This is a genomic window from Pseudomonas batumici, from assembly GCF_000820515.1.
Classification (GTDB): domain Bacteria; phylum Pseudomonadota; class Gammaproteobacteria; order Pseudomonadales; family Pseudomonadaceae; genus Aquipseudomonas; species Aquipseudomonas batumici.
This window is the reverse complement of sequence record NZ_JXDG01000014.1, coordinates 55,907-112,578: the sequence shown is the minus strand read 5'-3', so window position 1 is coordinate 112,578 and position 56,672 is coordinate 55,907. Positions and strand designations below refer to the sequence as shown.

The window sequence follows — 56,672 nt, the reverse complement described above, 5'->3', positions numbered from 1 at the left end:
CGCGACTACAACGTGGTCGACATGAGCCCGGTGAAGATGTACCAGACCTACCTGCCGCCCTATCGCGCCGCCATCGACGCCGGCGCCGGCGGGGTAATGGTCGCCCTGAACTCGGTCAATGGCGTCCCCGCCACCTCCAACACCTGGTTGATGCAGGACCTGCTGCGCAAGGACTGGGGCTTCAAGGGCCTGGCGGTGAGCGACCACGGGGCGATTTTCGAACTGCTCAAGCATGGCGTCGCCAAGGACGGTCGCGAGGCGGCCAAGCTGGCGATCAAGGCCGGCATCGACATGAGCATGAACGACTCGCTCTATGGCAAGGAGCTGCCGGGGCTGATCAAGTCCGGCGAAGTGCCGCAGCGCGAGCTGGACAATGCCGTGCGTGAAGTGCTCGGTGCCAAGTACGACATGGGCCTGTTCAAGGACCCGTACCTGCGTATCGGCAAGGCCGAGGACGATCCGGCCGACACCAACGCCGAAAGCCGCCTGCACCGTAGCGATGCCCGGGATATCGCGCGCCGCAGCCTGGTCCTGCTGAAGAACCAGGGGCAGACCCTGCCGCTGCAGAAATCGGCGAAGATCGCCCTGGTCGGCCCGCTGGCCAAGGCGCCGATCGACATGATGGGCAGCTGGGCCGCCGCCGGCCTGCCGGCACAATCGGTCACGCTGTATGACGGCATGAGCCGCGCTTTGGGTGATAAGGGCCAACTGGTCTATGCCCGCGGCTCGAACATCACCGCCGACAAGAAGGTCGTGGACTACCTGAACTTCCTCAACTTCGACGCCCCGGAAGTGGTGGACGACCCGCGCCCGGCACAGCAGATGATCGACGAAGCGGTCAAGGCCGCGCAGCAGGCGGACGTGGTGATCGCCGCGGTGGGCGAGTCGCGGGGCATGTCCCACGAGTCGTCGAGCCGTACCGACCTGAACATCCCGGCCAGCCAGCGTGAACTGATCAAGGCCCTCAAGGCCACCGGCAAGCCGCTGGTGCTGGTGCTGATGAACGGCCGTCCGCTGACCATCGGCCAGGAGCAGGACCAGGCCGATGCCGTGCTGGAAACCTGGTTCAGCGGCACCGAGGGCGGCAACGCCATCGCCGACGTGCTGTTCGGCGACTACAACCCGTCGGGCAAGCTGCCGATCACCTTCCCGCGCTCGGTCGGCCAGGTACCGATGTACTACAACCACCTGACCATCGGCCGTCCGTACACCCCGGGCAAGCCGGGCAACTACACCTCGCAGTACTTCGACGAGGAAAACACCCCGCTGTACCCCTTCGGCTACGGCCTGAGCTACACCGATTTCAGCCTGAGCGACATGGCGCTGTCGTCGACCACGCTGAAAAAGAACGGCAAGCTCGATGCCAGCATCACGCTCAAGAACACCGGCAAGCGTGATGGCGAGACCGTGGTGCAGTTGTATATCCAGGATGTTGCAGGTTCCATGATCCGTCCGGTCAAGGAACTGAAGAACTTCCAGAAGGTGATGCTCAAGGCGGGCGAGCAGAAGGTCATTCACTTCGACATCGACGAGAACGACCTGAAGTTCTACAACACCCAGTTGAAGTACGCCGCGGAACCGGGTGAATTCAACGTGCAGATCGGCCTGGATTCGGTGGACGTGAAGCAACAGAGTTTCAACCTGCTGTAACCCTGCCAAACCTGTAGGAGCTGGCTTGTCGGGACGCCGCATCGCAGCGATGCGGCCCTTGAGCCTTGCAGCGCCCATCCGGACGCCATCGCCAGCAAGCCGGCTCCTACAAGGTCCGTGTTTCCCCTGGGTAAAAGCGCTCGCCGGCAAAGGCAGCGCCAAAGCCGACATGCTATCTTTCCCGACCCTGTCCAGCCTGTCGTTACCCGCATGTCGCCGATTCCCCGTTTCCTGCGTCTGGCGCTCTACACCCTGCTGATTCTCGCCGGCACCGTCCTGGCCGCCGGCTGGGCCATGCAGCGCGCCGAACAACAGGCCCTGGTGGACGACGCCGCGCGCGGCAAGGCGCAGCTGACACTCTACGCCAACGCCCTGCACACCCTGATCGAACGCTACCGTGCGCTGCCCGCCGTGCTCGCCCTCGACCCGCAACTGCGCGCGGCCCTGACCGGTCCCATCGACGCGACCCAACAGGACGCCCTGAACCGCAAACTGGAACGGATCAACGGCGCGGCGCGCTCCTCCACCCTGCAACTGCTGGACCGCAACGGCCTGTCGGTGGCCGCCAGCAACTGGCGCCTGCCCAGCAGCTACGTCGGCCACGACTACGGGTTTCGTCCCTACTTCAACCAGACCCGCGCCGAGGGCAGCGGGCGCTTCTATGCCGTGGGCGTGACCAGCGGCATTCCCGGTTATTTTCTCGCCAGCGCGGTGACCGGCGACAACGGCGAATTCCTCGGGGCGATGGTGGTGAAGCTGGAGTTTCCGGAGCTGGAACACGAATGGAGCAAAGGCAATGACACCCTGCTGGTCAGCGATGCCCGCGACATCGTGTTCATTGCCAACCAGCCCGGCTGGCGCTATCGCCTGCTGCGACCGCTGCACGACACCGACCGCAGCGAAATCGGCAGTACCCGGCAATATGACAAGCAGTCCTTGAGCCCCCTCGAATACCGCTCCTTGCAGGTGTTCGGCGACAACAGCTACCTGACCCGGGTCGACGCTCCGGACGGTCGCGCCGACTACCTCTGGGAGTCGCTGCCGCTGCCCCCGGAAGACTGGACCCTGCACCTGCTGCGCAAACCGCAGATGGCCGCCGAGGAGCGGCGCAATGCCGGTCTCGCCGCTGCCGGCCTGTGGCTGGCGCTGGTGTTCCTGCTGCTGTTCCTCAGCCAACGCTGGCGCCTGGCACGCCTGCGCCAACGCAGTCGCGAAGAGCTGGAGCGCCTGGTGGAGGAACGCACCCGCGACCTGCGCACCGCCCAGGACGGCCTGGTGCAATCGGCCAAGCTGGCGGCGCTGGGGCAGATGTCCGCGGCCCTCGCCCATGAGATCAACCAGCCGCTGACCGCCCAGCGCATGCAATTAGCCACCTTGCGCCTGCTGCTCGACCACGGTCGGATCGAGGCGGCCCACCAGGCCCTCGATCCCCTGGACCAGATGCTGACCCGCATGGCGGCCCTCACCGGCCACTTGAAGACCTACGCACGCCAAAGCCCCAGCGGCCTGCGCGAGCCCCTCGACCTGGCCGGCGTGGTGGATCAGGCGTTGCAGCTGCTGGAGCCGCGCCTGCGTGAAGACGCGGTCAGCAGCGTGCTGCATCTGACCCGTCCGGCCTGGGTCCGTGGCGATGCCATTCGCCTGGAGCAGGTGCTGATCAACCTGTTGCGCAACGCCCTGGATGCCATGCACGACAAACCGCTCAAACGCCTGGAGATCCGCATCGAGGCGCGCCCGCCGCTGTGGTTGTTGACCGTTGGCGACAGCGGCGGCGGTATCGCCGAGGAACACCTGGCGAAGGTCTTCGACCCGTTCTTCACCACCAAGCCGGTGGGCGAAGGGCTGGGCCTGGGCCTGGCGGTTTCTTATGCCATCGTCCATGAACTGGACGGCCGCCTGAGCGTCGACAATCGCCAGGGCGGCGCCCACTTCAGCCTGACCCTGCCGATAGCCCCGGAGATGAATACTCGATGAACGCCGTGATCGTGGTCGATGACGAAGCCAGCATCCGCACGGCCGTGGAGCAATGGTTGAGCCTGTCGGGATTCCAGGTGCAGACCTTCAGCCGCGCCGAGGAGTGCCTGGCGCAACTGCCACGGGATTTCCCCGGGGTGATCCTCAGCGACGTGCGCATGCCTGGCATGGACGGCCTGGAATTGCTGGCGCGCTTGCGGGAACACGATTGCGACTTGCCAGTGATCCTGCTGACCGGTCACGGCGATGTGCCCATGGCGGTGGAAGCCATGCGCGACGGGGCCTACGACTTCCTGGAAAAACCCTTCAGCCCGCAGACCCTGCTCGCCAGCCTCGCCCGGGCCATGGAGAAGCGCCGCCTGGTGCTGGAAAACCGCCAGTTGCACGAACAGGCGGACCATCGCTCGCGACTTGAGCGCAGCCTACTGGGAGTGTCCCGTAGCCTGCAGACCCTGCGTCGGCAGGTGCTGGAGCTGGCAGCGTTGCCGGTCAATGTGCTGATCCGCGGCGAAACCGGCAGCGGCAAGGAGTTGGTCGCGCGCTGCCTGCATGATTTCGGGCCGAGGGCCGACAAGCCGTTTGTCGCCCTCAACTGCGCGGCGATTCCCGAAGCCTTGTTTGAAGCCGAGTTGTTCGGCCATGAAAGCGGGGCCTTTACCGGGGCCCAGGGCAAGCGCATCGGCAAGCTGGAGTACGCCGATGGCGGCACGCTGTTTCTCGACGAAATCGAAAGCATGCCGCTGGCCCAGCAGGTGAAACTGCTGCGGGTGTTGCAGGAACAGAAGCTGGAGCGGCTGGGTTCGAACCAGAGCATCGCGGTGGACCTGCGCATCGTCGCGGCGACCAAGCCCGATTTGCTCGACGAGGCGCGGGCCGGACGTTTTCGCGAGGACCTGGCCTATCGGCTGACGGTGGCGCAATTGCGCCTGCCGCCGTTGCGCGAGCGACGCGAAGATATCCCCTTGCTGTTCGAGCACTTCGCCTACGGCGCGGCGCAGCGACTGGGGCGGACCTCGACGCCGTTGGGCGGAGCGCAACTGAGCCGTCTGTTGAGCCATGACTGGCCGGGCAATGTGCGGGAGCTGGCCAACGTCGCCGAACGCTCGATACTCGGCCTGGGTGAACCGGAGCCCGAAGGCATCGATCCGGGCCAATCCCTGGCGGCGCAGCAGGAGGCGTTTGAAGCGCAGTGCCTGCGTTCGGCCCTGACCCGGCACAAGGGAGATGTGAAAGCGGTACTCGAAGAACTGCAACTGCCGCGCCGCACCTTCAATGAGAAAATGCAGCGTCATGGCCTGGTACGTGAAATGTTCCTCAAGGACGAGTGAATCCTCAGTTCATGTTTCGTCTGGCAGGCCGTCTCGCGAGCAAGCTTGCTCCTACAGGGCCGGCGTCGATCACAAGACTGCTGTACACCCTGTAGGAGCAAGCTTGCTCGCGATAGCCATCTCCCAAACACCCGAGACATCGGCAATTTTCCGCTTACCGCTTGATCGTCCATGAGCGGATTTCCGCTCACAGATTCCCGCCACCCCGTCTAAACCGGGCCTTCGCCCCTTGGCACAGCTCCTGCTATAGCCCTGTCAGGCTGCGCTTGCGCGCGCTCCACAAAAACAATGACTTGAAGGTTCCCTGATGGATAACTCCACTACCCTGCCCCTGGGGTCGGCGACCGTGCCGGCCAAAGAAAGAACCACCTCCAGCCGTCTGAAATCGATCTTCAGCGGCTCGGTCGGCAACATGGTCGAATGGTACGACTGGTACGTCTACGCCGCGTTCTCGCTGTACTTCGCCAAGGTCTTCTTCCCCAAGGGCGACACCACCGCCCAGCTCCTCAACACCGCCGCGATCTTCGCCGTGGGTTTCCTGATGCGTCCGATCGGCGGCTGGCTGATGGGCCTCTACGCCGACCGCAAGGGTCGCAAGGCCGCCCTGATGGCCTCGGTCCTGCTGATGTGCGCGGGCTCCCTGATCATCGCCCTCACCCCGGGCTATGAAACCATCGGCGTCGGCGCGCCGATCCTGCTGGTGGTCGCCCGCCTGATGCAGGGCCTGTCGGTCGGCGGCGAATACGGCACCTCGGCCACCTACCTCAGCGAGATGGCGACCAAGGAACGCCGCGGCTTCTTCTCCAGCTTCCAGTACGTGACCCTGATCTCCGGCCAGCTCATCGCCCTGGCGGTACTGATCGTGCTGCAACAGACCCTCAGCACCGAACAGCTGCAGGACTGGGGCTGGCGGATTCCGTTCGGCATCGGCGCCCTGTGTGCCGTGGTGGCGCTCTACCTGCGGCGCGGCATGGAAGAGACCGAGTCCTTCACCCAGAAGAAGGAAAAGCCGAAAGAGAGCCTGATGCGCACCTTGATGCGTCATCCCAAGGAACTGATGACCGTGGTCGGCCTGACCATGGGCGGCACCCTGGCGTTCTACACCTACACCACCTACATGCAGAAATACCTGGTGAACACGGTCGGCATGAGCATCGCCGACTCCACCACCATTTCCGCGGCGACGCTGTTCCTGTTCATGTGCCTGCAACCGCTGGTCGGGGCGCTGTCGGACAAGCTCGGGCGGCGGCCGATCCTGATTGCCTTCGGCATCCTCGGGACGCTGTTCACCGTGCCGATCCTGAGCACCCTGCACACCATCCAGACCTGGTGGGGCGCGTTCTTCCTGATCATGGCGGCGCTGATCATCGTCAGCGGCTACACCTCGATCAACGCGGTGGTGAAGGCCGAGCTGTTCCCGACTGAAATCCGCGCGCTGGGCGTGGGCCTGCCGTATGCCCTGACCGTATCGATCTTCGGCGGCACCGCGGAATACATTGCGCTGTGGTTCAAGAGCATCGGCATGGAAACCGGTTACTACTGGTACGTGACGGCCTGCATCGCCTGTTCGCTGCTGGTGTACGTGACCATGAAGGACACCCGCAAGCATTCGCGGATCGAGACCGACTAAGTAACGACGCCGCTGTGCCCTTGTAGGAGCCGGCTTGCCGGCGATGAGGCCCTTGAGCCTTGCGGCGTCCATGCGGACGCCATCGCCGCGGTGCGGCGTCCCGACAAGCCGGCTCCTACAAGGTTCGCGGTGTTTGCAAGACCGCGCGCCCCTTCACTTACGCCCTTACAGGGCGATCCCGACGCATTTTTTGCGCGATCGCAAAAGAATTATCTGAATTAATAGTCAGTTAATTTCCAAGCGACATTCTGACCCTACCTTAAATCGACCTGGCCCCGGCCCCTTGGCATCACGTTGGATGCCGACCTTTTCTGGCGCCAAACACATCGATTTATACGATAAATTTAAGCGTTTTTTTGCGCTTTTTAATCAAATTTACAAGCGTAAAATCACTTCCACACCCACTGAACAAAACGAACACCTTTCAGGAGCAACCACCATGAAAACCAAACTGATCTTCGCCCTGGCCCTTTCGGTACTGGCTGCAAACACCTTCGCTGCCGATGGCTATGACAAAACCCCTGGCAGCGCCTACACCGTGGCGGCTGATGGTTACGATAAGACTCCAGGCGCCAATGCTGTTGCTGCTGATGGCTACGACAAGACTCCAGGTGCCAACGCTGTCGCTGCTGACGGCTACGACAAAACCCCAGGTGCCAACGCTGTCGCCGCTGACGGCTACGACAAGACCCCAGGTGCCAACGCGGTTGCTGCTGACGGCTACGACAAGACTCCAGGTGCCAACGCTGTCGCTGCCGACGGTTACGACAAGACCCCAGGCGCCAACGCTGTCGCTGCTGACGGCTACGACAAGACTCCTGGCGCCAACGCTGTCGCCGCTGACGGTTACGACAAGACCCCAGGTGCCAACGCTGTCGCCGCTGACGGTTACGACAAGACCCCAGGTGCCAACGCTGTCGCTGCTGACGGCTACGACAAGACTCCTGGCGCTGCTGCCATCAGCTAACCCGCGAGTTAGCCTTGCAGCCCGGCTTCGGCCGGGCTTAGTCGTTTTTTGGGTTCCTGAAAATTCCGCGAAACCTGTGGGAGCCGGCTTGCTGCGGGCGGCGTTCCGACGATGGCGATCGATCAGGCGATGCAAGACGCACTGGCCTCAATCGCCAGCAAGCCGGCTCCTACAAACTCAGACCTATCGCATTTCCTCGCCCCGCGTCGCACACTATCGCCTTCCCTTGTTCATCCAGTCCCTGGAAACCTTCGAACCATGTCCGACGCTATCCACTACTACGAACCCAGCAACGGCCACGGCCTGCCCCACGACCCGTTCAATGCAATCGTCGGACCGCGCCCCATCGGCTGGATTTCTTCACAGGATGCCCAAGGCCGCCTGAACCTGGCGCCCTACAGCTTCTTCAACGCGTTCAACTACATCCCGCCGATCGTCGGATTCGCCAGCGTCGGCCGCAAGGACAGCCTGAACAACATCGAACAGACCGGCGAATTCGCCTGGAACCTCGCCACCCGGCCCCTGGCCGAAGCCATGAACCAGAGTTCTGCGGCCGCGCCCGCCGAGATCAATGAATTCGAACTGGCCGGCCTCACGCCCGCCGCGTCACGGATCATCCAGGTGCCGCGAGTAGAGGAAAGCCCGGTGTCCTTCGAATGCAAGGTCACCCAGATCATTCAACTGCAACGGGCGGATCAGGAATTGGTGCCTACCTGGCTGGTGCTCGGCGAAGTGGTGGCCGTGCATATCGCCAAGTGGCTGCTCAAGGATGGGGTCTACGACACCGCCGCCGCCGAACCGATTCTGCGCGGCGGTGGCCCGGCGGACTACTTCCAGCTGGGTCCGGAAGCCCTGTTCAAGATGTTCCGCCCCAGATAAATCGGCCCTTAGACAACCGACCAGGACAACTCGCCCTCTTCGTCGACATCGAGCAGTCGCGCAAGCTCATGCGCGGCAGCCTCGTCGGCCTCGAAGGCGGTCTTGAACTTCTGTTCATCGAGTATCTTGTGAAAGCGCGGTGCGCCGGAACCACCCAGGGCCTTCACGGCTATCGCCGCGCTATAACCGCCCTCACCGGGAACCACTGCCGAAACGGCTTCGAAGTGTGCGAACTCTTTGCGTGCCATGCCTGTTATCCCGGCCAATTGATCGGCCGGCATTCTAACCCTTCAACTGGCCAGCTGCTGCAAGCCACCTGCACGGGACAGATGAAAATCGCACTGCGCGCGAGCGGCGCTGACATCGCTGAAGGTATGGAAGTCGAAGCTGTCGACCACCAACTCCTGAACCAGCTCGGCAAAGACCTGCATGGCCGGGGTATTGAAATAAGCCGTCATGGCCGGTTGGTTGACCCAGAATCCCGACACCAGCCACAGGTCGGCATCGGCCAGGGAATGTTGCAGGGAAAACTGCAGGCAACCGGGTGCCTGGCGGGAAGGTTCGATCAGGCTGCTCAGCCGTGCGCCCAGTTCGGCGGAACGCCCAGGGCGTGCACGAACGAAGACCATGTGACTGACGGGGATAGGCTTGGACATGCGCGGCGCTCCCGAAGAGAAGGTTGTACTCGCTCAATCAGTCCTGGGACTGACTGCGACAGGAACAGAGATTAGAAGGTTTGCCGAGGGGTCGTTAGTCGATTCCTGTCGGCTTATTGCACAATCCTGCCGCGACGCCGATGCCCCTGAGCGCCGCTACCGCCAACAGGCCACTCCCCGGCCGGGTGGGTTTTAAGCAATTTCGCGGCGCCGGGCCGCCTGTAATATGACCGTCATATGAAAAGACTGCAGAATCAGGCAAGAATCGCGCAGTATTGGCCTGGCACCGCGGATTGCCCAAACTTAAGCTTGCCTCCATTCGCCATCACTTCCAGGGCCCACCATGTCCTTGCTCGATCAACCCCAAATCCCCCTGCCGGTCGAAATGGAAAAGTTGCGCGCGGAACTGGCCGGGATCATCTGCCGCAACACCGGGGAAGATGGCAGCTATGCCACCGCGGTGGAGGCGCTGCACCTGTCCCGTCATAGCCGCCCCCATGAATTCTCCCCGGCGCTGGCCCAGCCGGCCCTGTGCGTCATGGCCCAGGGCCGCAAGGAAGTGCGCCTGGGGGATGAAAGCTTTCTCTATGATCCGCTGAACTACATGGTGGTCTCGGTTTCCATGCCGGTCTGCGGACGGATTGCCAGTGCCTCGCCGGAACATCCCATCCTGGCCTTGCGCCTGGATATCGATCCGGCCGAAATCAGTGCCTTGATTGCCGAGGCCGGCCCCATGGGCGTGCCCAGCCGGCCGACCGGGCGCGGCTTGTATGTGGAGCGACTGGACACGCAGATGTTCGATGCCCTGCTGCGCCTGACCCGCCTGCTCGACAGCCCGAAAGACATCAACATGCTCGCGCCGCTGATCCGTCGGGAAATTTTCTATCGACTGCTGCGCAGCCCCCAGGGCTACCGGCTGTATGAGATCGCCGTCGCCAACAGCCAGAGCCATCGGGTCTGCCAGGCCATCAAATGGTTGAACGGCAATTTCGAACAACCGCTGCGCATCGACAACCTGGCGCGCGAAGCCAACCTGAGCGTGTCCACCCTGCACCACCGGTTCAAGGCAATGACCACCATGAGCCCATTGCAGTACCAGAAGCAGCTGCGCCTGCAGGAAGCGCGGCGCCTGATGCTGATCGAAGGCCTGGACGCCTCGGCGGCGGGCTACCGCGTGGGCTATGAAAGCCCCTCGCAGTTCAGCCGCGAATACAGCCGGCTGTTCGGTGCGCCGCCGCTGCGGGACCTGGCGCGGTTGCGCTTGAGTGTCTGAACGCTTGCACCTATAGAAGACGGCACGCCTGCGCCGGAATGGTCACCGACACCGCATGCCCCACGCCCAGGCCGATCCCCTGGCACGGCGTGCTCAACGCCGTGAACGACACCCCGGAACACTCGACGATGGTTTCAATGGTCGAGCCGATATCGCGCACGAAGGTCACCGTGCCGAGCAGGCGATTACCCGCCGTCGCCTCGGGCGCGGAGAGTTGCAGGTCTTCCGGGCGCACCAGCATCCGCACCTGCTGGCCGGCCGCGACATTGGCGCAACTCGGCACCTCGATACTCTCGCCTCCCGGTAGCCCGACCCTTCCACCGCCCAGCACAGTGCCCGGGAAGATATTCCCCGAACCGATAAAGTCGGCCACGAACTCGTTGGCCGGGTGCCGATAGATCTCGATGGGCGTGCCCACCTGCTGCACCCGATGTTCGCCCAGCACCACCACGATATCGGCCATGGTCATGGCTTCGCGCTGGTCGTGGGTGACCATGATGGTGGTGATGTTCAGGCGCTGTTGCAGTTGGCGGATTTCCACCTGCATCGATTCGCGCAACTTGGCGTCCAGCGCCGACAGCGGTTCGTCCAGCAGCAGGATCTTCGGTCGCGCGGCAATCGCCCGGGCAATTGCCACGCGCTGGCGCTGTCCACCGGACAGCTTGGACACCGGCCGGTCGATCATCGCGCTCAGTTGAATCAGTTGCAGCAGCTCGACCACCCGCGCCTGCTGCTCGGCCTTGCCGACCCCGCGCAGTTTCAGCGGATAGGCGATGTTCTCGCCCACGGTCATGTGGGGAAACAGCGCCAGGGACTGGAACACCATGCCGAAGTTGCGCAGGTGCGCCGGGGTCTGGCCGATGTCCTCGCCGTCCAGGCGGATCTCGCCGCCGGTCAGGGTTTCGAGGCCCGCGATCATCCGCAGCAAGGTGGTCTTGCCGCACCCCGAAGGGCCGAGAAAACACACCAGCTTGCCCTCGGGCAGGTGCAGATTGACGTCCTTCACCGCGCAGGCCGTGCCGTAGTGCTTGTCGACGTTTTCCAGAATCAGTCCAGTCATGTTGCTCACCTCAAGAAATCAGAAGGAAACGCCGCCTTCGCCCACCAGCTTCTCCAACGCCCAGATCAGGACGAAGTCGATCAGCACGATCAGCACGGCAAAGGAGAAAACGGTGGGGTCCAGGGACGAGACGGTGCGGCTGTACATCCAGATCGGCACGGTCATCACGTCGATGGTGTAGAGGAAGTAGGTCACGGTGAATTCGTTGAACGAGACGATGAACGCCAGCAGCATCCCGGCGAGAATCCCCGATTTCATCAACGGCACCACCACATCGAGGATCGCCCGTTGTGGCGAGGCGCCGAGCATCTGCGCGGCCTCCTCGACTTCGCTGCCGATGGAAAGCATGGCCGCCGTGCAGTTCTTCACCACGAAGGGCAAGGCCAGGATCACGTGGGCGATCACCAGGCGCGAGAAGCTCATCTGCAATGGCAGGCTGTCGAACACCAGCAGCAACGCCAGCCCCAGCACCACCATCGGAAACACCAGGGGCAGCGACATCAGTTGCAGGGCCAGGGCCTTGCCGCGAAACTCGCAGCGCACCAGGGCATAGGCGGCGGGCACCGCCACCAGGGTCGCCAGCACCATGGTCAGGCACGCCACCAGCAGGCTGGTGGTCATCGCCTTGCCCAGGCTCAGCACGTCGCTGGCATCGGGCGAAACGAAGGTGTGCCAGGCCGCGCGATACCATTGCAGGCTGTAGCTGCTGGGCGGGAAGTCGAGGTTCGAGGCGCCGCTGAAGGACATGACGATCATGGTCAGGATCGGCAGGACCGCCAGCAGCAGGATGACACCCGAGAGAATACCCGCGAAGCGCCCGGTTTCCCCGGGCAGGATCGACAGGCGTTTGTTCGACGACAGGCTCATTGGCAGGCCTCCAGCATCCGGCGCCGACGGCCGGTGACGTATTCGGACAGGGTCATGATCGCCAGGGTGGTCAGGATCAACACGACACCGGCCGCCGACGCCGCCGGCCAGTTCATCAACGGGGCGATCTGGTCGTGGACCATCACCGCCAGCATCGGCACCCGTCGCCCGCCCAGCAGCAGGGGCACGACAAAGCTGCTGGCGTTGTAGGCGAACACCAGCGTCGCGCCGGTGATGATGCCCGGCAGACTCATGGGCAACACCACCTGGCGAAACACCTGGAAGCGGCTGGCGCCCAGGGTCGCGGCAGCCTCCTCGTAGGTACGGGCGACCCCGCGCATGGCGCTGGCGATCGGCAATACCGCGAGGGGGAACGCGGTCTGCACCAGGCCCATCAACACGCCGTCCTGGTTGTACAGCAGCATGATCGGGCGCTTGATCAGGCCCAGGCCCATCAAGGCCTGGTTGAGCATGCCGCCGGGACCGAGAATGACCAGCCAGCCGTAGCTTTGCAGCAACAGGTTGACCAGCAGCGGCAGGAGCACCGCCGCGAGGAAAACCCGGCGCAACAACGGCGAGGTCAGGCGCGACATGGTGTAGGCCACGGGGATCGCCAGCAGCACCGCGATCACGGCACTGAACAGCGCCAGGCGCAGGGTCAGCAATAGCGACTTGAGGTAGTAAGGCTCAAGCAGTTGTGCGTAGCTGGCAAGGCTGAAACCGCTCCACTCGGCGCCCTTGGTACCGACGCTCATGCGCAGTACCAGCAGGCTGGCGATGATCAGCACGGCGAGAAACAGCATCGACGGCGAGAGGAAAAGCCAGGCGCGGGCGGTGGGCGAAATCCCGGTATCGGGGCGTGGCAAAGCCACGCCGACCGAGCGGGTCAGAGGTTGGTGTTCCATAACAAAAGTCTCGACTGAGAGAAATCATCAACAAGGTAGAGGCTGAACACGGCTTCCGTAGGAGCTGGCTTGCCAGCGATGAGGCCCGCAAGGACGATGCAAGCCTCAAGGGCCTCATCGCCAGCAAGCCGGCTCCCACAGGTTTCGCGAGAAGTTCAACACTTGCCCCGCCCTGCCTCAAACCTGCACGAAAGGCCCAAGGGCCCTGCGCCGGAACCTCAGGAAGAAAAGATTTCCGTATACCGACGAATCCACTGGTCATGCACCGTCGCCAGGAAGGCGTTGTCGTGCATGATGGCCTTCTCGGCGATCTGTTCCGGCGTCAGGATGTACGGGCTCTTGCGCGCCTCGGCGGAGATGATCGCCTTGGCGTTGACCGGGCCGTTGAAGATGTCTTCGGCCATCTTGCCCTGCACCAGCGGGTCGAGCGAATGGTCGATAAAGGCGTAGGCCAGGTCGGTGTCGCCAGGACGACTCTTCGGCATCACCGAGAGCATCAGGTCGGTGTAGAAACCTTCCTTCATGCCGAACGTGGCGCCCAGGCCATAGGCCGAGTCGCGGATCTGTTTCGGAAAGAACGCCGGGGCATACAGGCCGCCGAGGTCCAGCGAGCCGGTGCGGAACAGCTCGGCGATCTGGTTGGGGTTTTCCCCGAGGGTGACCACGCGGTCCTTGAGCTCGGCGAGCTTCTTGAAGCCCGGCTCGATGTTGTGCTCGTCGCCGCCGGCCAGCTTGGCCGCGATGATGATCAGGTCCATGGCCTCGGTCCAGTTGGGCGGCGGCAGGAACAGGTTGCTGGCGAAGTCCTTGTCCCACAGCGCCGCGTAGCTGTTCGGCGCCTCTTTCACGGTGCGGGTGCTGTAGATCAGGCTGTTGCACCAGAGCAGGTAGCCGATGCCATGGCCGTTGGCGCCGGTGCGGTATTTCTCCGGCACGTCCACCAGGTTGGGAATGCGGTTCAGGTCGGGTTTTTCCAGCAGTCCGGCGGCGGCCAGACCTTCGGCGCCGACCCCAGCCAGGGTGATGATGTCGTACTGCGGACGATCACCGCCGGCCTTGAGCTTGGCGACCATCTCCGAGGTGCTGCCGGTACGGTCGGCGATGACCTTGGCGCCGGTCTTGGCTTCGAAGGTCGCGGCGATATTACGCAGGGCGGCAAGGCCGGTGTCATCGGACCAGGTCAGCAGCTTCAGGGTCTTGCCCTGGAAGCGGGTGTCGCTGGCATTGGCTCGGATAAACGGCATGCTCATGGCCGCCGCGGCCATCGAAGCCACGCCCACGGTCTTGATGAATTGCCTTCTGTTGAGGTCGTACTGGCCCATTTCGGACTCCCTTTATTCTTGTTGTACATGAGGTCGGTCGCAACGTTTGCAGCCGGTCTTCGATCTCGCTGGAGCCCCCGAGGACCGTGGGTCGTAGCTGAGTCGGCGGGTTCATCCTGAGGTCGCCCGGAACCGGCAACAATCGAAAGTTTGTCATTGAAGCCATGCACCCGACGCATGCCTCATTTCGAGGCATGCAGTGCCCTCTTCTACAGGGCGCGGATCACGTGTTTGATCTCCTGGAACGCCTGTAAGCCCCAGGGCCCCAGCTCACGGCCCAGGCTGCTCTGCTTGTAGCCGCCCCAGGCGGTTTGCGGGAAGATCACCTGCGGCGCATTGATCCACACCAGCCCGGCCTGCAAGGCATTGGCGATACGCTGCGCCGTCTCGTCACTGCCGCTGACCACGCTGGCCACCAGGCCGAACTCACTGTCGTTGGCCAGCGCCAGCGCCTCGGCCTCACTGGCAAAACTGCGCACGCAGAGCACCGGGCCGAAAATCTCTTCACGCCATAGCGCACTGTCCAGGGGCACTTCGGTGAAGATCGTCGGCCGCAAAAAATAGCCGCGCGCCAGCTCCGGCGGACGCCCGCCGCCACACACCAGCCGAGCCCCGACACTCAGGCCGCGGTCGATATGGCCCAACACGCGCTGGTACTGCGCCTGGTTGACCAGCGCGCCCATTTCCACTTCAGGGTCGAACGGGTCCGCCACGCGAATGGCTTCGGCCCGGGCAGTGAGGCGCAACAGGAACTCATCGGCGATCTCCTCCGCCACCAGCACCCGGCTGGTGGCGGAGCACATCTGCCCGGCATTGAAGAAACCGCCGCCGCTGGCGACCTCCACCGCGAGATCGAGGTCGGCATCGGCCATCACCAGCAGCGCGGACTTGCCCCCCAGTTCCAGGCTCACCCCCTTCACGGTTTCCGCCGCCCGCTGCATCACCTGGACCCCCACCGCATTGCTGCCGGTGAAGGAGATTTTCGCCACCCGGGGATCGGCCGCCAACGGTGCCCCCACGGCCAGGCCGGTGCCGCAGACCAGGTTGAAGACCCCGGCCGGCAAACCGCTGTCGGCGATGATCGCCGCCAGTTCCAACTCCGGCAGCGGCGTGACTTCTGACGGTTTGAGCACCACGCAGCAACCGGCGGCCAAGGCCGGGGCCAGCTTCCAGGCGGTGGTGACCATCGGGAAGTTCCACGGCACGATCAGCCCGACCACCCCGCACGGCTCACGGCGCACATGGGCGGCGAAGGCGTCGCTGGGCAACTCGACCGCTTTGTCCTGTTGTCCGTCGAGGGTCTCGGCCAGGCCCGCGTAATACTCGAAGGTGGCAATCACGTCATCGACATCGATGGCCGCCTCGAACAGCGGCTTGCCGTTGTTGGTCGACTGCAGGTGGGCCAGGGTTTCGCGGCGCTCGCGCACGCCGTCGGCAATCCTGCGCAGCACGGCGCCACGCTGCGCTCCAGTACTGCTTGACCAGCCGGCGAAAGCCCGGCTCGCCGCGCTCACCGCTTGCGCTACCGCCTGCTCGTCGCCCGCGGAAACACTGCCGAGCAAAGCCTCGGTGGCCGGATTGATCACCCGCAGCTGTTCGCTGCCGGAACGCCATTGGCCGTCGATGTAGAGACCGTCCTGATTCATCTGGGCTTTCATCACCAGGCCGCCCCCTGCATCCACAGCTGCTGGTCGATTTCGATCAGGGTCGGTCCCTGGCGCTCCGCCGCAGCCGCCAAGGCACTGCGCAGGGTCTCGACGCCGGCAACGGCTTCAGCCACGCAGCCCAGGGCCCGGGCCACGCCAATGAAGTCCGGGGTGTGGATATCCACACCGACCGGGGTGATGGCGCGATTGACCATGTATTTCTTGATCTCTTCGTAGCCCTGGTTATTCCACAGCAGCACGATGATCGGGGTCTGAGCTTCCACCGCGCTGGCCAGTTCCGCCAGGGTGAACTGCAAGCCGCCGTCGCCGATCAGGCACACCACCGGGGCACGCCGGCTGCGTTCGCTGGCGCCGCCCAGCCAGGCGCCGATGGCGGCCGGCAAGGCATAACCGAGGGTGCCGTAACCGGTGGACGAGTTGAACCAGCGCCGTGGGTGCTCCGGGTTCAGGGTCAGGTTGCCGGTGTAGACCGGCTGGGTCGAGTCGCCCACCAGCACCGCCTCCGGCAGCACCTCGAGAACGGTGTTGAGGAACTGCGTCTGGGCGCGGGTAGGCGCATCCCAGAGACCGTCCAGCTCGGCGCGCAAGGCAGCGGCGCGTTGCGGTCCCCAATCGCCTTGGCGTGCAGCCAGCACCTGGCCTTCGACGGCTGCGAGCAGCGCCTCGGCCGCCGTCCGCGAATCGGACACCAGCGCGACCTTGGGCGGATAGTTGCGCACCGTCTGGTCCGGGTCGATATCGACGCGCAGCAGGGTGCCGGGAATCTCGAAGCCCCCGGCAAAGGTGATGTCGTAGTCGGTTTCCGCCAGCTCCGTGCCGATGGCCAGGACCACATCGGCCTCCGCCACCAGGGCGCGGGTGGCGACCATGGACTGGGTCGAACCGATCAGCAACGGATGGCGCGACGGCAACATGCCCTTGGCATTGATGGTCAAGGCCACCGGCGCCTCCAGCCGTTCCGCCAGCCGGGTCAGCGCGGCGGCCGCATCGATGGCGCCGCCACCGGCGAGGATCAGTGGACGCCGGGCATTGGCCAGCAGCTCGGCCATTTGCGCGACCGCCGCCGGGGCGGCACCGGCACGGCTGATCTGCACCGGCTGGCTATCGAGCAGGGCATCGGCATTTTCCACCAGCACATCGAGCGGAATCTCGATGTGCACCGGACGCGGACGCCCGGCCTGGAACAGGGCGAAGGCCCGGGCCAGCACCGCCGGCAATTCGGCCGCCGACATCAGCGTGTGGGAGAACGCCGCGACGCCCGCGACCAGCGTGCCCTGGTTCGGCAATTCGTGCAGCTTGCCGCGCCCGCCACCCAGTTGGCTGCGCGACTGGACGCTGGAGATCACCAGCATCGGGATCGAGTCGGCATAGGCCTGGCCCATCGCCGTGGTGATGTTGGTCATGCCGGGGCCGGTGATGATGAAACACACCCCGGGCTTGCCGCTGGTGCGCGCATAGCCGTCGGCCATGAAGCCGGCACCCTGTTCGTGGCGCGGGGTGATGTGTTCGATGCTCGACGACGCCAGCCCGCGATAGAGCTCCACGGTATGCACACCTGGGATGCCGAACACCTGCTCGACCCCGTAGCCTTCCAGTAACTTGACCAATACTTCGCCGCACGTCGCCATCTGTTCCGTCCTTCTTGTTCGTATAAGCCGTGCTGCCGATGAGCACAGCGATGAGGTTATTGGAGCGTTTGGCCGATGGCGGGCACAAGGCAAAAATAGTCATACTAGGCATGTCCTGTCGTCATGCCTGAGCTGTCCCGCCATGAAACGTCTTCCACCGCTGCCCGCCCTGCATACCTTTCTGGTCACGGCCCAGTGCTGCAACTTCACCCGCGCGGCCGAGCTGCTGCACATCACCCAGGGGGCGGTGAGCCGACAGATCGCCGGGCTGGAGAGCCACCTGGGTTATGCGCTGTTCCAGCGCCAGGCACGTGGCCTGAGCCTGACCGCCCAGGGCCGTGAGCTGTTTCCGCGGATCCAGCAGGTGTTCAACCTGATCGACGAGGCGGTGGATCAGGTCGGCACCCGGCGCGAGGCCCTGCAACTCAAGGCGCCGACCTGCATGATGCGCTGGCTGCTGCCCCGTCTGTTGCAATGGCAGAAGGAACGCCCGGACGTGCCGGTGGAGCTGACCACCACGGTGCAGCATGCGGTGGACTTCCGCCGGGAGGAATTCGATGCCGCCGTGGTCTATGGCGCGGCGCCGGGGCCGGCGGTGGCGTCTCACCATCTGTTCGACGAACAGCTGACGCCGGTGTGCTCACCGCAACTGCTGGCGGGCCCGGTACCGCTGAACAGCTTTGCCGACCTTGAGCAGCACATGCTCCTGCACCCCACCCGCGACCAGCGGGACTGGGAAGCCTGGCTCAAGGTGGCCGGCGCGCGGGTGAGCAATATCGGCAAGGGGCAGCATTTCGACACCCTGGACCTGGCGATGACCGTGGCATCCCAGGGCACCGGGGTGGCGATTGGCGATTGGTCATTGATCGGCGAAGACCTGAGCGCCGGGCGGCTGGTCATGCCGTTCGATTTGCGGGTGCGCACCGGGCAGGCGTATTACCTGGTCTACCCGGAACGGGCCGGGACGGCGCCGCAGTTGCGGGAATTGATGGAGTGGTTGGTGGCGCAGGCGGCGGAGCGGGTTTGATCGTCAGAACACAACAAGACCTGTAGGAGCCAGCTTGCTGGCGATGCAGACGCTGCGGTGTCTCAGACAGACCGCGTTATCGTTCATCGCCAGCAAGCTGGCTCCTACAGGGGCACGGCGATACCAAAAGGTGTCGCCAAGGCCTCAGTACCCGACTGCAAACCGCTGACGCGAATGCGCGGGCTTCTCGACCTCATCCAGCAAGGCGATGGCGTAGTCGGCGAAGGTGATCCAGCTGCGACCTTCGGCACTCACCAGCAGGTCATCCTTGCCCAGGCGGAAGTGCCCGGTACGCTCACCTTCGACAAACTCCGCCGAAGGCGAAAGGAAACTCCAGTCGAGGTCCTTTTCCTCACGCAAGACCGCGAGGAACTCCGCGCCGGCGCCGGCCTCGGCCTTGTACTCCGCAGGAAAGTCCGGGCTGTCGATCACCCGACCGCCACCAGGCAACAACAGCGAGCCGGCACCACCGACCACCAGCAGGCGTTTGACACCGGCCTTCTTCACCGGACCGATCACCGCCGCCGCCGGCAGGGTAGAGAAATGCGCGGCGCTGATCACCACATCGTGACCGGCAACCGCCGCTTCCAGCGCCGCCGCATCCAACGCATCGACCGCCTTGCTCACGACACCGGCACGAGCGCCGATCTTCGCCGGGTTACGGGCGATGGCGGTCACGCTGTGGCCGCGACGCAGGGCTTCTTCCAGCAACTGGCTACCGGCACGACCGGTGGCACCAATGATTGCAATCTTGCTCATGACACTCTCCAGTTCCAATCGAATGACGCTAGGCGTCGAGGGGGCCTTCCCGCTCCGGGAGCCGGAAGGCCGATCTACAGAAATTTTCAATCAGCGATCGAGCGAACTCACCACTTCATCTCGCCCTTGGCGACCTTGGCGCTGAGCTCCAGGGACGCCGCTTCGCCCAGGTTCGGGTAACGCTTGTTCATCGCCGCGATCAGTTCGGCGGAGTCCTTGGCCTTGGCGGTTTCTTCGTCGAAGGCCTTGATGTAGTCCGCGGTAAATTGCACCGCCGCGAGGGAGCGCGAGCTGTCGCCGAGGAAATGACCCGGCACCAGGGTCTCGGGTTTCAGCGCCTGGATGCGTTGCAGCGTTGCCAGCCAGGCCTGATGGGACTGCGGGGTCTGGGTATCGGCCATCCACACATGGATGTTTTCCGCCACCACGACACCACCCACCACCGCCTTGATCGACGGAATCCAGACAAAGGTGCGATCCGGCTGCTCGCTGTTCAAACCGACAATCTTCAACTCACGCCCTTCCAGCGTCAGGTGATCGCCCTTGAGCACCTGCGGTACCACCGTGTGCGACGGAACGTCGGCGCCCATTTTCGGCCCCCAGAACGCCAGCTTGCCGTCGACGGTGGCCTTGATGTGCGCCACGGTCGGTGCGGACGCCAGCACCTTGGCCTTGGGGAAGGCAGTGGTCAGGGTGTCCAGGCCGAAGTAATAGTCCGGGTCGCCATGGCTGATGTAGATGGTGGTCAGTTGCTTGCCGCTGGCGCGGATTTTTTCCACCAGTTGCTCGGCCTGGGATTTGCCGAACTGGGCATCCACCAGGATCGCCTCCTTCTCGCCGCTGACCAGCACCGAACTCACCGGGAAAATCGCCGAAGTGCCAGGATTGTAGACATCCAGGCTCAAGGCCGGCTGAGCCGCCGCCGCGTGGGCGACAAAGCCCAGGGTGGCGCTGGCGAGCAAGAGGCGACGAAACAAAGAGAATCCGATCATGTACCGCTCCGTGATCTGTTGGCCGTGATGGCAGTGAACAGAGCTTAGTTGCCCGATCCGATACAAAAAATGCGATGCTGGGACATAGTTTGTTTCTGAAAGTGGGCAAATCATGGATCGTCTTACGGCAATGCGGGTCTTCGTCACGGTGGTCGACCTGGGCAGCCAGTCGGCGGCGGCCGACCATCTGGACCTGTCGCGCCCCGTGGTGTCGCGTTACCTCGCGGAACTGGAGGACTGGGTCGGCGCCCGGCTGATGCACCGTACCACCCGCAAGCTGAGCCTGACCGCCGCCGGCAACGAAACCCTGCCGCGCTGCCGCCAGATGCTGGAGCTGTCGGCGGACCTGCAGGCCGCCGTCAGCGCACCGGACGAGGCGCCACGTGGGCTGCTGCGGATCAGCGTCAGTACCTCCTTCGGCCTGTCGCAACTGGCCAACGCCATGGCCGAGTACGTCAAGCGCTACCCGGGCGTCAGCGTCGACCTGCAGATGATCGACCGCACGGTGAACCTGGTGGACGAGCGCATCGACCTGGCGATCCGCACCAGCAACGACCTGGACCCGAACCTGATCGCCCGGCGGCTGACCGTCTGTCGTTCGGTGATCTGCGCTTCCCCGGCCTACCTGCGCGAACATCCGGCGCCGCAGAAGGTGGAAGAACTGAGCCGGCACAATTGCCTGACCCACTCCTACTTCGGCAAGAGCCTCTGGCATTTCGAGCAGGATGGCGAACCGGTTTCAGTGCCGGTGCAGGGCAATATCAGCGCCAACGAGGCCGGTACCCTGATGCAGGCGGTGATCGCCGGGGCCGGCATCTCGATGCTGCCCACCTACCAGGCCGGGGTCTATATCAAGCGTGGCGAACTGGTGCGCCTGCTGTCCGGGGCCGAACCGATGCCGATGAACATGTATGCGGTCTACGCCTCGCGCAAGCACATGCCGACCACGCTGCGCAGCATGCTGGACTTCCTGGTGGAGCGCTTTCCCGAAGTACCGCTATGGGATGAGGGCTTATGAGGACTGGCCGGTCTCTCGGCTGAACAGCCCTCAACGATACGACTGGCGTCACTGGCAACTCGCGACAACTGACCTAGGCTTGAATCAGTACCCTCCAGCGAACTGAGTTCGGCAGAGTCAGAGGTCAAGCGCATGAACATTCTAAAAACAAGAAACTGTGCCTTCGTGCTGGCTATCACCGCAGTGGCAGCGCTCTACACCGTCGCGGCTTGGCGAGTGGAGCAGATACGGCAAACGCCACGGGTGGTCTCCACTTGCCAGATGGAACACTGCGTACCGCACACGGCCAGCCTGAATGCGTTGAGATGACGCTGTAAGCCTTACTTATGAGGCTATCGAATAGCAGGCTATCGAGTACACTGACAAGCATCCCCGCGCACTGGCCTGGTGGGCGGGTCAACCACTGCTTGCAGGTTCGACCGTGACCAATCTCCATCAGCCCGGCCAAACGAAGCCGGCGATTCGTAGCATCCTGATCGCCTTGATGCTGGCGATTTTCCTCGGTGCGCTGGACCAGACCATTGTCGCCGTGTCGATTCCCGCCATCTCCGCCCAATTCAAGGACGTCGGCCTGCTGGCCTGGGTGATTTCCGGCTACATGGTGGCCATGACCGTGGCCGTGCCGATCTACGGCAAGCTCGGCGACCTCTACGGTCGACGTCGGCTGATGCTGTTCGGCATGGGCCTGTTCACCCTCGCCTCGCTGTTCTGCGGCATGGCCCAGAGCATGGAGCAACTGGTGCTGGCGCGGATCATCCAGGGCATCGGTGCCGGCGGCATGATCTCGGTCAGCCAGGCGATCATCGGCGACATCATCCCACCCCGCGAACGCGGCCGTTACCAGGGCTACTTCAGCAGCATGTACGCGGTGGCGAGCGTGGCCGGGCCGGTACTGGGCGGCTACATGACCGAGTACCTGTCGTGGCGCTGGGTCTTCCTGATCAACCTGCCGCTGGGCCTCGGCGCCTGGCTGGTGGCCCAGCGCACGCTGGTCGGCCTGCCGATACCGCAGCGCAAGCCGATCATCGATTACCTCGGTACCGTGCTGATGATCATCGGCCTGACCGCCCTGCTGCTGGGCATCACCGAAGTCGGCCAGGGCCACCGCTGGAACGACAGCCAGGTGCTGGGATTGCTGATCACGGCGGTCATCGCCCTGCTGCTGTTTGTCCTGCATGAACGGCGCACGCTGGAACCCCTGCTGCCGATGCACCTGTTCCTCAACCGCAACGCCCTGCTGTGCTGGTGCACGATCTTCTTCACCAGCTTCCAGGCGATCTCCCTCACCGTGCTGATGCCCCTGCGCTTCCAGAGCGTGACCGGTGCCGGCGCCGACAGCGCGGCCCTGCACCTGCTGCCGCTGGTGATGGGGCTGCCCATGGGCGCCTACTTTGCCGGACGGATGACCTCGGTGACCGGCTACTACAAACCGATGATCCTGACCGGTGCGCTGCTGATGCCCCTGACTATCCTCGGCATGGCATTCACCCCGCCCCAGGCGGTGCTGCTCAGCAGTCTGTTCATGTGGGTGAGCGGGATCGCCGGCGGCCTGCAGTTCCCGACCTCGCTGGTGGGCACGCAGAACTCTGTGGAACAGCGCGATATCGGCGTCGCCACCAGCACCACCAACCTGTTCCGCTCCCTCGGCGGCGCGGTGGGCGTGGCGCTGATGTCGGCGTTGCTGCTGGCGCTGTTGCAGGACTCCAGCCTGACCCACCTGGCCGATGCCTCGATGGTCGCCGAAGGCACTTCGGGCAATGCCCTGCTCGAAGGCCTGAATAGCGCCGACGGCCCGGCGCGCGATGCCCTGCGAGGGGAGCTGCAGCTGACCTTCCGGCATCTGCTGCTGATCAGCGCCGCCGTGGCCCTGCTGGGACTGGCAGCAGCGATTGCGATGCCCAACAAGGTGCTCCGCGGGCGAGAAGACAAGGCTCATTGATGGCAATGATTCCCCGGTGGGGCCGTCAAGGACGGTAATACCCGATGGCCACCCTGGACGGCCCCCAGCAGCAAGCCGGGGTGGCGCCCACAGTCTCTGCAAAATGTACGGGCATTTTTTATCCGCGCCACTAGAATGCCTCCATCGGGAACCCGCCTACGGAATCGTCATGCCGCTTCGCTCAGTGCTCTACTCGCAACGTTCGCTGATCCTGACATTGATCGTCCTGCTGGGCTGCGGCTTCCTCGCCACATCGCTGCTCAGCTACTACGCCTCCCGCGCCTCGATCCGGGACGGTATCGTCAACACCGAGCTGCCCCTGACCTCCGACACGGTCTACTCGGAAATCCAGAAGGACCTGGTCCAGCCGATCCTGATTTCCTCGATGATGGCCCGCGACACCTTCATGCGCGACTGGGTGGTGGCCGGCGAACGCGACCCGCAGCAGATCACCCGCTACCTCAACGAGGTCATGACCCACTACGGCGCCTACACTGCCTTCTTCATCTCCGCCAGCAACCTGACCTACTACCAGGCCAAGGGCGTGCTGAAGAAAATCCGCAACGACGATCCCAATGACTTCTGGTATTTCCGCGTGCGGGACATGCAGGCGCCCTACGAGATCAACGTCGACCCGGACACCGCCAACAACAACCGCCTGACGTTCTTCATCAATTACAAGGTCTTCGACTACAACGAGCACTTCATTGGCGCGGCCGGTGTCGGCTTGACCGTGGACGCGGTGGTCAAGCTGATGGACAAGTACCAGCAGCGCTATCAGCGCGGCGTGTACTTCGTCGACACCTTCGGCCGCCTGGTCCTCACCGGTGCCGACGGCGGCCCCGAAGGCGCCCGGGCCGGGCAGTCGCTGAACGACCTGGCGAGCATGAAGAACCTGCTGGCGAAACTGCCCAAGCCCCAGGATGGCAGCTACGAATACGCGGAGCCGGACGGCAAGGGGCACTTCCTCAACGTCCGCTTCATTCCGGAACTGAACTGGTACCTGTTCGTCGACAAGCGTGAAGACAGCGCCTTCAGCGGGATTCGCCAGTCGCTGTACCTGAACCTGCTGATCTGCCTGGTGGTGACCCTGATCGTGCTGGCCCTGCTCAACCGGGTGATCCATCGCTACCAGCAAAAGATCCAGGCCCTGGCGACACTCGACAGCCTCACCGGCCTGCCCAACCGCCGGGGCTTCGACCTGCTGGCAGCGCAAGCCCTGCATGAAGCCCAGCGCGAGCCCAAGCCGCTGACCGCGCTGCTGCTGGATCTGGATCACTTCAAGCAACTCAACGACAACCATGGCCATCTCGCCGGCGATGTCGTGCTGAGCGGTTTTGCCCGGGACCTGGAGGGCTGTCTGCGCCAATCGGACATCATTTGTCGCTGGGGTGGCGAGGAGTTCATTGTCCTGCTCAAGGACACCGACAGCGCCAATGCCCAACTGATCGCCGAGAAAGTTCGCCAGCATGTCGCACAACAGCGCTACAGCTACAACGACCAGAGCCTGTCACTGACCCTCAGCATCGGCCTGACCGCGCTGCAACACGACGACACCCTGCACAGCCTGCTGGCCCGGGGCGACCGGGCGTTGTACCGTGCCAAACAGGGCGGACGCAACCGCGTCTGCAGCGACCTGGCGAAATCCGCCGATGAATGATCCCAGCCTCTGCCCGGCCTGCGGTGCTCGCAACGACTGCGCCCTGGCCGACCCGCGTACCGCCGACCGACCCTGCTGGTGCTACAGCGTCAGCATCGACCGGGCGGTGCTCGAAGCCTTGCCCGCGGAACTGCGCAACGCGGCCTGCCTGTGCCCGCGTTGCGCCCAGGTGGATGAGCAATTGAAGCAGGCCCCATCGTCGGCGCCATGACGTAAAATGCCCGCCCGCGTCCCCATGATCAGCCCGCCATGCGCCTTGACCGTTTCCTCAGCAACCTGCCCCGCTTCAACCGCCAGCAGGTGCGCCTCTTGTTGGTGCAAAAACGGGTCCGGGTCGATGGCCTGACCGTCGCCGATCCGCAGCATGAAGTGCGCGAATTCAGCCAGGTCGAAGTCGATGAGGAAGTGCTGCAGGCAGGCCGCCCGCCGCGCTACTTCATGCTGCACAAACCCCAGGGCTGCGTCAGTGCCACCCGCGACCCGGAGCACCGCACCGTCCTCGACCTGATCGACGAGCCCGACGCCGCTGAGCTGCACATCGCCGGTCGCCTGGACTTCAACACCACCGGGCTGATGATCCTGACCAACGACGGCCAGTGGTCGCGCCGGCTGACCCAGCCGCAGACCAAACTGCCCAAGGTCTACTACGTCGAGACCGAGCAGCTCATCGGCCCCGAATACGCCGAAACCTTCGCCCGTGGCCTGTATTTTGCTTTTGAGAATCTCACCACCCAGCCCGCCACGCTGGAGTTACTCGGCCCACGCCGCGCCCGGTTGAGCATCGTCGAAGGCCGTTATCACCAGGTAAAGCGCATGTTCGGCCACTTCGACAACAAGGTCCTGCGTCTGCACCGTGAGGCCATGGGACCGCTGCTGCTGGATGAACAGCTGGCTCCGGGGGAATATCGCCCGCTGCGCGACGAAGAAATCTGCCGGATCTGAGCGCGCGACGACGACCGCTGAGCAAAAGTCACCAGGTTATGACAAATAGTTCCTTGCGCAATCGCTGAGTGCCTGCTTGAATCAGACCGTCAGCCAGAATATGACTGACCAGTCACACCATTATTCCAAGAAACTCTTTGTCGGCTACGAGGCCCACCGGCTCTCGCTCTCCGGCAGATTGCCCGCCTATAACAATACCCGTCGGCCAGGCTTCAACGGACCGACATGGGCCGCAAAATTCCAGGCGAATGCCTACCTGTCATATAGCTCGTGCACAGTTCGTTGCGCGCGTACCCGTCAGCCAGGAGTCTTTTGACATGAGACCAGAAATTGCTGTGTTGGATATACAAGGACAGTATCGGGTTTACACGGAGTTCTATCGCGCAGACGCTGCGGAAAAGACCATCATTCTGGTCAACGGCTCGATGGCCACGACTGCATCGTTTGCGCAGACCGTGAAGAACCTGCACCCGCAATACAACGTCGTGTGCTACGACCAGCCCTATGCGGGCAAGTCCAAGGCCCACAACCGTCATGAAAGAATGCTGACCAAGGAAATCGAAGGGCAGATTCTGCTGGAACTGATCGAACACTTCGCCGCCGAGCACGTGATGTCCTTTTCCTGGGGCAGCGCGGCGACCTTGCTGGCCCTGGCGAACCGCCCACGGCGGGTCGAAAAGGCGGTGATCAGTTCCTTCTCGCCGGTACTCAGTGAACCGATGCGCGACTACCTGGAACTGGGCGTCGACTACCTGCGCGCCTGCGACCGCGACCGCATGGGCCACCTGGTCAACAACACCATCGGCAAGCACCTGCCATCGCTGTTCAAGCGCTACAACTACCGGCACGTCAGCAGCCTGGCCGAGCATGAATACGAGCAGATGCACTTCCATATCGGCCATGTGCTCAACAGTGACCAGTTGTGCTACCTGAAGGCGGCGAAACAGATCGACGTACCGGTGCTGTTCATGAATGGCGAATGGGACGAATACACCTCGCCCGGGGATGCGCTGCAATTCGGCCAGCATGTGCGCCACAGCCACTTCACCACGATCCGCAGCACCGGGCACTTTCTCGACATGGAGCACAAGTCCGCCTGCCAGGACAGCCGCCATGCGCTGCTTGAGTTCCTCAAGCCGACGCACGAGGAAAACCGATCGCGGTATTACCGACACGTCCAGGAGCACCATGCACGGGCCATGTGAACGAGCTTTGCCACGGGCTTGTACATTTCCCGCGGACGAACGCCAATCCCTTGGCGGACACCCATCTCTTGTAGGAGCCTGGCTTGCCAGCGAAGAGGCCCGAGAGGTCGCCAAAAGCTTCGCAGGCAAGCCAGGAACCGACAGGAACCGCGCTCTACCTTAATAACGGGTAGTGGCTTTGCGTGCGCGCCCGCCTACCCGATGTCCCTGTTAAAACACAGTTTTTCAAAGAAAAACTTCAAATCCCCGGCCACATCTGGTACAAAGTCAGCCGTCCGAGCGGGTGTCGTATAATGGCATTACTCCAGCTTCCCAAGCTGATAACGAGGGTTCGATTCCCTTCACCCGCTCCACTATTTTCAAGGCCTCCAGCGGTATCGAGGTAGCGTCTGACGAAGCTGGTAACAGTTTTGGTGACAGTTACTCGACCTGCGTGGAAGCGCCAGCCTGGCACCCTCCCCCTCTGCGACTCCCCATTTTCGGTTGACCCTGCCGGGCTGATGGGAAGCGGCTCAAATCGGTTGACAGCTATTCCTTGTACTTGCAATATGCGTGCACAGCCGTCGAACGGCTGACCTGCGTGTCGGTTAACTCCGATGCAACATACTGCGAAAGCAGACCACAGCCACCTTCAAGGTGGCTGTTCTATTTCTGGGGTTCGTTATGCATATTTGCTATATCGACGAGTCTGGCGATTCGCAGCAAATCCGAAGTGGCGTTGACGACAAGCAACCGATGCTGATCGTTGCAGGACTCTTTGTAGATGCGCAGTACATCAGCAGGATCACTGATGAATTTATCTGCCTCAAGCGTCAGTTCTATCCCAAACTTTTCAAAAATGAGCGGCACGCACTGAACGTGCTACTCAGGGAGATCAAGGGGTCTGAGCTAAGGAGCGACATCAGGCGACATCCTGTAACTGACCCTATGGTCGAGCACCACTTCAAGTTCATCGACGGCGTGCTGAGAATCTGCAAGACCCATAACATCAAGCTGGTTGCGCGAGTATGGGTGAAGCGATACGGCCATGCTCTCGAAGACCGATCCATCTACACCATCACGGCTCAAAATATAGCGAAGCGGTTCCAGCATTTCCTGATTGATCAAGCGTCTCGGGGAATGATCATTGCGGATTTCCGCGACCCGGCACGCAACCGTTACGTGGCTCATTCCATCTTCACCCAGAAACACAAACTGGGAAAAGGCGGGGACTCTTACCCCTCAATTGAGGAAGCCGCTGTATTCGGTATCAGCGACAACCACGCCTGCCTGCAGATCGCAGACCTAATCTGCTCGACCATCCTTTACCCGATAGCGGGTCGTACTGTTTGTGCTGGCTCTTTCAACAACGTCCATACCCATGCCAACTATGACGCCATTGTCCAGCGATACTCGCGACGCATCAACGCGATGCAGTATCACTGTGCAGAGAATGGTAAGAGGCGCTGGGGAATCACCGTTGAAGACCCACACAATCACCGGACCTCGATTTTCCCCCTATCGTCCTCTCCGACACCAGCACCGACGTTCATAGCCCCCCCGCTACAAGCCAGTTCCAATGATCAGGCCATAGAGGTTGTCTAGTGCGATTGTGTGCAATCTCGATGTAGGGCAGACGTAGACGCAGACCGCATAACTAAAGGGCTGCAGCAAGCTCAACCGGTAGCAGTTCTGGGCTGACCGTACTGTCAGTCCAGGGCTCGCCCGAAATCGAAAACCCGCCTTTACCCGATTTTTTTCAATTTTTCGCCCAAGCGGGCCGGGTCTTTTGCCAAATCAGTCACCCAGGGAAACCATCGACACGCTGTGTAAGCCCATGACATTTCTCTGCAAAACTTTGCACTGTGTGCAATGGGCGATTGCCTGCGCAACCCTACTACAGACGGCGTAAGCTGCAGCCTGCTTTGCGCCACACATAAAGAAAGCAGCTTGGTTGAAAATGGGCTCGCTGCCCCCCCTTTAAAACACTCACGAAACCATCGATGATTAAATTTCTAGGGTGTGCCACTGTCGCGCATCGTCCGAATCGAAGGAGCATTCCAGTGACGACAACCGAGAGCGAGTCGGCATTCGCCCTACAAGTCCTCGATGCCTGCGTCGCGCACGGCCGCCAGCTACTGGCATCGCAGTTGCCAGCGTTAGAAAGTCAAAAACTCGATTTGATGCCCAGCTTGAGGGATCTGGCAACGCAGCTCTACCTGGCTGGAGCTATGTGGCGCTTCGGTGAGCAGTTCGATCTGCCCTCGGCGGCGCGCGACCGAGGCTTTATCTGCCTAATGTCGATGCTAATTAGCGATGGCATGAATGCCGATAAGGCCCACAAGCGTGTTGCCGAGTTGAACAGACTTTCGCGGTCATCTGAGGGCCACGACTTGCCAGCAATTGCATCTGGCTACGCAGCACAACTTGGCGATGGTTCGCTTGCGAGACTATTTGTAACTCTTCTTGCTGATCCCAAAGCTGCGGGAGTTCCATATCGCCTGCTTGATTATTCGAAGCCGGTTGCCGCCATCCTGACTGCTGCGGGCTTCGGTATTGCGCTTCTGTTAGGAAGGAGTTTCGGAGAGGCATGTGCAGTCGGTTTAGTGGTGGGGATTTCGACGCTCGGATGTGCATTGGCTATCTACTGGCGTATGGTCAAAGTGGAAAAGTAGACAACGGGGATGGCGGGGCACCTGGTGAGAACCTGGAAACAAATCAAGGCAGCCAAAATCCGGGCGCAGACTCATCCAGAGCACGGCCTCAGGGTTCAAAACCAACGAGCTGCGGGTGCGTTTTGCGGTGGCGTTACGTTAGCGTTACGTTGCGCACGAATCGCTAAAGCCAATATGCCGTGAGACTGGGGAGCCAGTAAGTGATTTTGCCGAGCCAGCAGGACAACTCTCTTTCCCTCGACTGAAATTTCCTAGAAAATCCAACCCGCTTGCGCCTGCCAATATCGGTGGCTAGTCTTCGATTCGTCACTGCCAAATCAGTGACCGGGTTTAGTCGCCCAGGCAGTCGTTAGGCGCAAGCGCCACCTTCCATCAGGTGTTTTTTTACGCCTGTATTTTATGGTGGCTGTGCGCAGGGCACCCTCGGGTGCGCCGGGTTCCTAACGCTCCGGTCGACTAACCTGCGTACAGCTGCCACCCCATTCGTTTAGTCGCGATAGCTGGTAGCTCCCATTGATGCGTTAGGAGTTACTGTCATGTACAAAGTCACACCCAACCCACCGCGCTCACCCAACGTCGAAACCATCGACCCAAAAGCCGCCGACCGCGCTTTATCCCACTACCTGCCCCCCTGTATCACCACGAAGCACGAACGCCCATCCACACCTCAAAGCCGCGAAGACGCCCTGGTCAACGCCAGCTCGATCCTCGACTCCGCAGCCGCCACGGCCTACGAAAACGCCGACAGCCTCACCGGCCCCCATCGCAAGGTAGCGATGGGCGTTGTGCATCTGATCGAGCTGGCTCAACGGCAGGTAGATTCGGTGTTGGAAGAAGAACTGCCAGTCGTGACAAGCTGACAGGAACAGGCACACTGCGAAGGGGAACACAGTTCCCCTTCGCCTTTTGCAGGACCGAGACCCCCGCAATTGTTTGCTAATTGCTGACCTACGTCCGGGAAATGAGCTGAGCGGTAACCGAAGCCCAAGGCAGTCCCAACTCGCCCTTCATGGCAAAGATGTCGTTATCAAACACCTCTGGGGCGATGTTCAGTAACAGGCGAACGGTGTCAGCGTACTGCTTATCCATAGGGTTTCAGGCTCAACAAGGTCCCATCATCGAGGCGGCTCATCCAGCGCTTGTTACTGCCGGTGCGTATCGGGAATTGCTGCAGCAGGGTATCGACATCGACGACTTCGGTCTCGCGTGCCCAGGTCAGGAACAGACGAACGGCCTTAACACTGGTACAGCAGGACAAAAGCTGCCCCAGAAGCTCCTTGCGAGGTGAGCGCAGGCCGTCGAAAAGATTGCGAACTTCCTCGAGGCTCTGACGGGTGCCAGCCTCGTATAACATCTCCAGCACTGCACGTTCAGGCACAGCTACCCGGATACCTTGAGGCTGTCCTGGGGGAGTCTGCAGCGTCTTGTCTGCCAGTGCTGTCTCGGGCCAGTCGAACAGCTTGGCCTTCACGTAGCGCGCCGGAAAACGTGAAGTGAACCAAGACGGTAACGCGAAGCGGGCATCGCCCCAGAGCACCAGGCTCTCGCGTAAACCAAGGTTGTGCCGCACCCCTTGCAGAGCCAAGGCGCTCTTACCGCCCACATGCAATCCGGCGACGCGCTGCTGGAGAAAGAGCAGCGCCCCATTCACGTCGAACTCATCATTCGGAAAGGCATAGATCCCATGATCCAACCGGACCAGCCAGCCGCTTTCCACGTAGCGCGCGGCCAACTGTGGCGAGACACCAAAGGATTCGAGCATGGCCAAGTCGAACGGAGCCCCTCGGGGGAGATCCGCCTGCAATCGCTTGATTAGCTGATATCGCGTAGTTCTACTCATAGGCTAAATATAGAGATAGATCTAATCATTTTCCATGAGGCTACAGACAGAACTCTCTGAAAATAGCCTCATGATTTAATTTTACGTGAAAATCTAATCACATCAGTGCGATGGACGCCGCAGTTCCCGGACAAGCTAAACGACCGGCTGGACGTACCGCATTGATGCCGGCCCTTAGCGTTGGAATCAAGAAGGTCACGCTTGCACCCCCTCCGCTCCCGCTACACTGAACGTTCAATGAAAAGCCGTCGCTTTGCACATGACGTCGGATGCCTCTCCTCCCCATTGGTCTGTGTGGGGTGCTGTCAGATGCATCCCAGCAGAAAACTCAAGGAGAGTGCAGCATGAAATTCAGCCTTGTTGATAGCGATCACCCGAGCCGCCGGCGCGTTCTACGCGACGCCTTAGCCCTGGCGTTGGCAGCTTCTCCATTGGCAAACCTTGCAAAAGCAGCCGAAGAAACGCCGGAAGAAGTGACCTTTGCTGCCGGCCCACGGCCGCTGGTGCAATACCCGCAAAAACGACCATTGACCCTGGTGACCACCCGCCCGCCACACCTTGAGACGCCATTCTCCATCTTCAACGAAGGGCCCATCACGCCGAATGACGCCTTTTTTGTGCGTTACCATCTGGCCAATTTCCCCACCAGCATCGATCCGGATAGTTACCGCCTGACGATCAAGGGCTCGGTCAACACCCCCCTGTCACTTTCCCTTGCAGAACTCAAGGCGCTGGCCGATCCGGTAGAAGTGGTGGCCGTCAATCAATGTTCAGGGAATAGCCGTGGCTTCTCGATGCCCCGCGTGTTCGGGGCTCAGTTGGGCAATGGTTCAATGGGTAATGCCCGCTGGGTGGGAGTACCGCTCAAGGCGGTACTGGAAAAGGCGGGGGTGAAGGCCGACGCCAAGCAGGTGACATTCCGTGGGCTCGATAAGCCAGTGCTGTCGAGCACGCCGGAGTTCATCAAGGCCCTGGACATCAGCCATGCCATGGACGGTGAGCCCATGATCGCCTGGTCGATGAACGGTAGCGACCTGCCCTTCCTCAACGGTTACCCGATACGACTGGTGGTGCCAGGCTATTTCGGCACGTACTGGGTCAAGCACCTGAGTGAGATCGAAGTCGTCGACCACACCTACGACGGCTTCTTCATGGCTAAGGCCTACCGGGTTCCGGACAACGATTGTTTCTGCATCGCCCCCGGCACCACTGCGGCGCAAACGGTACCGATTTCCAAGTTGCCGGTACGCAGCTTCATCACCAGCGTCAAACACGGCGATGTGTTGCCGTTGAAAAAAAGCGTGGTGCTCAAGGGCATTGCGTTCGACGGCGGCGTTGGGGTCAACAAGGTGGAAGTGTCGATCGACGGCGGAAAAAGTTGGCGCGAAGCCAAGCTTGGGGCGGATCTTGGCCGCTTCTCCTTCCGTGAGTGGACGCTGCCGATCACCTTTACCAGCAAGGGCGCGACGCTATTAATGGTACGAGCCAGTAACCGTGGGGGTGAGACACAGCCGCTGCAAGCTGACTGGAACCCAGGTGGCTACCGCCGCCACGTCGTAGAAACCAGCCACGTAACCGTCGCCTGAGGGGCCCCGCATGAAACGCATGACCACCTTGCTGTGCGCGGCCCAGATTTGTTTGGCTGGCATGGTTAGCGCAGCGCCACTATCGATCACCTTGCCGCCCGAAACGGCTGTGTTCAAGCCCAGTGCCCTGCCCGGGTATCCATTGGCTCAACAGAAGTGTTCCATCTGTCATTCTGCCGATTACATCAACTTCCAGCCTCCCGGCATGAGCCTGGCGCAGTGGACTGGGGAAGCGAGCAAGATGCAGCACGCGTATGGTGCTCCGATCAGCGATCAGGATGTGAACGTCATCGGTGCCTACCTTGCGGTGACCTACGGCAGTGCCCATGAGAGCGATGCCGATGTGCAGGCTGCCTCGAACTCATCGGCAAGCCAAACCCCGGCGGCGCCTGTAGCCAAAGGCGACGCCATGGCCTTGCTGCAGAACAACGCCTGTCTGTCCTGCCACGCAATCGATCATAAGGTCGTAGGCCCGGCCTATCACGATGTAGCAGCCAAATATGCCAATGACCCACAGGCACTGGCCAAGATAACGTCCAGTATTCAGCACGGCGGTACCGGCAAATGGGGGGAGATCCCGATGCCACCTTTCACGCAGTTGAGCGCGGACGATCTGCAAACCCTGGCGACTTTCGTACTGCACCAGTGAATGCATTCCCGGCTCGGCCAGGTATTTGAACAGTAGAGGTGCTAGCCGCACCTCTACTGCAAGTAATGGCAAGAGGCGACTAATTTTGCCGAACCCGCAGGACAACTCTCTTTCCCTCGACTGAAATTTCCTAGAAAATCCAACCCGCTTGCGCCTGCCAATACCGCTGGCTAGTCTTCAGTCCGTCACTGCACATCAGTGATCGGGTTTGGTAGCCCGGTATAGATTGGCGCACAGCGCCCCCTTGGAATCAGGCGTTTTTTATTGCCTGCATTTTATGGTGGCTGTGCGCAGGGCACCTTCGGGCGCGCCGGTTTCTCCAATCTTCCGGTCTACCAACCTGTGTACAGCCGCCACCCTCAATCGTTTGGTAGCGATACTGGTGACGGCTCCATCCGTGAGATTGGAGATTCGCCATGTACAAAGTCACACCCAACCCACCGCTTTCGCCCAAGGTCGAAACCATCGACCCAAAAGCCGCCGATCGCGCTTTATCCCACTACCTGCACCCTGGCATCACCACGAAGCACGAACCCCCATCCGCACCTCAACGCCGCGAAGAAGCCCTGATCAACGCCAGCTCGATCCTGGACTCCGCTGCCGCCACCGCCTACGAAAACGCCGACAATCTCACTGGCCCCCATCGCAAGGTGGCGATGGGCGTGGTGCATCTGATCGAGCTGGCTCAACGGGAGGTGGACTCGGTGTTGGAAGAAGAACCGCCAACCGTGACAAGCTGACGAGAATAGGCATGAGGCGAAGGGGAAGACAGTTCACCTTCGCCTCATGCAGAGCCGAGATCAATACGCAGACCATGTAATGAACATTAAACCTATTCACAACCAAGAGGACCTGAGCGCAGCCTTTGCTCGTATGGAGCAACTGTGGGGTGCAGAAATTGGTTCGCCTGAAGGGGATGAGCTGGAAATTTTGGCACTGCTCATCGAGAAATACGAAGACGAGCAGTATCCAATGCCACCTTCCGTCCCGATTGAAGCGATTAAATTTCGCATGGATCAGCAGGGCCTGACCCCTCGTGACCGGGAAGGTGTTTGCCCAGACGCTTACTATCGACGTGCCTCAACTCTGATTCATTCGATAGACCATTGCGCTCCAATAACGGTTGCCGTTGCGTTTCTGGCGAGTCCATCCAGCAACCTCCAACTGCTTGGCGATCATTCGATTCATGAATCCATGACCGAGCAACAGGACCGGTCCCGCGCTGGCAAGGGATTGAAGTTGTTGAGCGGCCTCGTTGGCCCGAATCCTGGCCTGGCGGGCAGACTCGACCGTCCCAGAGAAGCCGCACAACCATGAGACTCGAAGGATAAATGCCCACGTAAAGGGTGAAAGACGCGGCAGTCTCCAGCGACCATGGGGCAACTGCGCCTCGCAGAAAATCTCGTCTACCAGGGTGGGCTGAAGGCCCAGCGCCCGAACGGATGTCAGCGCCCGAGGCGCACTGCTCGATACGATCACTTGGGCGCTAGCGGCCAGTTGCACACTCGCCTCCGGGGCGGGCTGGTTGATGATTTCGGATAGGTTGTATTGCTCGATCCAGCGTTTCATACCGAGTGCTGAAACCTTGTCGATCACGGCCAGATTAGGCTGGCCATGGCGCATCAAGATGATTTCCCTGTTCACTGTGTTTACATCCTTGTCTGCTGCCCCGGGGTGCAGAGAATGCACCCATGCAGGCATATGATGCGTGGTGATCGTGCCTGGATAAACAGCACATTGACGTGGTGGGCGACACGGTCTTGGTGGTGAGCGAGGTATCGAGCACCGAGAGCACCCCTGCCCCATCTTTACAACACCCGCCCCACATGGCTCCATAACGTATTTTTTGGCGCATAAGCATGGATATTGAGCTGGCTAAAACCTTCTTGGAAATCGTCAGATGTGGCAGCCTGATTGCCGCCGCAGAGCGCTTGCACGTCACCCAAACGGCTATCACCGCCCGCGTGCAAAAACTGGAAAGCAGCCTCAATAGCAAGTTGTTTGTCCGCAACAGAGCCGGCGCCAAACTGACAGCGGACGGGGAAGCCTTCGTTGTTTATGCCAACCAGCTGGTGCAAACCTGGGAAGCCGCCGTCAGGGATTTACCCCTGCCCGAAGGCTTCCATAAAATATTGCATATCGGCGGCGAGGTCAGCCTGTGCAACCCCCTCATCCTGGACTGGGTTCGCGAAATCCAGAAAGCAGTCCCCACACACGCCATCAAAACCGAGATAAGAGACGGCTCAACGCTATTAAGGCAATTGGAACTTGGCCTCCTGGATGCGGCCTTGGTCTATCAACCGGCCTACTGGCCTGACTTGCAAGTCGAACAGATCCTCGAAGAAAAACTGATACTGGTCCGTTTGATCGCCAAACCCGAGCCTTACGTCTACATCGACTGGGGCGTCGGCTTTCGGCAATCCCATGATGCGGCCTTGCCGGAAAAGGCAAAGGCGGCGCTGTCCTTCAACCTGGGCCCCGTGGCGCTGCAATATATTCTCGACAATGGCGGATCGGGCTACTTCAGAACCCGTGTCGTGCAGTCCTATATTGAAAGCGGCATTCTCGAGCGCGTCAGTTCCGCCCCCGAATTCAGCTATCCAACCTATCTGGTCTATTCGCGCAGCCGATCGTCAGCCGAACTGCAGTTGGCAATAAAACTACTGAAGGATATTGTCACCCGGGACAGCGACTGGTCCCAACGCTGGGACCCGCTGATCTGACTAATGCAGGTGCACGATCAAATCGCGATGCAAGGCCGCGATCAGGTCTGTCTGGGTGACCACACCGACAAATACGTCATCCTGAAGCACCGGAATACAGTGCAAGCCCTGCTTTGACAGCAGCGGTATCAGCTCGACAATGTGAGCCGTCGTCGTCACACAGGTCACGGGGGCATGCATGATGTCTTTCAACAAGGTTTTTTTCTTGAACCCGAACACGCCGGACAACCCCGTGCTCCGAGTGGCGACCGGGTGCTTGATAATATCCGTAAGGCTGACAATCCCGACAATGTGCTTGTCATCATTCAGTACCGGCAGGGTCTTGATGTGGTGATGCATCAATGTCCGCACCGCCTCTTTGATGGTGGTTTGCGGCGTCCCCGACAGCACATCCTTCGACATGATATGGGAAGCTTGAATATCCCCCATACTCCGTCTTAAAGCGTGCTTTTCAGTGGAACGGATGATGCTCTCCAGATCCTCTCTGGTCACGTCAACAAATTCGCCAACATCCGCCAGGGCCGCATCGAGGTCATCGCTATTGAAACCAATCCTTTCAAAAGGCGGAATATCTTTCGTGTGATTGATTTCCGCGGAGGGATTTACATGAGCCTTGGGATAGCGCACCCCAGTCAAGTTATTAAAAACCAGTGCACACCCCAAGAGGATCCCGGCATTCAGCATCACGGGACAAAAAACCTGCAGGCCTAATGGCGCCAAATCGGTTTGAGACAAGACAACACAAAGCGCGACCGCCCCACCGGGAGGGTGCAGACAGCGAAACACACACATCGCGGCAATGGCCAACCCCGCCGCGAAACTGGCACTTGGAAAGGAATGACCGAATAGATGCACGGCAATCAGTGCCGCCAGCGTGGCGACAAAATAACTGCCGACGATGGACCACGGCTGAGCCAGCGCGCCCGTGGAAACAGCGAACAATAAAACAGCTGATGCCCCTACCGGCCCGATGAGATGAAGCGTCAGCTCCAGCCCGTAGAAGTATTGACACACCAGGGACGTAACAAGCACACCCGCACACGCCCCCACCGACGCGCGTAGCCACTCTCTGGGCTTTGTATTCAAGGGGGCTGGATAAAAACTCGACAAGATGGACTTGATCATTTTTCACGCTTAATAAAAAAGGCCCATTAACATTAATGAGCCTGTGTACCTGGGGGAGGCACGAAAAAGGGTACGGCTTTGGAATCAGGTGGGCATTTTGTCTGCACTGAATCCCGCTGACAAACGTAAAATATTGCTACTTGAATTCATTTTTTTTGATATAAAAGTCCCCTGCTACCTTCCTGAGATTTCTTTGATTTCCCCCCCAATGAGCGCCAGCGGTGAAAAACTGACAGGCACAGACATGCAAAAGGGGAGCAGTGCTCCCCTTTTGCATGTCTGTGCCTGACCTTTGCCGCCATCACGGCCGCCTGAAAAGCGCTGGATCAGCACCGATCACGAGCGACCGCCAGGATCAGCCTTTAGTCTGTTTCTTCAAGGCCGAGATCAGCGCGCCGTTCATAGTGGCCAGTGCCCCGGTCAGGGTCGACAACTCGCCGTTCAACGCGCTGAGCTGCTGCGCCTTCTGCTCCGGGCTCATGTTCTTGTTCGCCTGAAGCGCCTGCAACTGGGCCTGTTTCTCGGCGATCTGCTTCTGCAAGCGTTCGATCTGCTTGCGAAGTTGCTTGATGTGGTCCGGCTCCGAACTGGCCGCCTGGGCCTGCTCGGCTTTGGAGGCGTTGATTCCGGCGCTGGACAGATTGACCTTGACCCCTGTCGAGCGGCCAGCCTCGACCTTGCCATCTTTACTGGTCTCGGTTGACGAAGGCGCAGAATTAAGCGGGACCGGCGCGTGGGCGGCACTGGAAGCATTGATGGAAACGTTGCTGATGGAAACCATGATCGAAGCTCATTCAGGTTTATATGTCCTTGACATCGACCTGAGACCGCCGAACTTTAGCGATATTGTATAAATGACGATACAACTCACTACAATCGCCCCCTTCAGCTCGCTACCGCACCCCGCTTAACCCCATACATCGCCTCATCCGCATGCTTGAACAGTTGCTGTGCTTCTTCGCCGTTTTCCGGATAGAGCGCAATCCCGATGCTCGGCACGATGCTCAGGTCGCACCCCTCCCATGGCACGGGCTCGCCAAGCAGGCTACGGATCTTGTCGGCCACCCGGTTGGCATGCTCCGGCTGCTGCAAATGCTCCAGCAGGATGACGAATTCGTCGCCACCGATCCGCGCCACGGTGTCGGTTTCCCGGACACATTGTTGCAGGCGCCGAGCCACTTCCTGCAGGAGCAGGTCGCCCACCGCATGCCCGAAGCTGTCGTTGACCTGCTTGAATTTGTCCAGATCGACATAAAGCAATGCCAGGTGCCCGCACTCGCGCCGCGCCCGGGCCAGCGCGTCCTTCAGACGCTCCTGCAGGAAGCCACGGTTAGGCAGGCGGGTCAGTTGGTCGTAACGCGCCATGTACTCCAGACGCGCCTGCAATTGCTTGCGCTCGATGGCAGCCGCCACCTGGGCCGACACGAATTGCAGCAATTCCTGATCGTATTCGGTGTAGCGCTCGCCGCCGCTGCTTTTCACCAGCAGCGCACCAATGGTGCCGTTCTGTGAACTCAGCGGCACCCCCAGGCTGGAAGGTGCCCCGTCGATATTCAACAACAAGGGCTGGCCGCTGCGCACCACTTCGGCGCAGTTACGATCGACGCTGTGCGGCTGGCGGCGGTCGTCGATGTAATAGGGGAAACTCAGTTGGTCGCGCTGCTCATCGTAAAGCGCCACACAGAAGTTCTCCGCCGGCAGCCATTCGCCGACGATTCGGTGTACCCGCTGGAACAGCGCCAGCAGATCCGCGGTGGCGTGGGCCGCTTCGGAAATCGCGTAGAGCGCTGCCTGCCGGGACTCCGCCAGTTTGCGCTCGGTGATATCCCGGGCCACGGCGATGCGCAGCTGGTCGACCTCGGACCAGCGCGCCGACCACATGATGTGCACCACCTGGCCGTCCTTGCGCACATAGCGGTTTTCGAAATGGGGTTTGGGCTGGCCGCCCATGATTTCGCTCGCGGCCTTGAGCGTGCGCTCGCGGTCTGCCGGCAGCACCAGGTTGATCATCGGCATGCCGATCAGTTCCGCCTGGGTGTAGCCGAAGATCCGCTCACAGGCGGCGCTGACAAAGACGAACCGTCCTTCGATATCCACCGCGCACACGGCGTCCATCAACAGGTCGATGAAGCAGGCCAGCTGGGTGACAGTCTTGGTCTCCATCAGAAAGAGATCGCCCCAAAAAAGTAAGCGTCAGCATCTATCCATGGAAATACTGACCTGCTGCCCTCCCCTTGCAGCAGATTCAAGCCTTGTTCGCACCGAAGAGAATAGCGTATGCAGCGACCCCGCCAAGGAAACCGAGAAAAATCAGCCGGGGCAACATCGACCGCTGCAACAGCTCGGCATGCAGACAGGGTCTATCAACCCCGCCGATCCAGCACGTTGATGACCAACCGGTCCACCCACCCCCACAGCCGCTGCTTGACCCGCTGCCACAGCGGCCGGGCCTTCCAGTCCTGCAGGCTGACCGGCTCGCTGAGCGCGAAATCATTGAGGAAGCTGGCCTCCACCGCCCGGGTCAACGGCGGATCGAGGGCTTCAAGATTGCCTTCCAGGTTGAAACGCAGGTTCCAATGATCGAAATTGCACGAACCAATGCTGACCCAGTCATCGATCAGTACCATTTTCAGATGCAGGAAGCACGGCTGGTACTCGAAAATCCGCACCCCGGCCCTGAGCAGGCGCGGGTAATAACGATGGCCAGCGTAGCGCACTGAAGGATGGTCGGTACGCGGTCCGGTCAACAGCAGCCGCACATCGATGCCCCGGCTGGCAGCCCGGCGCAGGGAGCGGCGGACTTTCCAGGTCGGTAGGAAATACGGCGTCGCCAACCAGATACGCTGCTTGCCGCTGTTCAGCCCCCGCACCAGGGAGCGCAGGATGTCCCGGTGCTGCCGGGCATCGGCATAGGCCACCCGGCCCAGGCCCTGTCCAGCCGGCGGAACCCGCGGCAGACGTGGCAAGCCGAAGGGCGCCAGGGGTTTCCAGGCGGCACGCTGCTCGTTGGCCAGCCACTGGCGGTCGAACAGCAATTGCCAGTCGAGCACCAGCGGGCCGGTAAACCGCACCATGACTTCATGCCATTCGAAGCGCTCTTCGCCTGGGGTCCAGAACTCATCGGTCACGCCGGTACCGCCGACCACCGCCAGGGACTGGTCCACCAACAGGAGCTTGCGGTGATCGCGGTAGAAGTTACGCACCCAACGGCGCCAGCTCAGCCGATTGTAGAAGCGCAACTCGACCCCGGCCTCGATCAACCGTCGACGCAGGCTCAGGGTAAACGCGAGGCTGCCGTAATCATCGAACAGGCAGCGCACCCGCACACCGCGCCCGGCCGCTTCGGCCAGCGCCCGGACCATGGCGTCGGCACAGGCGCCGGCCTCCACCAGGTAAAGCTCCAGTTCCACCTGGCACTCGGCCCGGGCAATCGCCTCCAGCATCCGCGGAAAAAAACTCGGGCCGTCGATCAACAGCTCGAACCTGTTGTCGGCTCGCCAGGGGAAGATCGCGCCGGCCATGTCAGCGCGCCGCGAAGATCAGCACCGCGCCCACCGGTACCGACAAACTGATGGCCGACAGACCGGCGGCCTTGCGCAATACCGCCAGCCCCGGCGACAGGTCGAAGTCCTCGGCATGCACCACCAGCGGCTCCAGGGTCACCACCTGGAACCGCCGGTCATCCAGGCGGGTCGCCAGCAGTTCGGCGTTGTAGCTGTGCTCCTTGCCACGCAGTTTCACCACCAGCGGCAGGTGCAACTCCAGTTGCGCGCCAGGGGCAAGGTCGTTGATGGGCTGCACATTGATCTGCGCGACGATCTGCGCCTCGGGCCAGCGCTTGATCTCGAACAGGTCGCGACGCAAGCGCTCGTCACGCCGGGGAATACCGGTGCTGACCGACTCCAGTTCCACTTCCAGGGTCGCCACGCCCTGGCGGTCGATCTTGCCATGCAGGGTCAGGAAACGATGGACTTCGGAAATATCGGCGTTGTGGGTGGTGATGAACGACAGGCGTGAGGACTCATTGTCCAGGTACCAGTTGGCCTGGGCCGGCAGGGCGAGCACCCCGAGCAGGGCCAGAAATAGGCGGGACCGGTGCATGCAAGCTCCTGATTGAACGTAGGTACCACCTTAGCCGCCCGGGATAAAGGTGGCAAACCATGGATCAGGGCTCCAGCCGGCAGCCCTCGCGCGGACCGATCCAGACGGCACTGCTGCTGCGTCCCAGCCCCTGGGCCGTGACCCGGTGCTGCTGGGGATCATCGTGGAAAGCACTGACCGGCACCGCCTGTTTGACGTACCCCAGGCAATAGTCCGCCGGGTTGTTCATCACATAACGGCAGGAACAGTACTCCTTGGCGGTATAGGCGCTGATGATCCCCGGAAAGGCCTGCAAGGCCAGCCGCTCATGCCAGACCCAACCGCCCAGGACGAGCAACAGCCCCAGCAGCAGGCTGGTCAGCGGGCGGCGACGGATAAATCCCCTGGCACTCATGGCGCCACCCCCGGTGCGAAAGCCGCCAGTGCGCGCTTGAGCAGTTCGTTGTGCCGATAGCTGCCGTCGCGATCATCGCCGTAGCGCACAATGACCAGGCCCGCGCTGGGGATCACATACAACACCTGGCCCCAGTGCCCGAGGGCGGCGAAGGTGTCCGGCGGGGCGTCCGGCCAGGGCTTGGCGGCGCCCTTGATCGAACGATTGAGCCACCATTGGCCACCGCCCACCGCTTCATCCTGTCCGGGCTTGTAGCCGGCGAAGGGACGCAGGTTGAAGTTCACCCAGGCCCTGGGCAGCAAGCGCCGGTCTCCCCAGCGCCCCTCCCGCTCCATCAGCAGGCCGATCCGCGCCAGGTCCCGGGCCGTCATATAGACATAGGACGAGGCGACGAATGTGCCGCTGGCGTCGCGCTCCCAGACTGCGCTGCGAATACCCAGCGGATCGAACAGCGCCGTCCAGGGATAGTCCGGATAACGCTTGGCACCGACAATCTTGCGCAAGGCAGCGGCCAGCACGTTGCTGTCGCCGCTGGAGTAACGGAAGACCCGTCCCGGCCGGCTGGACTCGCCATGGGCGGCGGTATAGCCGGCCATATCGGCGCTCCCCAGGGTATAGAGCATCGCCACCACTGACGACTTCAGCGGCGCGTATTCATAGTCCTCTTGCCAGTCGATGCCGGAGGACCAGTTCATCAGGTGTTCCAGGGTGACATGGGGATGGGCGCGCAACGGTCGGTAGAAGCGCGCCGCCGAGTCATGCAACTGGAACAAGCCTTGACCATAGGCCACGCCGAGCACCGTGGCCATCACGCTCTTGCTGACGGACCAGGTGAGGTGCGGGGTATTGACGGTGGTGGGGCCCGCATAGCGCTCGTAGACGATGCGACCGTGGCGGATCACCAGCAACGCATCGGTGCGGATGCCCTTTCGCGTGTCGTCGTCGCGGGCGGGAAACGCATAGGACTCCAGGGCTTGCACCGCAGGTCCGGACACCTGCGGCCCCAGGGACCAGTCTTCCCCCGGCCAGACCTCGGCACGGGCGGTGAAGGTGAACGCCAACAACAAGGCAGGGAAAAAGGTCGAACCCTTGGGCATGGAGCCAGCTCGCGGAAATAGCCTCGCGCCAGTCTGAACGCACTTGATGACAATCTTGAGCAAGCCGGCGCCTGGCGTGATTTCAAAGGGACAGTGGACGCTGTCATACAAGCATCACCAAAGCTTCATGGCGATGACACCGGGGCTAAATAGCCTGACTTTGCACAACAAAGTCGACTGGCCGCACCCCTGGCCGGCAACCGGAGACTCGTAATGACCCAGATCGCCCGCATCAGCGACACCGGCAGTGAACGCCGCCTGCAAGCCGAACGCCTGCTGGGCGCCGCGGCCTTGCAAGAAGCCCAGGCCTTGCGCTTCAACGTCTTCAGCGGCGAATTCAATGCCAAGCTCAAGGGCGCTGAACTGGGCCTGGACATGGATGACTATGATGTACATTGCGCCCACATCGGCGTACGTGACCTGAACACCGGTCGCCTGGTGGCCACCACCCGCCTGCTCGACCACAAGGCCGCAGGCACCCTGGGCCGCTACTACAGCGAAGAAGAATTCAGCCTGCACGGCCTGGGCCATCTGCAAGGGCCGATCCTGGAAATCGGCCGGACCTGCGTCGACCCGGCCTACCGCAACGGCGGTACCATCGCCGTGCTCTGGAGCGAACTGGCCGAAATCCTCAACGAAGGCGGCTACAGCTACCTGATGGGCTGCGCCAGCATCTCGATGCAGGACGGCGGGATCCAGGCCCAGGCGATCATGCAGCGCCTGCGCGAACGCTACCTGTGCACCGAGCACCTGCGCGCCGAGCCGAAAAAGCCGCTGCCGTCACTGGATATTCCCGGCAACGTCATCGCCGAAATGCCTCCTCTGCTCAAGGCCTACATGCGCCTGGGCGCGAAGATCTGCGGCGAGCCGTGCTGGGATGAAGACTTCCAGGTGGCCGACGTCTTTATCCTGCTCAAGCGCGACGAGTTGTGCCCACGCTATGCGCGGCACTTCAAGGCGGCGGTCTGATGAGCCGCCTGCGGGTATACGCCCGGATCGCACGGGTGCTGCTGGTGGTGGCGCTCGGCCTGAGCATGGCCAGCGTGTTCGGGGTTTTCGAACGCCTGGGGATCGCCAACTCCATGGTCCGGCGGCAACGCTGGTCGCGCTTTTTCATGGCGCGCCTGAGCAACGCCCTGCCGTTTCGCGTGACCGTACGCGGCGAGCTGCCCAGGCAGCCGATGCTGTGGGTCAGCAACCATGTCTCCTGGACCGATATCGCCCTGCTGGGCGGCTTGACCCCGCTGTCATTCCTGTCCAAGGCCGAAGTGCGTACCTGGCCGGTGGCCGGCTGGCTGGCAGCGAAAGCCGGCAGCCTGTTCATCCGTCGCGGCTCGGGTGACAGTCAGTTGATCCGCAAGCAGATGACCCGTCACCTGGAGCAGCAACATCCGCTGCTGATGTTTCCGGAAGGCACCACCACCGATGGTCGTTCGCTGCGCACCTTCCACGGCCGCCTGCTGTCGGCGGCAATCGATGCCGAGGTGGCGTTGCAACCGGTGGCCATCCGTTATCTGCGCGATGGCAAGCCCGATATGCTGGCCCCGTTCATTGGCGACGACGATCTGCTGTCGCACCTGATGCGTCTGTTTTCCAACGACCAGGGCGATGTGGAAATCCAGATACTCCAACCGATCGCCTGCAACGGCCAGGAACGTGCGGCGCTGGCGTTCCAGGCGCAGCAGTCAGTGCAGTTGGCGCTGTTCGGTGAAGTGCTTGAAGCGAAGCGTTCGGCACCGCGCCAGGCCGAAGCGGAAGCGGCCTGATCAACCTGGGATATTGAAAACTACACACAACCTGTAGGAGCCAGCTTGCTGGCGATAGCTATCTGATAGTCGACATCGTAGTCGCCTGAAAAATCGCCATCGCCGGCAATCGAACGTCGACCGGCCGCTCCTACAGGGGATCGCGTTCATTCAGGGAGTGGGCGCGGGAAAACGCCTGCAACTCGGGATAGAACAACCGAAAGTCCTCGCTCAACGGCTCATACAGCCGCTGCAACTCGCGCATCGCATGGGCCAGTTCTTCGGGCCGCGACAAGCGCCGCGAAATACCGCGCAACACCTGCCCCAACACCTCGAAATCCCGGTAGGAACCCAGCCAGTCGTCCGCCGCCATATAAGGCGCGATCTCGGCCAGACGCCCCGGCAGGTTCCGTTCGCTTCGCAGCACGCGATAGACCTGGGCGGTAAAGCTGTCCAGCTCGCCTTCGGCATAGAGCGCCCAATCCCGCGCCAGGCAGTGATCGAAGAACACATCCAGGACGATGCCGGCATAACGCCGCCGCGTCAGGGAAAAACGCGACAGCGCCTGCCCCACCACAGGGTGCCGATCAGTGAACACATCGATGTGGCGATGCAGCTCGATCGCCGCTTCGATCGACGGGGTGAATTGCCCTTGCAGACGGCCCTTGACGAAATCGCCATAGAGGCTGCCGAGCAGTTGTTCCGGGCGCTGGCCGCCCAGATGCAGGTGTGCGAGATAATTCATGAGCGACAGCTTAGCACCCCGCCGGCCTATATCGTTATAACTCGATATAGCGAACGACGCCGGAATCAGATCAAAATCATATTGGTGTATCGCGAAATAGCGATATATATTTCGCCCCATCGCGATATAACGTTTTACCTACCCTGAGCAACGACCATGCCCCTTGACCTCGACGAAATAATAAAAGCGCTGGCACACCCAGTACGCCGAGACATTCTCCACTGGCTGAAAGACCCGAAAAACCAGTTTCCCGATCAGCACCACAACCACGAGTACGGCATCTGCGCCGGACAGATCGACCAGCGCTGCGGCCTGTCGCAGTCCACCGTGTCCGCGCACCTGGCGACCTTGCAGCGTGCCGGGTTGATCACCAGCCAGAAGGCCGGTCAATGGCACTTCTTCAAACGCAACGAGGAAACCATCCAGGAATTCCTCCGCATCATGAGCCAAGAGCTCTAAAAGGACTGTACACGATGCCCCTTCCGTTACTCATCCTGGCCCTGAGCGCGTTCGCCATCGGCACCACCGAGTTCGTCATCATGGGCCTGTTGCCCAATGTGGCGGCGGACCTCGGCGTGTCGATTCCCGGTGCCGGCTGGCTGGTGACCGGCTACGCCCTGGGCGTGGCGATCGGCGCACCGTTCATGGCCATGGCCACCGCACGGCTGCCGCGCAAGGCAGCCCTGGTCGCCCTGATGGGGATCTTTATCGTCGGCAACCTGCTGTGCGCCATCGCCAGCGACTACAACGTGCTGATGTTCGCCCGGATCGTCACCGCCCTGTGCCACGGCGCGTTCTTCGGTATCGGTTCGGTGGTGGCGGCCAATCTGGTGACCCCGGACAAGCGTGCCTCGGCCGTGGCCCTGATGTTCACCGGCCTGACCCTGGCCAACGTCCTCGGCGTCCCCCTGGGCACCGCGCTGGGCCAACAGGCCGGCTGGCGCTCGACCTTCTGGGCGGTGACTGTGATCGGGGTGATCGCGCTGATCGGCCTGATCCGCTTCCTGCCGGCCAGGCGCGATGAGGAAAAACTCGACATGCGCGCCGAACTGGCCGGGCTCAAGAGCGCCGGGCTCTGGCTGTCGCTGAGCATGACCGTGCTGTTCGCCGCCGCCGTGTTCGCCCTGTTCACCTACATCGCGCCGCTGCTGGGCGAAGTGACCGGCGTCTCGCCACGGGGCGTGACCTGGACCCTGGTGCTGATGGGCCTGGGCCTGACCGTCGGCAACATCATCGGCGGCAAGCTGGCGGACAGGAACCTGGCCGCGACGCTGATCGGCGTGTTCATCGCCATGGCCGTGCTGGCCACCGTGCTGACCTGGAGCAGCGTGCTGCTGGTCCCCGCCGAAATCACCTTGTTCCTCTGGGCCACGGCCTGCTTCGCCGCCGTACCGGCCCTGCAGATCAACGTGGTGACCTACGGCCAGGCTGCGCCCAACCTGGTCTCGACCCTGAACATCGGCGCCTTCAACGTCGGCAACGCCCTCGGCGCCTGGATCGGCGGCAACGTCATCGCCCATGGCTTCGGCCTCACCAGCGTGCCGCTGGCCGCCGCGGCACTGGCGGTCCTCGCCCTGCTGGCGACCCTGATCACCTTTCGCCAGAACGACAACGACGAACTGGCTCCGGCTACCCACTGACTCCTGCTATTAACTGGCTCCTGCTACTAACTGCTAATGAGGGTTGTACACATGGCAACTATTTTCGACTCGATCAAACTGGGCGACCTGGAACTGCCCAACCGTATCATCATGGCCCCGCTGACCCGCTGCCGCGCCGATGAAGGCCGCGTACCCAACGCGCTGATGGCCGAGTACTACGTACAACGCGCTTCTGCCGGCCTGATCCTCAGCGAAGCCACCTCCGTGACGCCAATGGGCGTGGGCTACCCGGACACCCCGGGTATCTGGTCCAACGACCAGGTGCGCGGCTGGGCCAACGTGACCAAGGCCGTGCACGCTGCCGGCGGGCGGATCTTCCTGCAACTGTGGCACGTGGGCCGTGTGTCCCACCCTTCGTACCTGGACGGCGAACTGCCGGTCGCACCGAGTGCCATCCAGCCCAAGGGACATGTCAGCCTGGTGCGCCCACTGTCGGACTATCCGACCCCGCGGGCCCTGGAAATCGCTGAAATCGCCGACGTCGTCGACGCCTACCGCGTCGGTGCGGAAAATGCCAAGGCCGCCGGTTTCGACGGCGTGGAAATCCACGGTGCCAACGGCTACCTGCTCGATCAGTTCCTGCAAAGCAGCACCAACCAGCGCACCGACAACTACGGTGGCTCCCTGGAAAACCGCGCGCGCCTGCTGCTCGAAGTGACAGACGCCGTGATCGAAGTCTGGGGCGCAGGCCGGGTCGGCATGCACCTGGCGCCACGCGCCGACTCCCACGACATGGGCGATGCCAACCTCTCGGAAACCTTCACCTACGTCGCCCGCGAACTGGGCAAGCGCGGTATCGCGTTTATCTGCTCGCGCGAAAAAGAAGCCGATGACAGCCTCGGCCCACAACTGAAGGCGGCGTTCGGCGGCCCCTACATCGCCAACGAACGCTTCACCAAGGACAGCGCCAATGCCTGGCTGTCCAGCGGCAAGGCCGACGCGGTGGCCTTCGGCGTGCCGTTCATCGCCAACCCGGACCTGCCGGCCCGCCTGCAGGCCGATGCGCCGTTGAACCAGGCACACCCGGAAACCTTCTACGGCAAAGGTCCGGTCGGCTACATCGACTACCCGACGCTGTAAGCTCCGGTCTATAAAGACAGGAACAAGAAAGCCCCGGTCCGCAAGCACCGGGGCTTTTTCATGGACACGGTAAAAGCCATCGCACTCAACCCCCCGTTGCATCGGCCCACCTCCATATCAGAGGAAACCTACACGCGGCGCCGCCCTTTACCCCGGGTATTTTCGGTAGCAAACCCCATACTTACCCAGCGCCCGGCCTGAATCGGCCCAGCGCGCAGCGTCATGGGATGACGCTGCCTCAAAGACCTCATTAAAAGGAATTAAGATGACTCCCCTCTTGCAGTCCGTCAGCCTCGCCCTGTTCTGCGCGGTGATCTCCGCCCTGATTTCGCTGGCCGCCTTCGCCTCCAGCACCCCTGCCGTCGACACGGTCGGAGCCGATGCGGCAACACCCGGCCCGTCAAAACCCGGGGCGTCCAAAATCGTGACGTCCATCGAGATCAGCAACGACTCCCCCGACCCCCTCGAACTCCTGGGTACCGGCCTCGACCTGGGCGGCGCATCGCCGTCGAGTTTCAATATCGCCAGCGGCGAGCGTCGTGAACTCATCCTGGACGGCCCCAGGGCCTGGTTCATCTATGGTGCCGGGCCGCGCAAGTGTCGATTCGTCGCCCAACATACGCTGCTGGAACGCTTTGCCCACACGCAACGCCCCAACTACCTGCCCATCTGGATCAGGAAAGCCGAGTCCATCGGTGAACGCCAGGCCTCCTGCAAGGCCCGCCTGAGTAAAACCCTGAAGGCGCCGCCGTACAGCTACAACGTCAAGTTCAGCATGAGTTGAGGTTGGAACAGGGGCTCAGCGCTTGCGCTGGCCCCAAGCCACCGCCAGCCCACTGAGGCAGATCACCCCGATGCCCGCCACGCCGAATGCATCCGGCGTGTGATCGAAGATCAGGTAGCCGTACATCCCCGCAAAGAGAATCTGCCCGTAACTGAACGGCGCCAGCATCGCCGGCGCCGCGTGCCGGAACGCCTGGGTCAGGAACAGGTGCCCGAGCATGCCGCAGGTTCCCAGGCCGAGCATGAACAGCCCATGCCCCCAGGTGGGGGTACTCCAGAAAAACGGCAGCAAGGCCGTCATGATCAGGCTGTTGAAAATCCCCGTGAGAAAGTTGCTGGTAGTCGGGCTGTCGATGTCACTGAGCATCCGTGTCAGCAACTGATAGAAGCCAAAGCACAGGGCCGAACACAGTGGCAGGGCAATCGCCGGGGTGAACAGGGCACCGCCGGGGCGCACCACGATCAGCACGCCGACAAAACCGGTGATCACCGCCGCCCACTGACCCCGGCTGACCCGTTCACCCAGCAGCGGCACGGACAAGGCGGTCACCAGCAAGGGCGCGAGAAAGTTGACCGACGTGGCCTCGGCCAAGGGGATGTAACGCAGTCCCGTGGTGAAAAACAGACTGGTACCGATCAGGCACAATGCCCGCAACAACTGCAGGCCTGGCCGCCGGGTCCGCACCACGGCGGAGAAACCGCTGCGCGGTACGAAGATCACCAGCATCAGCAAGGTGTGCACCATGTAGCGGGCCCAGACCACCATGACGATGGGATAGAACCCGGAGAGGTACTTGGACAAGGCATCATGACTGGCGAATACCAGCACCGCCAGACCGATCAGGGCAATACCCTTGAGCGGCTGCTCAGCCCCCTTGTGCAACAAATCAGGCACACTCATTCACAGACTCGCAACACATTCGCTACAAAATACGTAGCTTACTAACTACCAAGATAGAGCGGTCGGGTAGATAATGGTCCGCTGCTGTCCACCGATACGGCGCGTCAACTCTACTCGCGTCCGGCGTTGATACAACTAGAATCAATTGCGCATTTTGACTTAATTGCGCAGGCCAGGGCTCAAGCGCAGCATGTCCAGCCCGGTGTCGACCAGACGTTCCGCTTCCGCCTGCAGTTCAAAGCTGTCGGAGACCAGCAGCCATTGAGCAATGATCCCATGGATATAAGCGTGTATGGCGATGGCGGCGCGGGCAGGGTCGAGATCTCCCGGCAATTGCCCACGGGCAACGGCATTGCGCAGGGTCAAGCCGATCTTCACATTGCAGTCCACACTGGCGGCCTGGCGCTGACGTCGCAGGTCACACATTTCATCGGTGAACTCGCACTTATGAAACAGAATCTCGTTGATGCGCCGAGTCTGGGGGTCCAGCGCGACCTGACGAAACACGTGAATCAGCAACGTGCGCATGCAGCCCAGCGGGTCGGGCTCGTCCTCGCTCTCGCTCGCCCGGGCCAACTCATCGAGCGGTTCGTGGAGGCTGTCGAGCATCGCCTGCACCAACTCGGCCTTGTTGCTGAAATGCCAATAAATGGCACCGCGGGTCACGCCCGCCAGGGTCGCGATATCGCCCAGGGTCGTGCGCGCCACACCACGCTCATAGAAGGCTTTTTCGGCCGCTTCGAGTATCTGTCTCCGGGTCTCCTGAGCTTCCTCTTTGGTGCGACGGGCCATGGCAGTAAAACCTCAATCAGGGGGCCTCGAACGAACGCCGGGCTTAATCAGAGCTTAATAACGGGTGGCGATTGTCGTGCCGTTTCCCGGGCTGAATTACATGCTTTGTAACGATTTCTGCGCAAAGCGCAAGTATTTACAAACAACCATGAATGTAAGTATATTCATTAGCAACCTATTTATCCAGTCGGATCACCTTTCGTACCCTTCCACTTTTCTTGTGCGCATCGTGCGCGCCTGACCCGAGGATCTTCATGCAACTCAAGCCAGCTGTTACCGCTCTGGTCACCGCCGTCGCCCTGGCATCGCTGCTCAGCGGATGCAAAGAGGAAAAGGCTGCCCCGCCAGCGCCTCCTCCACCTCAGGTCGGCGTCGTTACCCTGCAAACCCAGGCCTTCACCCTGACCTCCGACCTGCCCGGTCGAACCACGGCGTACCGCATCGCGGAAGTCCGTCCGCAGGTCAATGGCATCATTCTCAAGCGTCTGTTCAAGGAAGGCGGCGATGTCAAAGCCGGCCAGCAGCTGTATCAGATCGACCCGTCGGTCTATGAAGCGACCTTGAAAAGCGCCGAAGCGAACCTGCAATCGACCAAGTCGATTTCCGATCGCTACAAGCAGTTGGTGAGCGAACAGGCCGTCAGCCGCCAGGAATACGACACCGCCGTCGCCAACCGCCTGCAATCGGAAGCCGCCCTGCAAAGCGCCCAGATCAACGTGCGCTACACCAAGGTGTACGCACCGTTGTCCGGGCGTATCGGCCGCTCTTCGGTGACCGAAGGCGCGCTGGTCAGCAGCGGCCAGACCGATGCCATGGCGACGATCTCGCAACTCGACCCGATCTACGTCGACGTGACGCAGTCCACCGCCAATCTGCTGGAACTGCGTCGCGAGCTGGAAAGCGGCCGCCTGCAGAAAGCCGGCGACAATGCGGCGTCGGTCAAGCTGACCCTGGAAGACGGCAGCCAGTACAAACTGGACGGCAAGCTGGAGTTCTCGGAAGTCACCGTGGATGAAACCACCGGCTCCGTGACCCTGCGCGCGGTGTTCCCGAACCCCGACCACACCCTGCTGCCCGGCATGTTCGTGCATGCCCAGTTGCAGGCCGGGGTGAACAGCGCGGCGATTCTCGCCCCGCAACAAGGCGTGACCCGCGACCTGAAAGGCACCCCGATCGCGATGGTCGTCGGCCCGGACAACAAGGTCGAGATGCGTCAGCTCAAGGCCAGCCGTACCGTCGGTAGCCAATGGCTGATCGAAGACGGCCTGAAAGCCGGTGATCGGGTGATCACCGAAGGTCTCCAGTTCGTGCGTCCTGGTGTTGAAGTCAGGGCCAGCGAAGCCACCAATGTGAAGGCAGCCAACCCGACCCCTGCCCCGGCAACCGCTAAAGCCGCAGGCAGCAAAGGGGAGTAAACCATGTCGAAATTCTTTATCGACCGGCCAATCTTCGCCTGGGTAATCGCCCTGGTGATCATGTTGGTCGGGGCTCTATCGATCCTCAAGTTGCCGATCAACCAGTACCCGGCCATTGCCCCGCCGGCCATCGCGATTGCCGTGACCTACCCGGGCGCTTCGGCGCAGACCGTGCAGGACACCGTGGTCCAGGTGATCGAGCAGCAGCTCAACGGTATCGACAACCTGCGTTATATCGAGTCGTCGAGCAACTCCGACGGCAGCATGACCATTACCGCGACCTTCAACCAGGGCACCAGCCCCGATACCGCGCAGGTCCAGGTGCAGAACAAGCTGAACCTGGCCACCCCGCTGCTGCCGCAAGAAGTGCAGCAACAGGGTATTCGCGTGACCAAGTCGGTGAAGAACTACCTGATGGTGATCGGTGTCGTCTCCACGGACGGCAGCATGAACCGGGACGACCTGGCGAACTACATCGTGTCCAACATGCAGGACCCGATCTCGCGGACCGCCGGTGTCGGTGACTTCCAGGTGTTCGGTGCCCAGTATGCGATGCGCATCTGGCTCGACCCGGCCAAGCTGAACAACTTCAAGCTGACCCCGGTGGACGTGAAAACCGCCATCGCCGCGCAGAACGTCCAGGTGGCTTCCGGGCAGCTGGGTGGGCTGCCGGCCATGCCTGGTCAACAGTTGAACGCAACCATCATCGGCAAGACCCGCCTGCAGACCGCCGAACAGTTCAAGGCCATTCTGCTCAAGGTCAACCAGGACGGCTCGCAGGTGCGCCTGGGTGATGTCGCCGATGTCGCCCTCGGTGGCGAAAACTACAGCGTCAACGCCCAGTTCAACGGCAAGCCGGCATCCGGCCTGGCGGTGAAGCTCGCGGCCGGCGCCAACGCCCTGGACACCGCCAAGGCCCTGCGCAAGACCATCTCCACGCTGGAGCCGTTCTTTCCGCCGGGCATGCAAGTGGTCTACCCGTACGACACCACCCCGGTGGTGACCGAATCGATCAAGGGCGTGGTTGAAACCCTGGTCGAGGCGATCGTGCTGGTGTTCCTGGTGATGTTCCTGTTCCTGCAGAACTTCCGCGCCACCATCATCACCACCATGACCGTTCCGGTGGTGTTGCTGGGGACTTTCGGGATCCTCGCTGCGGCCGGCTTCAGCATCAACACCCTGACCATGTTCGGCATGGTACTGGCCATCGGCTTGCTGGTGGACGATGCCATCGTCGTGGTGGAAAACGTCGAGCGGGTGATGAGCGAGGAAGGCCTGTCGCCCAAGGAGGCGACGAAGCGATCCATGGGGCAGATCCAGGGCGCGCTGGTGGGTATCGCCCTCGTGCTCTCGGCGGTATTGCTGCCCATGGCGTTCTTCGCCGGCTCCACCGGGGTGATCTACAGGCAGTTCTCGATCACCATCGTCTCGGCCATGGCCCTGTCGGTGATGGTCGCCCTGATCTTCACCCCGGCCCTGTGCGCCACCATGCTCAAGCCGATTGCCAAGGGCGACCACGGCACCGCCAAGCGCGGCTTCTTCGGCTGGTTCAACCGCAACTTCGACCGCAGTGTCCGCGGCTACGAACGCACCGTGGGCAGCATCCTGCGCCACAAGGCGCCGTACCTGCTGGTCTACGTGATCATCTTTGCCGGCATGATCTGGCTGTTCACCCGTATTCCGACCTCGTTCCTGCCGGAAGAAGACCAGGGCGTCTTGTTCGCCCAGGTACAGACGCCAGCCGGCTCCAGCGCCGAGCGGACCCAGGCGGTACTCGACGAAATGCGCGAATACCTGTTGACCCAGGAAACCGACACCGTGGCCTCGGTGTTTACCGTACGCGGCTTCAACTTCGCCGGTAACGGCCAGAGCTCGGGCCTGGGCTTCATCATGCTCAAGCCCTGGCATGAACGCTCCAGCCAGAACACCGTGTTCAGCCTCGCCGCCCGTGCGCAGCAGCACTTCTTCTCGTTCCGCGACGCGATGGTGTTTGCCTTCGCCCCTCCGGCGGTACTGGAATTGGGTAATGCCATCGGTTTCGACGTCTATCTGCAGGACCAGGCCGGTATCGGTCACGACAAGTTGATGGCCGCCCGCAACCAGTTCCTCGGCATGGCGGCGCAGAGCAAGGTGCTTGCCCAGGTTCGTCCAAACGGCCTGAACGACGAGCCGCAGTACCAACTGAGCATCGACGACGAGCGCGCCAGTGCCCTGGGCCTGTCCCTCGCGGACATCAACAGCAGCTTGTCGATTGCGCTGGGCGCCAATTATGTCAACGACTTCATCGACCGTGGTCGGGTGAAGAAGGTGTTCGTGCAAGGCATGCCCAGTTCACGGATGAGCCCTGAAGACCTGCAGAAATGGTACGTGCGCAACAAAGCCGGGGTCATGGTGCCGTTCTCCGCGTTCGCCAAGGGTGAGTGGGTCTACGGTTCGCCGAAACTGTCACGTTTCAACGGCGTCGCCGCCATGGAAATTCTCGGTGCCCCGGCCCCCGGCTACAGTACCGGCCAGGCCCTGGCGGAAGTCGAGGCGATCGCCGCGAAACTGCCGGCCGGCGTCGGGATCTCCTGGACGGGCCTGTCGTACGAGGAGAAGCTGTCCGGCTCCCAGGCGCCGGCGCTGTTCGCCCTGTCGCTGCTGATGGTGTTCCTGTGCCTGGCCGCACTGTACGAGAGCTGGTCGATTCCAATCGCCGTGGTGCTGGTGGTACCGCTGGGGATCATCGGTGCGCTGTTGGCGACGACCTTCCGCGGGCTGTCCAACGACGTGTACTTCCAGGTGGGCCTGTTGACGACCATCGGCCTGGCGGCGAAAAACGCCATCCTGATCGTGGAGTTCGCCAAGGAGCTGCATGAACAGGGACGCAGCCTGGTGGACGCGGCGATCGAGGCTTGCCGCATGCGTTTGCGTCCGATCATCATGACCTCCCTGGCCTTCATCCTCGGCGTGGTGCCGCTGGCGATCTCCACCGGTGCAGGCTCAGGCAGCCAGCACGCCATCGGTACCGGGGTGATCGGCGGTATGATCACCGCGACGATCCTGGCGATTTTCTGGGTTCCGCTGTTCTTCGTATCGGTGTCGTCCATCGGCGGCGAGAAAAAGCACCAGCAGTCGGACACGACTGAAACTCTAAGCAATGAGGCTGCCCAATGAGCAAGTCCCTTCTCAGTGTAGCGGTCGCGGCCTTCGTGCTCAGCGGTTGCTCGTTGATCCCCGACTACCAGCGCCCCGCAGCGCCGGTGGCGGCGCAGTACCCGCAAGGGCCGGCCTACTCGCCGGCCCAGGCGGCAGACGTCGCGGCAGCCGAACAGGGCTGGCGGCAGTTCTTCAACGACCCGGCACTGCGGCAGCTGATCCAGGTCGCCCTGGAAAACAACCGCGACCTGCGGGTCGCGGCGCTGAACATCGACGCCTACCGCGCCCAGTACCAGATCCAGCGCGCCGACCTGTTCCCGGCCGTCACGGCCAATGGCAACGGCAGTCGCCAACGCGTACCGGCCAACGTCTCGAGTACCGGCACGGAAAGGATCAACAGCCAGTACTCGGCGACCCTTGGGGTCAGCTCCTATGAGCTGGACCTGTTCGGTCGTGTCCGTAGCCTGAGCGAGAAGGCGCTGCAGACCTACTTCGCCAGCGAAGAAGCCCGCCGCAGCACGCAGATCAGCCTGGTGGCCAGCGTGGCCAACGCCTACCTGACCTGGCAGGCCGACAAGGAACTGCTCAAGCTGACCCAGGAAACCCTGGCCGCCTACGAGGAAAGCTACAAGCTGACGGCACGCAGCAACGAAGTCGGTGTGGCCTCCGCCCTGGACCTGAGCCAGGCGCGGACCTCGGTGGAAGGTGCCCGGGTCAAGCTGGCGCAATTCACCCGCCAGGTCGCCGAAGACCAGAACAGCCTGACGTTGCTGCTCGGTAGCGGTTTGCCGGCCAACCTGCCGGAGGCTCAACCGCTGTCGGCCAAACTGCTCAGCGAGATGCCGGCCGGCCTGCCGTCCGACCTGCTGCAACGGCGTCCGGATATTCTAAGCGC

At 61.9% G+C, this 56,672-nt stretch carries 53 protein-coding genes, 1 tRNA gene and 1 pseudogene (2 of these 55 running past the window's edge); 33 read left to right on the top strand and 22 right to left on the bottom strand.

The window, feature by feature from the left end; genetic code table 11:
* The 6 genes from bglX to UCMB321_RS07440 form a co-directional block, all read left to right on the top strand.
* Window positions 1-1,650 carry the 3' portion of a beta-glucosidase BglX gene (bglX, locus tag UCMB321_RS07465; RefSeq protein WP_040064970.1) on the top strand. 642 nt of this gene lie to the left of the window's left edge, so 1,650 of the gene's 2,292 nt are visible here — the last part of the coding sequence; its start codon lies beyond the left edge, outside the window; the stop codon is at window positions 1,648-1,650.
* A gap of 210 nt (window positions 1,651-1,860) precedes the next feature.
* A complete protein-coding gene (locus tag UCMB321_RS07460) occupies window positions 1,861-3,624 on the top strand; it encodes a sensor histidine kinase (protein ID WP_040064967.1) in 1,764 nt (587 codons plus the stop codon).
* Entirely contained in the window at window positions 3,621-4,952 is a 1,332-nt protein-coding gene (locus UCMB321_RS07455) for a sigma-54-dependent transcriptional regulator (protein ID WP_040064965.1), read from the top strand. Before UCMB321_RS07460 ends, UCMB321_RS07455 begins: the two co-directional genes overlap by 4 nt.
* Before the next feature lie 307 nt (window positions 4,953-5,259).
* Window positions 5,260-6,582, top strand: a complete 1,323-nt coding sequence (locus UCMB321_RS07450; RefSeq protein WP_040064964.1) for an MFS transporter — start codon at window positions 5,260-5,262, stop codon at window positions 6,580-6,582.
* A gap of 439 nt (window positions 6,583-7,021) precedes the next feature.
* Entirely contained in the window at window positions 7,022-7,549 is a 528-nt protein-coding gene (locus UCMB321_RS07445) for a hypothetical protein (RefSeq protein WP_040064961.1), read from the top strand.
* Between the two features lie 258 nt (window positions 7,550-7,807).
* Complete coding sequence (locus tag UCMB321_RS07440) at window positions 7,808-8,428, top strand: flavin reductase family protein (protein WP_040064959.1); 621 nt, start codon at window positions 7,808-7,810, stop codon at window positions 8,426-8,428.
* Window positions 8,429-8,436: 8 nt separating this feature from the next.
* Here UCMB321_RS07440 and UCMB321_RS07435 read toward each other — a convergent pair whose 3' ends face one another.
* Both UCMB321_RS07435 and UCMB321_RS07430 read right to left on the bottom strand, forming a co-directional pair.
* Window positions 8,437-8,676: a hypothetical protein gene (locus tag UCMB321_RS07435; protein WP_209437136.1), complete on the bottom strand. Its 240-nt coding sequence runs from the start codon at window positions 8,674-8,676 to the stop codon at window positions 8,437-8,439.
* Between the two features lie 42 nt (window positions 8,677-8,718).
* Window positions 8,719-9,084 (bottom strand): putative quinol monooxygenase, encoded by a 366-nt coding sequence (locus UCMB321_RS07430; protein WP_040064957.1) that lies wholly within the window; start codon window positions 9,082-9,084, stop codon window positions 8,719-8,721.
* A 343-nt stretch (window positions 9,085-9,427) separates the two neighbouring features.
* Here UCMB321_RS07430 and UCMB321_RS07425 point away from each other — a divergent pair, with 343 nt between their 5' ends.
* Window positions 9,428-10,357: an AraC family transcriptional regulator gene (locus UCMB321_RS07425; protein ID WP_040064956.1), complete on the top strand. Its 930-nt coding sequence runs from the start codon at window positions 9,428-9,430 to the stop codon at window positions 10,355-10,357.
* A gap of 10 nt (window positions 10,358-10,367) precedes the next feature.
* On the opposite strand, the gene UCMB321_RS07420 is transcribed toward UCMB321_RS07425, so the two are convergent.
* The 6 genes from UCMB321_RS07420 to UCMB321_RS07395 all read right to left on the bottom strand — a co-directional run bounded on the left by UCMB321_RS07420 (window position 10,368) and on the right by UCMB321_RS07395 (window position 17,806).
* Window positions 10,368-11,417: an ABC transporter ATP-binding protein gene (locus UCMB321_RS07420; protein WP_040064955.1), complete on the bottom strand. Its 1,050-nt coding sequence runs from the start codon at window positions 11,415-11,417 to the stop codon at window positions 10,368-10,370.
* A gap of 18 nt (window positions 11,418-11,435) precedes the next feature.
* Entirely contained in the window at window positions 11,436-12,284 is an 849-nt protein-coding gene (locus tag UCMB321_RS07415) for an ABC transporter permease (protein ID WP_040064954.1), read from the bottom strand.
* The gene (locus UCMB321_RS07410) at window positions 12,281-13,189 is read right to left on the bottom strand and encodes an ABC transporter permease (RefSeq protein WP_040064953.1); all 909 of its coding nucleotides are present in this window, start codon (window positions 13,187-13,189) and stop codon (window positions 12,281-12,283) included. Before UCMB321_RS07410 ends, UCMB321_RS07415 begins: the two co-directional genes overlap by 4 nt.
* 218 nt (window positions 13,190-13,407) lie before the next feature.
* Window positions 13,408-14,511 (bottom strand): extracellular solute-binding protein, encoded by a 1,104-nt coding sequence (locus UCMB321_RS07405; protein WP_040064952.1) that lies wholly within the window; start codon window positions 14,509-14,511, stop codon window positions 13,408-13,410.
* 209 nt (window positions 14,512-14,720) lie between these two features.
* Complete coding sequence (locus tag UCMB321_RS07400) at window positions 14,721-16,169, bottom strand: aldehyde dehydrogenase family protein (protein WP_040064996.1); 1,449 nt, start codon at window positions 16,167-16,169, stop codon at window positions 14,721-14,723.
* Window positions 16,169-17,806, bottom strand: a complete 1,638-nt coding sequence (locus tag UCMB321_RS07395) for a 5-guanidino-2-oxopentanoate decarboxylase (RefSeq protein WP_040064951.1) — start codon at window positions 17,804-17,806, stop codon at window positions 16,169-16,171. The genes UCMB321_RS07400 and UCMB321_RS07395 overlap by 1 nt, the downstream gene beginning before the upstream one ends.
* Window positions 17,807-17,948: 142 nt before the next feature.
* On the opposite strand from UCMB321_RS07395, the gene UCMB321_RS07390 reads away from it, so the two are divergent.
* The gene (locus UCMB321_RS07390; RefSeq protein WP_040064950.1) at window positions 17,949-18,833 is read left to right on the top strand and encodes a LysR substrate-binding domain-containing protein; all 885 of its coding nucleotides are present in this window, start codon (window positions 17,949-17,951) and stop codon (window positions 18,831-18,833) included.
* Window positions 18,834-18,977: 144 nt separating this feature from the next.
* On the opposite strand, the gene UCMB321_RS07385 is transcribed toward UCMB321_RS07390, so the two are convergent.
* Together UCMB321_RS07385 and UCMB321_RS07380 are read right to left on the bottom strand one after the other, a co-directional pair.
* Window positions 18,978-19,592: an NAD(P)-dependent oxidoreductase gene (locus tag UCMB321_RS07385; protein ID WP_040064949.1), complete on the bottom strand. Its 615-nt coding sequence runs from the start codon at window positions 19,590-19,592 to the stop codon at window positions 18,978-18,980.
* 107 nt (window positions 19,593-19,699) lie between these two features.
* The gene (locus UCMB321_RS07380) at window positions 19,700-20,584 is read right to left on the bottom strand and encodes an MBL fold metallo-hydrolase (protein ID WP_040064948.1); all 885 of its coding nucleotides are present in this window, start codon (window positions 20,582-20,584) and stop codon (window positions 19,700-19,702) included.
* 112 nt (window positions 20,585-20,696) lie between these two features.
* Between UCMB321_RS07380 and UCMB321_RS07375 the strand changes: the two genes are divergently transcribed.
* The 11 genes from UCMB321_RS07375 to UCMB321_RS07330 all read left to right on the top strand — a co-directional run bounded on the left by UCMB321_RS07375 (window position 20,697) and on the right by UCMB321_RS07330 (window position 30,862).
* Complete coding sequence (locus UCMB321_RS07375) at window positions 20,697-21,602, top strand: LysR family transcriptional regulator (RefSeq protein ID WP_084614823.1); 906 nt, start codon at window positions 20,697-20,699, stop codon at window positions 21,600-21,602.
* A 132-nt stretch (window positions 21,603-21,734) separates the two neighbouring features.
* Window positions 21,735-21,911: a hypothetical protein gene (locus tag UCMB321_RS31035; protein ID WP_167337427.1), complete on the top strand. Its 177-nt coding sequence runs from the start codon at window positions 21,735-21,737 to the stop codon at window positions 21,909-21,911.
* 112 nt (window positions 21,912-22,023) lie between these two features.
* Window positions 22,024-23,541, top strand: coding sequence for an MDR family MFS transporter (locus UCMB321_RS07370; RefSeq protein ID WP_040064946.1), 1,518 nt, complete (start codon window positions 22,024-22,026; stop codon window positions 23,539-23,541).
* Window positions 23,542-23,710: 169 nt separating this feature from the next.
* Complete coding sequence (locus UCMB321_RS07365; RefSeq protein ID WP_040064945.1) at window positions 23,711-25,201, top strand: sensor domain-containing diguanylate cyclase; 1,491 nt, start codon at window positions 23,711-23,713, stop codon at window positions 25,199-25,201.
* Window positions 25,194-25,412, top strand: coding sequence for a cysteine-rich CWC family protein (locus tag UCMB321_RS07360; RefSeq protein WP_040064944.1), 219 nt, complete (start codon window positions 25,194-25,196; stop codon window positions 25,410-25,412). The genes UCMB321_RS07365 and UCMB321_RS07360 overlap by 8 nt, the downstream gene beginning before the upstream one ends.
* A 38-nt stretch (window positions 25,413-25,450) precedes the next feature.
* Entirely contained in the window at window positions 25,451-26,143 is a 693-nt protein-coding gene (locus UCMB321_RS07355; RefSeq protein WP_040064943.1) for a 16S rRNA pseudouridine(516) synthase, read from the top strand.
* Between the two features lie 317 nt (window positions 26,144-26,460).
* The gene (locus UCMB321_RS07350; RefSeq protein WP_040064942.1) at window positions 26,461-27,348 is read left to right on the top strand and encodes an alpha/beta fold hydrolase; all 888 of its coding nucleotides are present in this window, start codon (window positions 26,461-26,463) and stop codon (window positions 27,346-27,348) included.
* A 279-nt stretch (window positions 27,349-27,627) separates the two neighbouring features.
* Window positions 27,628-27,701: transfer RNA gene (locus tag UCMB321_RS07345), tRNA-Gly, on the top strand.
* A 310-nt stretch (window positions 27,702-28,011) separates the two neighbouring features.
* The gene (locus UCMB321_RS07340; RefSeq protein WP_040064941.1) at window positions 28,012-28,932 is read left to right on the top strand and encodes a DUF3800 domain-containing protein; all 921 of its coding nucleotides are present in this window, start codon (window positions 28,012-28,014) and stop codon (window positions 28,930-28,932) included.
* 458 nt (window positions 28,933-29,390) lie between these two features.
* Window positions 29,391-30,002 (top strand): hypothetical protein, encoded by a 612-nt coding sequence (locus UCMB321_RS07335; RefSeq protein ID WP_040064940.1) that lies wholly within the window; start codon window positions 29,391-29,393, stop codon window positions 30,000-30,002.
* 536 nt (window positions 30,003-30,538) lie between these two features.
* Window positions 30,539-30,862: a DUF6124 family protein gene (locus UCMB321_RS07330; protein WP_040064939.1), complete on the top strand. Its 324-nt coding sequence runs from the start codon at window positions 30,539-30,541 to the stop codon at window positions 30,860-30,862.
* Between the two features lie 221 nt (window positions 30,863-31,083).
* Here the strand turns inward: UCMB321_RS07330 and UCMB321_RS07325 are convergent, their stop codons facing one another.
* Complete coding sequence (locus UCMB321_RS07325) at window positions 31,084-31,842, bottom strand: type IV toxin-antitoxin system AbiEi family antitoxin domain-containing protein (RefSeq protein ID WP_040064938.1); 759 nt, start codon at window positions 31,840-31,842, stop codon at window positions 31,084-31,086.
* Between the two features lie 344 nt (window positions 31,843-32,186).
* On the opposite strand from UCMB321_RS07325, the gene sorA reads away from it, so the two are divergent.
* From sorA to UCMB321_RS29875, 4 genes and pseudogenes are all read left to right on the top strand, one after another.
* Window positions 32,187-33,428 carry a SorA family sulfite dehydrogenase catalytic subunit gene (sorA, locus tag UCMB321_RS07320; RefSeq protein ID WP_040064937.1) on the top strand — a complete coding sequence of 414 codons (1,242 nt, stop codon included), beginning with the start codon at window positions 32,187-32,189 and terminating at the stop codon, window positions 33,426-33,428.
* Window positions 33,429-33,438: 10 nt separating this feature from the next.
* Window positions 33,439-34,077, top strand: coding sequence for a SorB family sulfite dehydrogenase c-type cytochrome subunit (gene sorB / locus UCMB321_RS07315; RefSeq protein WP_040064936.1), 639 nt, complete (start codon window positions 33,439-33,441; stop codon window positions 34,075-34,077).
* Between the two features lie 416 nt (window positions 34,078-34,493).
* Window positions 34,494-34,817 (top strand): DUF6124 family protein, encoded by a 324-nt coding sequence (locus UCMB321_RS07310; RefSeq protein ID WP_040064935.1) that lies wholly within the window; start codon window positions 34,494-34,496, stop codon window positions 34,815-34,817.
* 79 nt (window positions 34,818-34,896) lie between these two features.
* Window positions 34,897-35,124, top strand: a pseudogene (locus UCMB321_RS29875) (helix-turn-helix domain-containing protein); the annotation flags it as partial.
* Between the two features lie 33 nt (window positions 35,125-35,157).
* On the opposite strand, the gene UCMB321_RS07305 reads toward UCMB321_RS29875, so the two are convergent.
* On the bottom strand, window positions 35,158-35,721 hold the full coding sequence (locus UCMB321_RS07305) for a histidine phosphatase family protein (protein ID WP_040064934.1): 564 nt from the start codon (window positions 35,719-35,721) through the stop codon (window positions 35,158-35,160).
* A gap of 215 nt (window positions 35,722-35,936) precedes the next feature.
* On the opposite strand from UCMB321_RS07305, the gene UCMB321_RS07300 reads away from it, so the two are divergent.
* Window positions 35,937-36,800: a LysR family transcriptional regulator gene (locus UCMB321_RS07300; RefSeq protein ID WP_040064933.1), complete on the top strand. Its 864-nt coding sequence runs from the start codon at window positions 35,937-35,939 to the stop codon at window positions 36,798-36,800.
* On the opposite strand, the gene UCMB321_RS07295 is transcribed toward UCMB321_RS07300, so the two are convergent.
* From UCMB321_RS07295 to UCMB321_RS07265, 7 genes are all read right to left on the bottom strand, one after another.
* Window positions 36,801-37,925: an HPP family protein gene (locus UCMB321_RS07295; protein ID WP_040064932.1), complete on the bottom strand. Its 1,125-nt coding sequence runs from the start codon at window positions 37,923-37,925 to the stop codon at window positions 36,801-36,803.
* Window positions 37,926-38,280: 355 nt separating this feature from the next.
* Window positions 38,281-38,706 (bottom strand): hypothetical protein, encoded by a 426-nt coding sequence (locus UCMB321_RS07290; RefSeq protein WP_052451093.1) that lies wholly within the window; start codon window positions 38,704-38,706, stop codon window positions 38,281-38,283.
* 104 nt (window positions 38,707-38,810) lie between these two features.
* Complete coding sequence (locus UCMB321_RS07285; protein ID WP_040064931.1) at window positions 38,811-40,088, bottom strand: GGDEF domain-containing protein; 1,278 nt, start codon at window positions 40,086-40,088, stop codon at window positions 38,811-38,813.
* Window positions 40,089-40,288: 200 nt separating this feature from the next.
* The gene (locus tag UCMB321_RS07280) at window positions 40,289-41,446 is read right to left on the bottom strand and encodes a phospholipase D-like domain-containing protein (RefSeq protein ID WP_040064930.1); all 1,158 of its coding nucleotides are present in this window, start codon (window positions 41,444-41,446) and stop codon (window positions 40,289-40,291) included.
* 1 nt (window position 41,447) lies between these two features.
* A complete protein-coding gene (locus UCMB321_RS07275) occupies window positions 41,448-42,026 on the bottom strand; it encodes a YceI family protein (protein WP_040064929.1) in 579 nt (192 codons plus the stop codon).
* Window positions 42,027-42,090: 64 nt separating this feature from the next.
* Window positions 42,091-42,420 carry a hypothetical protein gene (locus UCMB321_RS07270; protein ID WP_040064928.1) on the bottom strand — a complete coding sequence of 110 codons (330 nt, stop codon included), beginning with the start codon at window positions 42,418-42,420 and terminating at the stop codon, window positions 42,091-42,093.
* Window positions 42,417-43,517 carry a serine hydrolase domain-containing protein gene (locus UCMB321_RS07265; protein WP_040064927.1) on the bottom strand — a complete coding sequence of 367 codons (1,101 nt, stop codon included), beginning with the start codon at window positions 43,515-43,517 and terminating at the stop codon, window positions 42,417-42,419. The genes UCMB321_RS07270 and UCMB321_RS07265 overlap by 4 nt, the downstream gene beginning before the upstream one ends.
* Window positions 43,518-43,730: 213 nt before the next feature.
* Between UCMB321_RS07265 and olsB the strand changes: the two genes are divergently transcribed.
* Together olsB and UCMB321_RS07255 are read left to right on the top strand one after the other, a co-directional pair.
* On the top strand, window positions 43,731-44,486 hold the full coding sequence (gene olsB / locus UCMB321_RS07260) for an L-ornithine N(alpha)-acyltransferase (RefSeq protein WP_040064926.1): 756 nt from the start codon (window positions 43,731-43,733) through the stop codon (window positions 44,484-44,486).
* Complete coding sequence (locus tag UCMB321_RS07255) at window positions 44,486-45,283, top strand: lysophospholipid acyltransferase family protein (protein WP_040064925.1); 798 nt, start codon at window positions 44,486-44,488, stop codon at window positions 45,281-45,283. Before olsB ends, UCMB321_RS07255 begins: the two co-directional genes overlap by 1 nt.
* Window positions 45,284-45,413: 130 nt before the next feature.
* Here the strand turns inward: UCMB321_RS07255 and UCMB321_RS07250 are convergent, their stop codons facing one another.
* Window positions 45,414-46,007 carry an acyl carrier protein phosphodiesterase gene (locus tag UCMB321_RS07250; RefSeq protein WP_040064924.1) on the bottom strand — a complete coding sequence of 198 codons (594 nt, stop codon included), beginning with the start codon at window positions 46,005-46,007 and terminating at the stop codon, window positions 45,414-45,416.
* A gap of 156 nt (window positions 46,008-46,163) precedes the next feature.
* On the opposite strand from UCMB321_RS07250, the gene UCMB321_RS07245 reads away from it, so the two are divergent.
* From UCMB321_RS07245 to UCMB321_RS07230, 4 genes are all read left to right on the top strand, one after another.
* Complete coding sequence (locus tag UCMB321_RS07245) at window positions 46,164-46,466, top strand: ArsR/SmtB family transcription factor (RefSeq protein ID WP_040064923.1); 303 nt, start codon at window positions 46,164-46,166, stop codon at window positions 46,464-46,466.
* 14 nt (window positions 46,467-46,480) lie between these two features.
* On the top strand, window positions 46,481-47,647 hold the full coding sequence (locus UCMB321_RS07240; RefSeq protein WP_040064922.1) for an MFS transporter: 1,167 nt from the start codon (window positions 46,481-46,483) through the stop codon (window positions 47,645-47,647).
* A 51-nt stretch (window positions 47,648-47,698) separates the two neighbouring features.
* Complete coding sequence (locus UCMB321_RS07235; protein WP_040064921.1) at window positions 47,699-48,748, top strand: alkene reductase; 1,050 nt, start codon at window positions 47,699-47,701, stop codon at window positions 48,746-48,748.
* Window positions 48,749-49,013: 265 nt separating this feature from the next.
* The gene (locus UCMB321_RS07230; RefSeq protein ID WP_040064920.1) at window positions 49,014-49,532 is read left to right on the top strand and encodes a hypothetical protein; all 519 of its coding nucleotides are present in this window, start codon (window positions 49,014-49,016) and stop codon (window positions 49,530-49,532) included.
* 15 nt (window positions 49,533-49,547) lie between these two features.
* Here UCMB321_RS07230 and UCMB321_RS07225 read toward each other — a convergent pair whose 3' ends face one another.
* Entirely contained in the window at window positions 49,548-50,432 is an 885-nt protein-coding gene (locus UCMB321_RS07225; protein WP_040064919.1) for a DMT family transporter, read from the bottom strand.
* Between the two features lie 159 nt (window positions 50,433-50,591).
* Complete coding sequence (locus tag UCMB321_RS07220) at window positions 50,592-51,224, bottom strand: TetR family transcriptional regulator (protein WP_040064918.1); 633 nt, start codon at window positions 51,222-51,224, stop codon at window positions 50,592-50,594.
* Between the two features lie 254 nt (window positions 51,225-51,478).
* Here UCMB321_RS07220 and UCMB321_RS07215 point away from each other — a divergent pair, with 254 nt between their 5' ends.
* The 3 genes in view from UCMB321_RS07215 to adeC are tightly spaced (at most 3 nt apart) and all read left to right on the top strand, a layout consistent with a single transcriptional unit that may run on beyond the window.
* Complete coding sequence (locus UCMB321_RS07215) at window positions 51,479-52,639, top strand: efflux RND transporter periplasmic adaptor subunit (protein ID WP_040064917.1); 1,161 nt, start codon at window positions 51,479-51,481, stop codon at window positions 52,637-52,639.
* Window positions 52,640-52,642: 3 nt separating this feature from the next.
* Window positions 52,643-55,795, top strand: coding sequence for an efflux RND transporter permease subunit (locus UCMB321_RS07210; protein ID WP_040064916.1), 3,153 nt, complete (start codon window positions 52,643-52,645; stop codon window positions 55,793-55,795).
* Window positions 55,792-56,672, top strand: the 5' portion of a protein-coding gene (adeC, locus tag UCMB321_RS07205; protein ID WP_040064915.1) for an AdeC/AdeK/OprM family multidrug efflux complex outer membrane factor. 571 nt of this gene lie beyond the right edge of the window; only the first 881 of its 1,452 coding nucleotides appear in the window; it begins with the start codon at window positions 55,792-55,794; its stop codon lies beyond the right edge, outside the window. Before UCMB321_RS07210 ends, adeC begins: the two co-directional genes overlap by 4 nt.

Coding starts and splice junctions, on each gene's coding strand:
- UCMB321_RS07460 (WP_040064967.1), top strand. CDS start 1,861: ATGTCGCCGATTCCCCGTTTCCTGCGTCTGGCGCTCTACACCCTGCTG.
- UCMB321_RS07455 (WP_040064965.1), top strand. CDS start 3,621: ATGAACGCCGTGATCGTGGTCGATGACGAAGCCAGCATCCGCACGGCC.
- UCMB321_RS07450 (WP_040064964.1), top strand. CDS start 5,260: ATGGATAACTCCACTACCCTGCCCCTGGGGTCGGCGACCGTGCCGGCC.
- UCMB321_RS07445 (WP_040064961.1), top strand. CDS start 7,022: ATGAAAACCAAACTGATCTTCGCCCTGGCCCTTTCGGTACTGGCTGCA.
- UCMB321_RS07440 (WP_040064959.1), top strand. CDS start 7,808: ATGTCCGACGCTATCCACTACTACGAACCCAGCAACGGCCACGGCCTG.
- UCMB321_RS07435 (WP_209437136.1), bottom strand. CDS start 8,676: ATGGCACGCAAAGAGTTCGCACACTTCGAAGCCGTTTCGGCAGTGGTT.
- UCMB321_RS07430 (WP_040064957.1), bottom strand. CDS start 9,084: ATGTCCAAGCCTATCCCCGTCAGTCACATGGTCTTCGTTCGTGCACGC.
- UCMB321_RS07425 (WP_040064956.1), top strand. CDS start 9,428: ATGTCCTTGCTCGATCAACCCCAAATCCCCCTGCCGGTCGAAATGGAA.
- UCMB321_RS07420 (WP_040064955.1), bottom strand. CDS start 11,417: ATGACTGGACTGATTCTGGAAAACGTCGACAAGCACTACGGCACGGCC.
- UCMB321_RS07415 (WP_040064954.1), bottom strand. CDS start 12,284: ATGAGCCTGTCGTCGAACAAACGCCTGTCGATCCTGCCCGGGGAAACC.
- UCMB321_RS07410 (WP_040064953.1), bottom strand. CDS start 13,189: ATGGAACACCAACCTCTGACCCGCTCGGTCGGCGTGGCTTTGCCACGC.
- UCMB321_RS07405 (WP_040064952.1), bottom strand. CDS start 14,511: ATGGGCCAGTACGACCTCAACAGAAGGCAATTCATCAAGACCGTGGGC.
- UCMB321_RS07400 (WP_040064996.1), bottom strand. CDS start 16,169: ATGAAAGCCCAGATGAATCAGGACGGTCTCTACATCGACGGCCAATGG.
- UCMB321_RS07395 (WP_040064951.1), bottom strand. CDS start 17,806: ATGGCGACGTGCGGCGAAGTATTGGTCAAGTTACTGGAAGGCTACGGG.
- UCMB321_RS07390 (WP_040064950.1), top strand. CDS start 17,949: ATGAAACGTCTTCCACCGCTGCCCGCCCTGCATACCTTTCTGGTCACG.
- UCMB321_RS07385 (WP_040064949.1), bottom strand. CDS start 19,592: ATGAGCAAGATTGCAATCATTGGTGCCACCGGTCGTGCCGGTAGCCAG.
- UCMB321_RS07380 (WP_040064948.1), bottom strand. CDS start 20,584: ATGATCGGATTCTCTTTGTTTCGTCGCCTCTTGCTCGCCAGCGCCACC.
- UCMB321_RS07375 (WP_084614823.1), top strand. CDS start 20,697: ATGGATCGTCTTACGGCAATGCGGGTCTTCGTCACGGTGGTCGACCTG.
- UCMB321_RS31035 (WP_167337427.1), top strand. CDS start 21,735: ATGAACATTCTAAAAACAAGAAACTGTGCCTTCGTGCTGGCTATCACC.
- UCMB321_RS07365 (WP_040064945.1), top strand. CDS start 23,711: ATGCCGCTTCGCTCAGTGCTCTACTCGCAACGTTCGCTGATCCTGACA.
- UCMB321_RS07360 (WP_040064944.1), top strand. CDS start 25,194: ATGAATGATCCCAGCCTCTGCCCGGCCTGCGGTGCTCGCAACGACTGC.
- UCMB321_RS07355 (WP_040064943.1), top strand. CDS start 25,451: ATGCGCCTTGACCGTTTCCTCAGCAACCTGCCCCGCTTCAACCGCCAG.
- UCMB321_RS07350 (WP_040064942.1), top strand. CDS start 26,461: ATGAGACCAGAAATTGCTGTGTTGGATATACAAGGACAGTATCGGGTT.
- UCMB321_RS07340 (WP_040064941.1), top strand. CDS start 28,012: ATGCATATTTGCTATATCGACGAGTCTGGCGATTCGCAGCAAATCCGA.
- UCMB321_RS07330 (WP_040064939.1), top strand. CDS start 30,539: ATGTACAAAGTCACACCCAACCCACCGCGCTCACCCAACGTCGAAACC.
- UCMB321_RS07325 (WP_040064938.1), bottom strand. CDS start 31,842: ATGAGTAGAACTACGCGATATCAGCTAATCAAGCGATTGCAGGCGGAT.
- sorA (WP_040064937.1), top strand. CDS start 32,187: ATGAAATTCAGCCTTGTTGATAGCGATCACCCGAGCCGCCGGCGCGTT.
- sorB (WP_040064936.1), top strand. CDS start 33,439: ATGAAACGCATGACCACCTTGCTGTGCGCGGCCCAGATTTGTTTGGCT.
- UCMB321_RS07310 (WP_040064935.1), top strand. CDS start 34,494: ATGTACAAAGTCACACCCAACCCACCGCTTTCGCCCAAGGTCGAAACC.
- UCMB321_RS07300 (WP_040064933.1), top strand. CDS start 35,937: ATGGATATTGAGCTGGCTAAAACCTTCTTGGAAATCGTCAGATGTGGC.
- UCMB321_RS07295 (WP_040064932.1), bottom strand. CDS start 37,925: ATGATCAAGTCCATCTTGTCGAGTTTTTATCCAGCCCCCTTGAATACA.
- UCMB321_RS07290 (WP_052451093.1), bottom strand. CDS start 38,706: ATGGTTTCCATCAGCAACGTTTCCATCAATGCTTCCAGTGCCGCCCAC.
- UCMB321_RS07285 (WP_040064931.1), bottom strand. CDS start 40,088: ATGGAGACCAAGACTGTCACCCAGCTGGCCTGCTTCATCGACCTGTTG.
- UCMB321_RS07280 (WP_040064930.1), bottom strand. CDS start 41,446: ATGGCCGGCGCGATCTTCCCCTGGCGAGCCGACAACAGGTTCGAGCTG.
- UCMB321_RS07275 (WP_040064929.1), bottom strand. CDS start 42,026: ATGCACCGGTCCCGCCTATTTCTGGCCCTGCTCGGGGTGCTCGCCCTG.
- UCMB321_RS07270 (WP_040064928.1), bottom strand. CDS start 42,420: ATGAGTGCCAGGGGATTTATCCGTCGCCGCCCGCTGACCAGCCTGCTG.
- UCMB321_RS07265 (WP_040064927.1), bottom strand. CDS start 43,517: ATGCCCAAGGGTTCGACCTTTTTCCCTGCCTTGTTGTTGGCGTTCACC.
- olsB (WP_040064926.1), top strand. CDS start 43,731: ATGACCCAGATCGCCCGCATCAGCGACACCGGCAGTGAACGCCGCCTG.
- UCMB321_RS07255 (WP_040064925.1), top strand. CDS start 44,486: ATGAGCCGCCTGCGGGTATACGCCCGGATCGCACGGGTGCTGCTGGTG.
- UCMB321_RS07250 (WP_040064924.1), bottom strand. CDS start 46,007: ATGAATTATCTCGCACACCTGCATCTGGGCGGCCAGCGCCCGGAACAA.
- UCMB321_RS07245 (WP_040064923.1), top strand. CDS start 46,164: ATGCCCCTTGACCTCGACGAAATAATAAAAGCGCTGGCACACCCAGTA.
- UCMB321_RS07240 (WP_040064922.1), top strand. CDS start 46,481: ATGCCCCTTCCGTTACTCATCCTGGCCCTGAGCGCGTTCGCCATCGGC.
- UCMB321_RS07235 (WP_040064921.1), top strand. CDS start 47,699: ATGGCAACTATTTTCGACTCGATCAAACTGGGCGACCTGGAACTGCCC.
- UCMB321_RS07230 (WP_040064920.1), top strand. CDS start 49,014: ATGACTCCCCTCTTGCAGTCCGTCAGCCTCGCCCTGTTCTGCGCGGTG.
- UCMB321_RS07225 (WP_040064919.1), bottom strand. CDS start 50,432: ATGAGTGTGCCTGATTTGTTGCACAAGGGGGCTGAGCAGCCGCTCAAG.
- UCMB321_RS07220 (WP_040064918.1), bottom strand. CDS start 51,224: ATGGCCCGTCGCACCAAAGAGGAAGCTCAGGAGACCCGGAGACAGATA.
- UCMB321_RS07215 (WP_040064917.1), top strand. CDS start 51,479: ATGCAACTCAAGCCAGCTGTTACCGCTCTGGTCACCGCCGTCGCCCTG.
- UCMB321_RS07210 (WP_040064916.1), top strand. CDS start 52,643: ATGTCGAAATTCTTTATCGACCGGCCAATCTTCGCCTGGGTAATCGCC.